Raw genomic sequence first — 56,605 nt, forward strand, 5'->3', positions numbered from 1 at the left:
GCCGCCGCGCTCCTGCGTCCGGACATCCAGGAACGGTTCAACCTCTACAAGGGCGCCCTGCCCGTCCGGACCGACGTCGATCTCGGCCGCCATGACCGCTGCGCGGCAGCGTCCAGGGCGGCGTTCCAGCACGCGGCGCGCACCGGCGTCCTGGTCCCGAGCATCAACATGTCGCAGCCGCCGCCCGTGGAAGACGCCATGCGGGCCATCATCAGCGATTTCTGGCGCGACGACCGCGTGACGCCGGCCACGACGATCGCCCGCCTGCAGGCGCTGGCGGCCAGCCGCTGATCACGCGGTCTGCCTCCAGGCCTGCTTTTAAGCGTGCTTTTGCGCCGCGATCCAGCGCTCGACGATGTCGCCCAGCACGTCCAGCGGCACGGAGCCGTTGCGCAGCACGACGTCGTGGAACGCGGGTAGCGAAAACTTCGCGCCCAGTTCCTGCTTCGCGTGCTCGCGCAGGTCGACGATGCGCAGCATGCCGATCATGTACGCGCACGCCTGGCCCGGCCACGCGACGTAGCGCTCCACTTCCTGCGCGCCGATGCCGTAGGCGATGGCCTGCTCGCGCGTCCAGCCCTTCGTGTGCAGGCCCGTGTCGACGACGAGCCGGCGCGCGCGGAACAGTTCCGAGCCGAGGGCGCCCAGCAGGCCCGCGACGTCGCCCTCGTACCAGCCCTGCTCCACCGCGAGCCGCTCCGCATACAGCGCCCAGCCTTCGCTGTGCGCGCTGCCGCCGCCGAAGATGCGCTGGGCGCGGAACTTGGGCAGGTCCGTGCGCTCCTGCTGGATCGCGAGCTGGAAGTGGTGGCCCGGGACGGCCTCGTGGTAGGACAGGCTGCGCATGCGGATCACGTCGAACGTGGGCCCGCGCATCGGCACCCAGAAGATGCCGGGGCGGCTGCCGTCCGGCGCGGGCAGCGAATAATGCGCCGCGGCCGACGGCTCCGTCAACGGCGGCTCGCGGCGCACGTCGACCGGCGCGCGCGGCTTCAGGTTGAACAGCGCGTCGCTGCGTTTCGATGCGTCCTGGACGATGCTTGCATAGCGCTGCAGCAGTTCGGGGCGCGGATCAGGGTTACCCGACCCCGCGGTCTTGGGCTGGAACGTCGCATCCAGCTGCTTCATGCGCTCTTCGATGCCGCCTTCCGCGTAGCCGAGGGCGCGCAGGTGCTTGTCCATCTCGGCCTCGATGCGCGCCACTTCGCGCAGGCCGATCGCGTGGATCTCTTGCGCCGTCAAATTCGTGCTCGTGTAGGTCTTCAGCGCCTGCTGGTAGGCGGCCGCGCCGTTCGCCAGGCGCGCGATGCCGGCCGTGTCGTTCGTCTGCGGATGCAGCTCGGCCATGTAGGCCTGCACGCGCAGGTACGCGGGGCGGATCTTCGTCTCGACGATGCGGGTGGCGGCGGCGATGGCGTTGGCGCGCGCATCCGGCTTGAGGTCCGCGAGCTTTTCGGTGCGCTGGGCGAACGTGGTCACGAGGACGTTCTGCTCGGCCGCCGGCTTCAGGAACAGGTCGACCTGGTATTGCGCGCGCTCGAGGATGAAGCGCGGCGGGACCAGGCCGCGCGCCGTGGCGGCGCGGGCGCGCGCGAGGGCTTCGTCCATGCGCGTGGCCACCTGGTCCAGGCGCGCCAGGTAACTGGCGACGTCGGACGCGCGGCGCAGCGGATGCGTCGTCGTCATGAAGTTGACGAGGCCGACCTGCGTGCCGCCGAACTGGTTGAAGACGAACTGGTAATCCTCGTATGGCGCGCTGGCGACCGTGTTGGCCAGGCTCCAGCGCATCACGGACGCCGACGTGCGCTGCTCTTCGCCCAGCGGTCCGGCGAGGAATTTGTCGAGGCGCGCCACGCCGGCCTGCGCCAGCGCGATCATCTTCTTGCGGTGCGCCTGCGTCAACGGCGTGAGCTGGCGGTCCAACGCGTCCTGTTCGGCGCCGTCGAAGTATTGCGTCGACGTGGCGAGCTGCGGATTGGCGCGGACCCAGTCGGCGGCGAAACGGTCGGACCAGGTGTCGAAGGCGGCGTCGGGTTTGACCGCCTGTGCGGTTTGCGCGGCCGCCGCGACGTTGGGCGCGGCGGTGCCGAGGACGAGGGGAACGAACAGGGTGGCGATGGCGGCGGCCGTTCGGGCGCGCGCGTGAAGACGGGGTTGTGGCATCTCTCTCTTCCAGTGGTAGTGGGTTCTTGTTCCCGCCGGGTAGGCTGGGCGAGGAAGAATCTACCATGGATGAGTACCAAATCGTCGCCCCTGCGAAGGCAGGGGCCTGATTTTGCTTGCGTATCGACTGCTCAAGGAAACTTGGGTTCCCGCCTTCGCGGGAACGACGGCTAATCGGCGTCCGCCACGATCTCCAGCGCCCGCGCGCCATCCCATCCCTTCGCCAATCGCCAGTCGCGCAACGCCCCTTCCACGACGACCTGCCAGTGCGTCCGCTCCAGGTCCGGCAGCGCGACGCTGAACGAGCCGTCCGGCGCGGGCTTCACGAACACGCGCAGGTCGCGCCGCGGCAGGGTCGGATGCGCGAGGTAGAGGGTGAACGGCGCCGCTTGTCCCGCCAGGCGGCCAGCCAGCGTGCCCGCGCGCGGATCGTATTCCGCCCGCAGCGACAGGCCCAGTGCCGTGGCCGCGCGGTCGCGGCGCAGGTCCTGGTTGATGGCCTTGCCCTGCTTGTAGTAATCGTCGACGACGAGGGCGTCCGGGTGGCCGGCGGCGAGCCAGGCCACGTAGCCGCCGCCCGCCAGCACGGTCGCGGGTCCGAGCATCAGGAGCCACGGCCAGCGGTGGGTGTACCAGGGAGTCGGAGTCGCGTGCATGTTCTATCCTTATCAGTTCAGCGCGGCACGATGAAGACGGCCTTCTCGGTCACGCGCAGTGCGGGATCGTCCTGCGCCGTCACGGTGAACGTCAGCGCATTCGATCCCGTGCGTGCGGCGCCGTGGTCGACGCGCACGCGCACGGGCACCGCGCGCGCGGAGGCGCCGTCCAGTTCGACGAGGTCTTCGTCCGCGATGGCGGCCGACGGGATACCGGCAACGCCGATGTGGAACCGGTGCGGACGTTCGCCCGTGTTCATCAGCTGCAGGCGGTACACGTTCTCGATCTTGCCGTCTTCGACTTCGCGGCCCATCGAGCCGCGGTCGCGGATCACGTCCAGCTTCAGCGGCGTGCGCAGCGCCAGCGCGCTGCCCAGGCCCGCCGCCATCAGGACGAACACGAGGCCGTAGCCGAGCGTGCGTGGACGCAGCAGGCGGGCGCGGATCTGCTTCGCGTTCCAGCCCCCGGCGAGTGCGTTCTCGGTCGAATACCGGATCAGGCCACGGGGCCGGCCCACCTTGTCCATCACGCCGGAGCAGGCGTCGATGCAGGCGGCGCAGCCGATGCATTCGTACTGCAGGCCGTCGCGGATGTCGATGCCGACGGGGCAGACCTGCACGCACAGGCTGCAGTCGATGCAATCTCCCTTCGCGGTATTGCGCGCCATGCCACGCGGTTCGCCGCGCGCCGCGTCGTAGCTGACGATCAGCGTGTCGCGGTCGAACATGGCGCTCTGGAAGCGGGCGTACGGGCACATGTACTTGCACACCTGCTCGCGCATCCAGCCCGCGTTGCCGTACGTGGCGAAGCCGTAGAACAGGATCCAGAACGCTTCCCAAGGGCCGAGACCCAGGTGCGCGACGGCGTCGCCCAGCGCGCGGATCGGCGTGAAATAGCCGACGAAGGTAAAGCCCGTCCACAGCGCGACCGTGCCCCAGGCGAGGTGCTTGGCGCCACGCTTGCCCAGCTTTTCGAGCGTCCACGGCTGGCGGTCGAGGCGGATGCGTGCGCTGCGGTCGCCTTCGATGCGGCGCTCGATCCACAGGAAGATCTCCGTGTAGACCGTCTGCGGGCACGCATAGCCGCACCACACGCGCCCCGCCACGGCGGTCACGAGGAACAGCCCGTAGGCGCAGATGATCAGCAGGCCGGCGAGATAGATGAAGTCCTGCGGCCACAGCACGAGGCCGAACAGGTGGAACTTGCGCGCGCCCAGGTCGAACAGCACGGCCTGGCGGCCGTGCATGGACAGCCACGGCAGGCCGTAGAACAGCGCCTGCGTGAGCCAGACGCAGGCCCAGCGCAGGGTGGCGAACGGCCCCTTCACCTCGCGCGGATGGATGTCCTCGCGCTTGGCGTACATCTTGATGACCGCCTCCTTGGGTGCGCGCGCGTTCATTTTGCCGCCACGTCGTGGGGCGTGCCCGGCGCGTTGGACAGCGACCAGACGTAGGCGGCCAGCACGTGCGCCTTGCCTTCGCCGAGGAATTCGCCCCACGCGGGCATCGTGTTGTTGCGGCCCTTGCGGATCGTCTCCATGATCGTCTCCGCGCTGCCGCCGTACAGCCATACCTTGTCCGTCAGGTTCGGCGCGCCCAGCATCGGATTACCGTGCGCCTCGGGGCCGTGGCACGCGGCGCAGGCGGCGAATTTCGGCTTGCCGAAGGCGACCTTGATCGGGTCGGCCGGCGCGCCGGAGAGACTCATCACGTAGTGCGCGACGTTCTCCACGTCCGTGTCGGAACCGAGCGCCGCGCCCATCGGCGGCATCTGGCCGTTGCGGCCCTTCATGATCGTTTCCTTGATCACGGACGGCTCGCCGCCGTACAGCCAATCGGTGTCCGTCAGGTTCGGATAGCCCTTGTTGCCGCGGGCATCCGAGCCGTGGCACTGCGCGCAATACGTGAGGAACAGGCGCTCGCCGATGGCGCGGGCCTGCGGGTCGCTCGCCACGTCCTTGAGGTCGCGCTTCAGGTATTGCGCGAACAGGGGGCCGTAGTCGGCATCGGCCTTCGCCAGTTCCCGCTTGTACGCGCCGGCCGATTGCCAGCCGAGGCGGCCCGCATAGCTGCCGAGGCCCGGATACAGGACCAGGTAGCCGATGCCGAACAGGATCGTCAGGTAGAACATGAACATCCACCAGCGCGGCATCGGCGTGTTCAGTTCCGTCAGGTCCTCGTCCCACACGTGGCCCGTCGTCTTCTCGGGCTGGCCGTGTTCGTCCAGGCGCACCTTGTGGCGCGACTGCGACCACAGCAAGATCGCGCAACCGGCGATGCCCAGCACCGTGATCAGGACGATGTACCAGTTCCAGAAACCGCTCGTGAAGTCAGACATAGTCGTCCTCCACCTCGTCATCATCGGCAAAGGGCAGCGCGGCCGTCGCGGCGAAGTCGCGCTCCCTGCGCAACAGGAAGGTCCACGCAAGAATGCCCAGGAAGGTGGTGAAACTCACGACCGTCATCACGCGGCTCGCGTCGTCGAAAATATGTTGGATGGCCATGTCGGTTCCTAGTTCCGATTCTTGATCTGGGTGCCGAGACCCTGCAGGTAGGCGACCAGCGCGTCCTGCTCCGTTTTATCCGCCAGCTGCGCCGGCGCGTCCTTGATGTCCTGTTCCGTGTACGGGACGTTCAGGCGCTGCATCGCGCGCATCTTCGGCACGATCGACTGCGGGTCCAGCTTGGCCGTGGCCAGCCACGGATAGCCGGGCATGTTCGATTCCGGCACGACGTCGCGCGGGTTGTCGAGGTGGGTGCGGTGCCACTCGTCCGAGTAGCGGCCGCCCACGCGCGCCAGGTCCGGGCCGGTGCGCTTGGAGCCCCACTGGAACGGGTGGTCGTAGACGAATTCGCCCGCGACCGAGTAATGGCCGTAGCGCTCTGTCTCGGCGCGGAACGGGCGGATCATCTGCGAGTGGCAGTTGTAGCAGCCTTCGCGGATGTAGACGTCGCGGCCCGCGAGGCGCAGCGGCGAATACGGCTTCAGGCCGGCGACGGGTTCGGTGGTCGAATGCTGGAAGAACAGCGGCACGATCTCGACGAGGCCGCCGAACGAGACCACGACCAGCACGAGGCCGATCAGCAGCCAGGGGTTTTTCTCGATCCACTCATGGGTGAATTTCATGGTTATGCTCCTGCGTGTTCTGTTAGGCGTGTTCCGGGACCGCATGCGTCCTGCCATGCGAAGGCAGTGCGGGGATGCGGGCGTCGACGGACTGCGTGCCGCGCATCGTCAGCCACGTGTTGTACGCCATCAGGCACATCCCCGTCAGGTACATCAGGCCGCCGCCGAAGCGGATCACGTAGTACGGATACGTCGCCTTGACGCCTTCGACGAAGGTGTAGGTCAGCGTGCCGTCCGGGTTCACGGCGCGCCACATCAGGCCCTGCATCACGCCGGCGATCCACATCGCGGCGATGTACAGCACGATGCCGATGGTGCCGAGCCAGAAGTGCGTCTCGACGAGCGCCATGCTGGCCATCTGCTTCTTGCCGGCGAGGCGCGGGATCAGGTAGTACAGGGAACCCATCGTGATGAAACCGACCCAGCCCAGCGCGCCGCCGTGCACGTGGGCGATGCCCCAGTCCGTGTAGTGCGACAGCGAGTTGATCGTTTTGATCGACATCATCGGGCCCTCGAACGTGGCCATGCCGTAGAACGACAGCGACACGATCATGAATTTCAGCAGCGGATCCGAGCGCAGCTTGTGCCACGCACCGGACAGGGTCATGATCCCGTTGATCATGCCGCCCCACGACGGTGCCAGCAGGATCAGCGAGAACACCATGCCGATCGACTGCGTCCAGTCGGGCAGCGCCGTGTAGTGCAGGTGGTGCGGACCGGCCCACATATAGGTGAAGATCAGGGCCCAGAAGTGCACGATCGACAAACGGTACGAGTACACCGGACGCTCGGCCTGTTTCGGAATGAAGTAGTAGACCATGCCCAGGTAGCCGGCCGTGAGGATGAAGCCGACGGCGTTATGGCCGTACCACCACTGGATCATCGCGTCCTGCACGCCGGCGTACATCGAGTACGACTTGAACAGGGTCACCGGCATCGACATGCCGTTGACGATGTGGAGGATGGCGACGGCGAGGATGTACCCGCCGAAGAACCAGTTGGCGACGTAGATGTGCTGTACGCGGCGCTTGACGATGGTGCCGAAGAAGACGACGGCGTATGCGACCCACACGATGGCGATCAGGATGGCGATGGGCCATTCCAGCTCGGCGTATTCCTTGCCGCGCGTGAAGCCCAGCGGCAAGGTGATCGCGGCCGAAACGAGCACGGCCTGCCAGCCCCAGAACGTGAAGGCGGCCAGCCGGTCGGAGAACAGGCGGACCTGGCACGTGCGCTGCACGACATAGTAGGAGGTGGCGAACAGGCCGCAGATGCCGAACGCGAAGATCACCGCGTTCGTGTGCAGCGGCCGCAGGCGGCCGTACGTGAGCCACGGGATATCGAAGTTCAATGCCGGCCAGGCGAGCTGCGCGGCAATCCACACGCCCGCGAGCATGCCGATCACGCCCCAGACGACAGTTGCGACGGCAAACTGGCGCACGATCTTGTAGTTATAGTTTAGACTGCTGTCCAAGGTGCACTCCCTGAAGAATAAGAAAGACGACACCGTCAGGGTAGGTTTCCTAGGGGCTCCAAATCCTTGATGTGAATCAAAAATTCCAGATTGGGTCCAGGGAAGGAGCCGGCTTCTTCCTCGATGTTGCTGAAAGCAGACTGGCGTTTTAAATGGACGATATGAGGTGCGTCAAACATGACGCTCGATGGTCCGCCACACTGACCCGAAGCTTTTGACAACGAAGAGGACGATGACCATGCCGCCAATTTCACCTGAACTCCACGAGCAACTCGGCCAGCGCCTGCACAAGGCGCGCGAGGACGCGCTGGCCACCGTGCGTGCCCGCACGGATGGCGATACGGACGACCGCCCGGCGATCTCGCCGAACGCCCACATGGGCCAGAACGACGACGCGCCGGCCGGCGAGATGCTCAGCCATAACGAGGAACACCTGGCCGAGCACGAAGCGAATCTGCTGCACGAGATCGACGCCGCGATCGGGCGCCTGGAAGCGGGCGCGATCGGCATCTGCGAATCGTGCGGGCGCGACATTCCGGAAGCGCGGTTGCTGGCGACGCCGACGGTGCGGACGTGTATCGCTTGCCAGGAGCGGATCGAGAAGGAACAGCGGACGGGCCGCGGCCCGAGCATGTAATACCTTCGCTTGCGCGGATCACCGTCATTCCCGCGCAGGCGCGCTGCTGTCCGGAATAATTTTCACCGTCGAAAATAGGCCCCGCCATAGGGAAAAACCGTCGTTCCCGGCATTGCCGGAAACGACTTCCCGCGAAAGCGGGAACCCATGCTGACTGCTCGAAGTCGACTCTTTGTAGGGGTTCCCGCTTGCGCGGGAATGACGATGCTATTTCTGACGGTTTTTGAAAACAATATTCCGGACACTAGTGCGCGCACGCGGTGATCCAAGTTGTACGCATTGTCGATACGCATGCAAAATTGGGTTCCCGCCTGCGCGGGAACGACGGAGTCCGTCAATCGTCGTCGCTGAGAATCCGCAACGCCGGTCCCTCCAGATCGTCGAACTGCCCGCTGTCCGCCGCCCCGAAGAAGATCCACACCGCGAACGCGACGAGCATCACACTGAGCGGCACCAGCAAATACAAGGCTTCCATCGTCATGCCCTCCTCAGGCGCGCCGCGTTGAGCACCACGAGCGCCGAACTCGCGGCCATCCCCACGCCCGACAGCCACGGATTCAGCAGGCCGCTCGCCGCCGCCGGAATCGCCGCCACGTTGTACAGCATCGCCCATCCGAGGTTCTGGCGGATCACGCGCAGCGTGGCCGCCGCCGTGTCCAGCGCGGCCTCCAGCGGGCGCAGGCCCTCGCCCAGCAGCACGCAGTCGGCATGCAGCTGCGCCAGCTGCGCGCCCTGCCCCATCGCGAAACTCACGTCGGCGCCCGACAGCACGGCCGCATCGTTGATGCCGTCGCCGACCATTGCCACGACGGCGCCCTCGCGCTGCAGGCCGCGCACGACGGTCAGTTTATCTTCGGGCAGCTGGTGGCCCAGCGCGTGCGCGATGCCGAGCTGCATGGCGACGTCCTGCGCGGCCTCGTCGTCGTCGCCGGACAGCAGCACGACCGTCTTGCCGGCCGCGCGCAGGCCGGCCACGACGTCGCGCGCCTCCGGCCGGATGTCGTCGACGAGGTCGAAGCGCGCGACCCAGCCGGACGTGGTGCCCAGCCACACGGCCGTCACGCCGCCCGGCTGGCCGCCCGGAATCTGGCCGCACGCGATGCCGGCCACGAACGCGGCGTTGCCGAGACGGTAACGGCGGCCGCCGATCTCGCCCTCGATGCCTTTGCCGACGACCTGGTTGACCATGTTCGCGACCAGCGCGGCCGGCCCGGCCGCGTCGCGGATCGCCTGCGCCAGCGGATGCGCGCTGCCCGTTTCCAGCGCGGCGGCCAGCTGCAGCGCCATGCGCCGGCTCGCGCCGCCGAACGTCACGGTCTGGCGCAGCACGGGGTGGCCGTAGGTCAGCGTGCCCGTCTTGTCGAACACGACGTGCGTCGCACGTCCCAGCGTTTCCAGTACGTGCGGTTTGACGGCCAGCGCGCCGCGCCGCAGCAGGCGGTCGGTGGCGGCGGCGAGCGCCGTCGGCGTGGCCAGCGACAGCGCGCACGGGCACGACACGACGAGCACCGCGATCGCCGCCGGCCACGCGCGCGCCGGATCGACGAGATACCAGCCCGCGCACACGACGACGGTCAGCACGAGCAGCGCCAGCACGAACCACGCGCCCACACGGTCGGCCCACAGCGCCAGCGCGGGCTTGTCCTGGCCCGCGCGTTCGACGAGGCGCACCAGCAACGCCAAGGTGCTGTCGCGCGCACTGCTCGTCACGCGCACGACGATCGCCTGCGCGACGTTGACCGCGCCGCCGGGCAGTTGCGCGCCCGGCCCCAGCGCGCGCGTGCGGCTCTCGCCCGTCAGCAGCGCGAGGTCGACTTCCGTGTCGCCTTCCACGATGACGCCGTCGGCCGGGACGGCCTGGCCGGGCGGCACGAGCACGACGTCGCCCGGCACGAGCGCGCCGGCAGGGACGGTGTCGGTCGCGCGCGCGCCGGGAAAGTCGACGAAGCGCTGCGCCGTCGCCGGCGCCGCGCGCTGCAGGCCCTCGAGGGCGCGCGCGGCGCGCCGGCGCGCGTCCAGCTCCAGGTAGCGGCTGCCCAGCAGCAGGAACACGAACATCGTGATCGAATCGAAGTACACGTCGCCGTGGCCGCGCACGACCGCGACGACGCTGGCGGCGGATGCGGCGAGGATGCCGAGCGCCACCGGCACGTCCATGCCGGCCACGCCGCGCCGCAAGTCCATCCACGCGCCACGGAGGAACGGCCACGACGAGTACGCGACGGCCGGCACGGTCAGCAGCAGCGCGGCCCAGTGCATCAGCGCGCGCATGTCGGCATCCATCGTGCCGTCCGTCGCCAGGTACACGGGGACGGCGTACATCATCACCTGCATCATCGACATGCCCGCGACGAACAGGCGGCGGAACAGGGTCTTGCGCTCCCGTTCGAGGTGGGCCGCCTGGCGCTCCGCATCCAGCGGATACGCCGTGTAGCCGATCGCGCGCAGTGCCGCGATGATGTCGCTGGCCTTCGCCACGGCCGGGTCGCGGCGTACGCGCAGGCGCTCCGTCGCCACGTTCAGCAGCGCATCCGTCACGCCGGGCAGCGCATCCATGCGGCGTTCGATCAGCCACACGCACGCCGCGCAGCGGATGCCTTCGATGGTGAAGACGACGTCGTCGGCATCGACCGCGTCGTCGTACGCGCGCAGGGCGGCCAGGTCGGCGTCGTCCCCGATGCGCGCGGCGAATTCGGTGCGGTTGTCGTAATAGTCGGCGAGGCCGGCGTCCGCGATGGCCTGCGCGGCGGCGGCGCAACCGGGACAGCACATGGTGCGGTTCGCGCCGTCGACGACGGCCGACCACGGACTCGCGGCCGGTGCCGGCTGGCCGCAGTGCCAGCACGCGGCGGTGTCGAGGACGGCCGCGCTCATGCGCCGGCTCCGGGTGCGACGCAGATGTCCTGCACCCAGCCATGCGGCAGGCCCCCCGCCGCGCGCGCGAGGCCCAGCAGGCCGAAGCCCAGCACGAGGACGCCGCACGCGAGCCGCACGCGCGGGCTCGCGAGCCAGCCGCGCAGGCGCGCGCCCATCAGGCCCAGGCCCAGCAGCATCGGCAGGGTGCCGAGGCCGAAGGCCAGCATCACGAGCGCGCCGTGGAGGGCGGAACCGCTCAGCATCGCGGTGACGAGGACGCTGTAGACCATCCCGCACGGCAGCCAGCCCCACAGGCCGCCCGCCACGAACATGCGCGCGGGCCGGTCCAGCGGGCCGACTTTCTTCAGGAGCGGCTGCACGCCGCGCCACACGAAGCGGCCGCCCTGCTCCAGCCGCGCCAGGCCGCGCCACGCATCCATCAGGTACAGCCCCAGCGCGGCCAGCATCAGGTTCGCGAGCCAGTACGCGCCCGCCTGCAGCGCGGGCAGTTTCGCGAACGCCTGCGCGCCCTGAGCGAGGCCGCCGGCCAGCCCGCCTGCGACCATATAGCTGCCGATGCGTCCCGCGTTATAGGCAAAGACGTTGGCGACGGGCGCCCGCCTGGTCGCTGCCCGCACGGGAATGACCCGCCCCACGGAAGGCGCCACCGACAGCGCACCCACGATCCCGCCGCACATGCCCGCGCAGTGGACGCTGCCCAGCAGGCCCACGACGAATACCGGAATCAGCGCGACGTTCATGGCGTTACACGGTCCTGGAATGCGTGGCCGGGCCGCGCGTGGCGAGGTAGCGGTCGAACACCATGCACACGTTGCGGATCAGGAGGCGCCCTTTCAACGTGACGCTGATCCAGTCCGGCGCGAGTTCGACGAGACCATCCCGTTCCAGCCCGGCCAGCTGCGCCATCTCGCGCGCGAAATAGGCGTGGAACGCGATCGGGAACGCGAGCTCGATGGCGCTGATGGACAGCTCGAACTGGCACATCAGCTTCTGGATGATCGTGCGGCGCAGCGCATCGTCCATCGACAGCCGGGCGCCGCGCGCCACCGGCAGCTCGTTGCGGTCGAGCGCATCGTAATAGGCGTCCAGCGTCTTGACGTTCTGGCTGTACGTGGCCCCGACCGCGCCGATGGCGGACACGCCGCATGCGACGAGGTCCGCGTCGGCATGCGTCGAATAGCCCTGGAAGTTGCGGTGCAAGCGGCCCTGCTGCTGCGCGATGGCGAGGTCGTCGTCCGGCCGGGCGAAATGGTCCATGCCGATATACACGTACCCCGCAGCCGTCAGGCGCTCGATGCACAGCTGGAGCATGCGCAGCTTCGTGTCGCTGTCGGGCATGTCCGCCTCGTCGATGCGGCGCTGCGGCTTGAACAGATGCGGCAGGTGTGCGTAGTGGTACATCGCGATGCGGTCCGGCGCCGCATCGATCACCTTGTCGAGCGTCGTGCGCATCGTGGCCGGCGTCTGCTTCGGCAGGCCGTAGATCAGGTCGATGCTGACGGAGCGGAAGTCCGCATCGCGCGCGGCCGCGATGATGGCGCGCGTTTCGGCCTCAGGCTGGATGCGGTTGACGGCGCGCTGCACGTCCGGATCGAAGTCCTGCACACCGAGGCTGATGCGGTTGAAACCCTGGCGCCGCAGGCCGTGCACGCGCTCGGCCGATACGGTGCGCGGGTCGATCTCGATCGAGTATTCGCCGGCGGCATCCGGCGCGAAGCGGAAGCAGCGGCGCAGGTGCGCCATCAGGTCTTCCATCTGCGCGTCCGACAGGTAAGTCGGCGTGCCGCCGCCGAAGTGCAGCTGCTCGACTTCGTTCATGCCGGCGAACAGGCGGCCCTGCATCTCGACTTCGCGTTTCAGGTAAGCGAGGTAGGTCGCCGCCTTCTCGCGGTTCTTCGTGACGATCTTATTGCAGGCGCAGTAATAGCAGACGGTGTCGCAGAACGGGATGTGCAGGTACAGCGACAACGGCTTGCCGCCGCCGCGCGTGCGCAGGTCCGCCACGGCGTGCAGGAAATCGCGGTAGCCGAACGATTCCGTGAAGCGGTCCGCCGTCGGATACGACGTGTAGCGGGGGCCGTTGCGGCTCAGCCGGGCGATCAGGTCCGCGTCGAATTCGACGACGGGCTGGAGCGCGGGATGCACCCGGGTGGCGCTGGTTGCGGGGACTGCGTCGAACATCTGGGAAACTCCTGGGCCTGCGGCGTGAATAGTCAAGATGAGTCTATTGAGGCGGGTCCGCAAAATCCTTGACTTGCATCAAAAATCGCCGAAGCCGGTGTGTTAGCGCCCAAGTTTAAAAACCGACAACACCTGCCCCAGATGGCCCACCTGGTCCGCCACGCTGGCGGAAGCCATGGCCGACTCTTCCACGAGGGCCGCGTTCTCACGCGTGATGCCATCGAGTTCGACCATCGCCGCATTCACTTCCGCGATGCCCTCGTTCTGCGCGCGCGACGCAGCCGTGATGTCGCCCATGATGGCGGCCGCGTCCTGCACGGCGCCCACGACCTGGCGCATCGTCTGGCCCGCCGCGTCGACGAGTTCGTTGCCCTGCCCGACCTGGTGCACGGAATCCTCGATCAGCGCCTTGATTTCCCTGGCCGCGCCCGCCGAGCGCTGGGCCAGGCTGCGGACTTCGCCCGCCACGACGGCGAACCCGCGCCCCTGCTCGCCCGCGCGCGCCGCTTCCACGGCGGCATTCAGCGCCAGGATGTTGGTCTGGAACGCGATGCCGTCGATCAGGCCGATGATGTCGACGATGCGCGTGGCCGAGCCGCTGATCTGGCCCATCGTCGTGCCGACTTCCAGCACGGCCGCGCCGCCGCGGCCCGCCACCTGGGAGGCCTCGCCGACCAGGGTGTCGGCGCGCTCGGCGCTGTCCGTGTTCTGGCCCGCCTTGGCCGCGATGTGGGCGAGGCTCGCGGCCGTCTGCTCCAGGCTCGCGGCCTGCGCTTCCGTGCGGCGGGCGAGGTCGTGGTTGCCCGTCGCGATATCGCGCGTGGCGGCATGGATCGCGCCGACGCCCGTGCGCACGTCGCCCACGATCGCCGTCAGGTTGATGTTCAACTGGCGCAGCGCGAGCAGCAGACGGCCCATTTCGTCGTCGCGTCCCCGTGCGGGCGGACGCGACAGATCGCCGCCGGCCAGCGCGTACACGCCCTCCAGCGCCCGGTGCATGGGCGCCACGATGGACCGGTGCAGCTCGGCCCAGGCCAGCAGGGTCAGCGCCGCGCCGGCCAGCGCCAGCAGGCGCCAGCCCCAGGCCTGGGTGACACAGGCCAGCACGCCCATCAGCAGCGCCTGCGTGCACATCATGACGCCGAGGCGCCGGCCCAGCGGCAAGGTACGCAAGTCCAGCAGGCGCGCCCACCACGCGGTGCGGACGACGGCGCCGCGCCGGAGCGCGAGCCCCTCCGCCCGGCCGTCGCGCAGGCGTTTATAGATCGCTTCGGCCCGTTCGACCTCGTCGCGCGCGGGCCGGGTGCGGACCGACATGTAGCCCACCGTCGTCCCCTCCTCCTTGATGGGCACGACGTTCGCCACGACCCAGTAGTAATCGCCATTTTTTCGACGATTTTTCACGAGTCCTGTCCACGGTTCACCCGCCTGCAGCGTTTGCCACAGGTCGGCGAACGCCGCCGGCGGCATGTCCGGGTGCCGGACGATGTTGTGGGCCTTGCCGATCAGCTCCTCTTCGGTAAAGCCGCTGACTTCGATGAAGGCGGGGTTGACGTACGTGAGGCGGCCTTTGGTGTCCGTCTTGGACACGATGGATTGGCCGTCCTGCAACGGGTATTCGATGCCCGTGACGGGGAGGTTGGTACGCAAGCGTGGCTCCTGGCTTTTGATAAGGAATATTGTTTTAGGGAAATTTTATGAAATCTGGACCTGCCAAATCCTTGATCCAGATCAAAAATGACGGAATGACGAGTGGTCTGGCGCGTAACGAAACAGTTGCGACGCCCGGCCGTTAAAATGGAGTACCCTGCGCAGATGTGGCTGCCAGGTTCGTATTTTGTGTCTTGATGAAATTCAACCAACCCCAACATAGCCGTCGATGAACGATATCTCCCCTCTGACACGGCACCCCGATGTCCTTTACGGCCCGCACCAGCCCGAGCTGTTGCGCGACGAGATCCTGGCCGACCTGCTGGAAGCGAGCGCGGCCCGCGCACCGGACCAGCTTGCCCTCATCGCCGGCGACCGCCGCCTCACGTATCGCGAGCTCGACGCCCTGTCCAGCCTGGCCGCGTCGCGCCTGATCGACGCGGGCATCCGGCCCGGCCATATCGTCGGACTATGGATGCCGCGCGGCATCGACCTGCTCGTCATGCAGGCGGCGATCGCCAAGGCCGGCGCCGCCTGGCTGCCGGTCGACGAGGACACGCCCGTCGAGCGCCTGCTCGTGTGCATGGACGACGCCGGCTCCCCTGCCCTCGTGAGCAGCGAGCGCATGCGCGACCGTCTCGGCGCGGTGGCGCAGCCCATCCACACGGCCGAAGCACTGCTGGCGCCCGCGCCCGACGGTTACGCACTGCGCCGCCGGGGCAAGGTCGACGGCGACGCCCCCGCCTACGTCATCTACACGTCGGGCTCGACGGGCAAGCCGAAAGGCATCCTCATCGACCAGCGCAGCATCTGCCACTTCCTGCGCAGCGAGAACGAAGTGCTGGGCGTCAAGGCCACCGATCGCGTCTACCAGGGCTTTTCGGTCGCCTTCGACATGTCGTTCGAGGAAATCTGGATTTCCTACCTCGTCGGCGCCACCTTGTGGCTCGGGCCGAAGGAGACGGCCGGCGATCCGGAAGCGCTGCCGCGCCTGCTGTCGGAAAATGGCGTCACCGTACTGCACGCGGTGCCGACCCTGCTCGCGCTGTTCGCGGACGACGTGCCCGGCCTGCGCATCATCAACCTGGGCGGAGAAATGTGCCCGGAAACGGTGGTCGAGCGCTTTTCCAGGCCGGGACGCCAGATGTTCAACACGTACGGCCCAACGGAAGCGACCGTGTCGGCCAGCCTCGCGCGCCTGGAGCCGGGCCGGTTGATCACGATCGGCACGCCGCTGCCGAACTACGGCTTGCTGGTCATTTCCACCGAGACCGATAAGGGCTTGCAACTGCTGCCGCGCGGCGACACGGGCGAGCTGTGCATCATCGGTCCGGGCCTGTCGGCCGGCTATCTCGGCCGTCCCGACCTGACTGCCGAGAAATTCCTCGCGAACCCGTGGAGCGTGGGCCCGGACGATCCGCGCCTGTACCGCACGGGCGACCTCGCGCGCATCGAGCCGGACGGGCAAGTCGTGTGCCTGGGCCGCACGGACGACCAGGTCAAGATCCGGGGTTTTCGCGTGGAACTGGGCGAGATCGAGGCCCAGCTCGCGCAGCAGGACGGCGTCGGCACGACGGCCGTGCTGCTGCGCAAGGACGACGGCATCGACCGCCTCGTCGCCTACCTGGTGCCGGCCGCCGGTGCGACGCCGGAACAGCTGGCGCCGGCCACGTTGCGCCGCGCGCTGTCGGAAAAGCTGCCGCCGTACATGGTGCCGAGCCGCTTCGAAACGCTGTCCGTGATGCCGCGCCTGACGTCCGGCAAGATCGACCGCAAGGCGCTGAAGGCGATGGCCCTGTCGGCCCCGCTGCCCAGCGATCCGGCCGAATCGGACGTGGCGGAAACGCCGGGCGAGGAAGCGCTGTTCGCCGCGCTGGAGAAATTGTTCCCGGGCCAGCCGATCCGCCGCGAACTGGATTTCTTCAGCGACCTGGGCGGCCACTCGTTCTTCGCCGCCCGCCTCGCCACGGCCCTGCGCGCCGACCCGCGCTTCGCCCACGTCACGGTGCGCGACATTTATTCGCACCGCCAGATCGGCGCCATCGCCTCGGGCCTGGACCAGGCCGCCGGCACGGCCGCCATCGAGCCCGACTGGACGCCGCCGTCCGAATCCCGCCGCTGGCTGTGCGGCGTCGCCCAGCTGGCGACCGTCCCCGTGCTGATCACGCTGCGCATGGCCCAGTGGCTGGCACCGTTCTTCACTTACCACTTCTTCACGGGCGACCCGGGCGACTCCGTGGCGCGCGCCATCGCCGCGTCGATCGTCGTGTTCCTGCTCGCCACCCTGCTGGAATTCGTCTTCGCCATCTGCGGCAAGTGGCTCGTCGCTGGCCGCCTGAAGCCCGGCGTGTATCCGCTGTGGGGCGCGACCTATTTCCGCTGGTGGCTCGCGGACCGCCTCGTCGAGGCGGCCCCGACCTACCTGCTGGCCGGCTCGTCGCTGTACGGCTGGTACCTGCGCCTGCTGGGCGCGAAGATCGGGCATGACGTCGTGATCGGCTCGCTGACGATCCGCGCGCCCGACCTGCTCGCCATCGGCGACAACGTCAGCATCGGCAATGCCGTCAACTTCGAGAACGCGCGCGTGGAACGGGGCCGGCTGATCCTGGGCCGCATCGCACTCGACGACGACGCCTGCGTGTCGTCGTACGCGATCCTGGAAGGCAATACGCAGGTGGGCCGGCGCGGCCACCTGGAGGGACAATCCGCGCTGCCGGATGGGGGGACCGTGCCCGACGGCCGCGTCTGGTGCGGCTCGCCCGCGCGCGACACCGGCGCATTCGACCCGTCGACCCTGCCGCCGCGCCCGCGCGTCAGCCGTGCCCGCCTCGCTGGCGAAGCCTTGTTCTTCGTGTTCGGCATGCTGCTCGTGGCCACGCTGTTCTTCATGCCCGTGTTCCCCAGCTTCGTGCTGATCGACTGGTTCGACGAACGCGGCACCCTGCCGATCCTCGCGCAGAACTCGATCCAGGGCCAGCTGCTGCGCTACTTCGTGCTGGCACTGCCCGCATCGGCCGTGCTGATCGCGCTGACGATGCTCGTGTCGGCCGCCATCCGCTGGGGCTTCCTGCCCCGCATGATGCCGGGCCGCTCGGCCGTGCACAGCAACGCGTACTGCAAAAAATGGCTCGTGAGCCATATCCAGGAATCGAGTCTGAACGTCCTGCACGGCATCTACGCGACCGTGTTCGCGCCGTTCTGGTACCGCCTGCTGGGCGCGAAGGTCGGCCGCGACGCCGAGATCTCGACGGCGCTGGGCGTCGTCCCCGACATGCTGACCTTGGGCGACGAGACGTTCATCGCCGACGCCGTCATGCTGGGCGACGAGCAGATCGACGGCGGCTGGATGACGATGGAAGCGACCGTCGTCTCGAATCGCAGCTTCGTCGGCAACGGCAGCTATATCCCGGACGGCACCGTGCTGCCGGAAGGCGTCCTCGTGGGCGTGCACACGCACGCGCCCGCGAACGAGCGCATGACGGGCGGCGACACGTGGCTCGGCTCGCCGCCGATCCACCTGCCCGCGCGCGAACAGGTCAGCGGCTATCCGGAACACCTGACCTACCGCCCGTCGCCGGCGCGCCGCCTGGGCCGTGCGCTCGTGGAAGCGTTCCGCATCGTCGCGCCGCACGCGGTCGTCATCGCCGTCGGCTACACGGTCGTGCTGGACCTGATGCCGATCGCCGGGGCCGGCCGCTGGGGCGAAGTGATCTGGGACCTGGCCCTCATCAGCCTCGCCTACGGCATCGGCAACTACCTGTTCGTGCTCGCGTTCAAATGGCTGCTGCTGGGCCGTTACAAGAAGCGGGCGGAGCCGATGTGGACGCCATTCGTCTGGCTGTCCGAAGGCGTCACGAACATGTACGAAGGCATCGCCGTGCCTAACTTCATGCGCTACCTGCGCGGCACGCCGTGGCTGCCGGTCGCGTTCAGCCTGCTCGGCTGCCGTATCGGCCGCGGCGTCTACATGGACACGACGGACATCACGGAATTCGACTGCGTGACGATCGGCGACCACAGCGAGCTGAACGCGCTGTCCTGCCCGCAGACCCATTTGTTCGAAGACCGGGTGATGAAGATCGATCACGTCGACATCGGCAGCAAGGTGTACCTGGGCCCGCGCAGCGCCGTGCTGTACAGCGCGAAGGTCGGGGACAATGCCCGCATCGGGCCGCTGACCCTTGTCATGAAGGGCGAGCACATTCCGGCCGCGACGGGCTGGAACGGGTTGCCGGCGGCGCCGCAGCGCGTGTGATGGAGCCCGCATTGCCCGTGCGCTGGTGGGACGGGGGCGGATTCGCGGACGCGCCTTTCGACGCGGCCATGCACGTCGTCGGCGTGCGCGGGCAACCCGACCGCGCGACGGCCCGGCGCACGATCCGTTCGGCGCTGCTGGCCGCGCTGGCGCAGGCGAGCGGGCTCTCGCCGTCGTCGATCCGGCTGTGTGGTGCGCCGGGCGAGGCGCCCTGGGCGCTGCTCGACGATGGCCGCCGCGTCGCGCTGTCGATCAGCCACGACGGCGACCTGTCCGTGGCGGCCCTGCGGCTGGATGGCGGCGCCGTCGGCATCGACGTCATGCAGGTCACCGACGTCCCGGACTGGCAAGCCGTCGCCCGCGACTATCTCGGCCCGGCGGCCGCGGCCACGCTGGCCGGCGCGCCCGCGTTCGCGCGCGCGTGGAGCGAGCGCGAGGCCAGGCTCAAATGCCGGGGGCTGGCGCTGGCGGAATGGGGCGCCTGCGACGAACCCCTGCTGGCGGCGTGCACCTGCCGGTCACTGGTGCTGCCGGACGGCTACGCGGGGAGCGTCGCGGTGCTGCCTGCCCCATGGTCCTAGGCCTTTGCGCGCGGTTTCAACCGGAAGCTGATGCCCATGCGATTGATCGCATTCATGGCCGCGATCACGATCGTCAGTTCGACCAGGGCCGTTTCTCCAAATGCGGCCAATGCCGCCGCGTAGGCCGCGTCCGACGCATGGGTCTCGCTCACGCGCGTCACTTCCTCCGTCCACGCCAGGGCCGCCCGTTCCTGGTCCGAAAACAGATAGGCGGCTTCTTCCCATACCGGCACCAGTACGATCTTGTCGACGGACATCCCGTGTTTGATGAGATCGCGGGTGTGGACATCGATGCAATGTGCGCAACCGTTCAATTGCGACGTCCTGAGGAACACGAGGTGTATGAGTCCCGGTTCCAGACCCGTGCCCGTCGTTGCGTAATGGTGGAGTGCTCCCAGCGCCTTGGCGCCTTCCTGCGACACTTGAAACCAGTTTGCGCGATTCATCGTGCGTTTTCCTTTCATGCGGTGATTGGTCATGCGGTTGGCAACCCCTGCCCGCCGCTATCCACAAGACGTGCGGCCGCGCGCCGCCGTGACACACCGGACGGATCCGTCACAATAGGCGGAGCCGGATCGTCTAGTAAGTATTGTTCAAGCCCCCGGGATAGCCATGAAGTCCGCCGACCTGCTTGTATTCGAAGCATTACGCCCACGTCTTTTCTTGATTGCCTATCGCATGCTCGGCATGCGCGCCGACGCGGAGGACGTCGTCCAGGACGCCTGGCTGCGGTACAGCGCGAGCGTGCGTGACGACGTCAGGTCGGCTGAAGCCTGGCTGGTGACCATCACGACGCGGCTGTCGATCGATCGCTTGCGCAGCCGGAAAACCGAGCGTGACGCCTACACCGGCTGGTGGCTTCCGGAACCCGTCGTCGAGATCGTCGAAGACACGCCCGAGGCCGCTGCCGAATTGGCCAGCGATGTCTCTGTCGCCATGCTCTGGGTGCTGGAACGGCTCACGCCGGAGGAGCGGGCCGCATTCCTGATGCGCAAAGTATTCGACCAGGATTATGGTGACGTCGCGGCCATGCTTGGCAAAAGCGAAGCTGCCTGCAGGCAATTGGTCCACCGGGCCCAGGAACGGATACGCCAGGAGAGTCCGCGTTTCACGGTCTCGAAGTCGATGCATCGCGTCGTCCTCGAACAATTCATGCAGGCGGCCGCCAACGCCGATCGCGCTGCGATGAAGACGCTCCTGTCGGCAGATGTCGAATTCCGGGCGGACGGCGGAGGAAAAGTGGAGTCCCTGCACAAGGTCCTCATCGGGACAGGACGCGTAGCAGGACTGTATTGGGCAGTTGACAATGCGTTCCGCGAACGGGTTGTCTACAAGATGGCACGTGTGAACGGCGAACCTGGACTGGTTCGTTACATCGATGGGAAAGTCGAATCGGTACAATCGTTTTGCATTCACGACGGCACCATTTCGCGTATATATGTAGTGCGGAATCCAGACAAATTGCAGGGCATCCCGTTACTGCAGTAATGTTCGGGTCCGCGGCAGGTTTTCCTGAGTGCATGTATACTCGTGGCATTCGCGCATCGTCGCATTTTCTGACGACGATGGCACAGCTTGCCTGAGTTCCAATGAAATTACGCCAACTTACCGTTTTCCTGGGTGGATACCTCGCGACCGTCGTCGTTCTCGCCCGCCTCTACAACAGCTTTTCCGGGATTGCCTCGACCGCCGTCATCGCCATCTGCCTCGCCATCGCCCTGCTGATCGGCTTCGCGGCGGGCACGTCGGAAACGGCTGCACGGCATGGCGCGGCGTTCGTGCTCGCCTCGTTCTGCGGCGCGCTCACGATCCTGCTGTCGTTCTACGCGCGGACGGCCGGCGTCGCCCTCGTCGCCTTGCCTTACGTTTTTTTCTGGACGAACGCCGCCTGGCTGGGATTGCAGGCGGCCCGGATCTGCCGGACCGCGTTGAACGCACCGTCCGCGCAGTAAACACGTCGATCCGCCAGCTTGCGGTTTGGGTAAGATTGCAGGATGGATAATCTCACCCACTCCGTCGTCGGCCTCGGCATCGGCGCGCTGATCGACCGCAGCGTGCCGCCCGAGGCGACTCCCGACGCGCAGCGCACGCGCACGCGCTTGCTTCTCACGCTCGGCTGCCTCGCCAGCAATTTCCCCGACCTGGACCTCGTGCTCACAAAGCTGCTCGAGGCACCGCTGGGCTATCTGCTGCACCACCGCGGCCATACGCACACCTTGCTGGCGGCGCTCGGCGAAGTGGCGCTATTGCTGGGGCTCGTCTGGCTGCTGTGGCCGGCCGCACGCGGACTGCTGCGCACCAGCCCGCGTGCCCGGTTCTCGGCGGTCCTGACGGCGTGCGTGGGCATGGTGCTGCACATTTCGATGGACGCACTCAACGTCTACGGCGTGCATCCGTTCTGGCCGTTCGATGCGCGCTGGTATTACGGCGACCTCATCTTCATCGTCGAACCCGTCTTCTGGATCGCGTTCGGCATCCCGCTCGCCCTCATGGCGAGGAGACCGATACGGCGCGGACTGCTGCTGGCCCTGCTGATCGGCGTGTCCGTCGCCGTCACGTTTGCCGGGTTCCTGCAATGGGGTTCGCTGGCCGGACTGCTGGCCCTCGCCGGCTTCCTGGCGTGGATCGCACGCTGGCGGGCGCGCCGCGCCGGTGGCGACCGTGGCCGCACCGCCCTGGCTGCCGGGCTGGCCGCGGCGCTCGCCTTCGTCCTCGTCCAGGCAGCGGCCATGCACACGGCCCGCGACACGGTCGCTGCCGCCATCGCCCGCCTCGACCCGGGCGAGCGCCTGCTCGACACGGCCCTGTCCGCCTATCCCGCCAATCCGCTGTGCTGGTCGTTCGTGACCGTGGCCACGGATGCGGCGCACGGCAGCTACCACCTGCGCCGCGGCCAGCTCAGCGTCGCGCCGGGCATCACGCCGGTCGCCTCCTGCCCGGCCGGGATCGCGGGCCGTGCCGCCGGCGACGATGCGCAACTGGCCTGGCAAGGCGACGCACGCGACAGCCTCGCGCGCCTGCACGACCTGCAACAGAACAATTGCCACTTCAACGCCTGGATGCGCTTCGCCCGCGCGCCGGCGATTGACGGCACGACGGCGACGGATGCGCGCTGGAGCCCGCTGGGCAGCGCCAATTTCTCGACGATGGACTATGCCTCCCTCGCAGACATGCCCTGCCCCCGTCCCGTGCCGGACTGGGGCTATCCGCGCGCGGATCTGTTGCGGCAGCCTTGAACACCGCAGGGGCACAGGAATGTGCCATAAGGTGACACATCGTCGCGCTTGCCGGCGGCCAATATGTGGCCCGGATATTGCTAAAGGATCAACCACCTTCACAACCAGGGAGATCCGATGCGAAAGTTCCTCATCTCGACCGTGTGCTGCGCCACGCTTCACGGCGCGGTGGCACATGCCCGACCGCCAGGCAATGGCGCACCCGACATCAAATCCGCCGAAAGCGAACTGAGCTATCGGTCCTACATCACCAGCAACAAGCGCATCAAATGCCTGTACGGCTATGCGGCGAACAAGACGGGGGACCACGCGGCCGCGATCCAGATCTTCGACGACTGCATCCGGCGCTGGAACGACGTGTTCTCCATGATCGGCCTGGCGCAGATGTATGAAACCGGCATCGGCATCCGGCAGGACGCCGCACAATCGACGGCCCTGATGCGCCGGGCGGCCCAACTGGACGACGGCTCGAGCTATCCGAGCCTGGCCCGCTATCACTTTGGCGTCGCGCTGGCGGAGGGCTATGGCATCGAGAAAAATATCGCCGAAGCGCGGAGATGGCTCCACAAGGCGGCCGACGAAGGGGTGAACGAAGCCGCCGCTTATCTGGATCATCTGGATCACCTCGACCACCAGGATCGCGCGGCGCCATGAGCGCCTGGCCCGCCATCCGCGGGCCGCGTCCTGCTGTGTGATCACGTGCCGGAAGAAGGCCACAAGTTCCGGCACGTGCGTATCGAAGTAGAACTGCACGCTGCATGCGCATGCGCGTGCGCGTGCGCGTGCGCGTGCGCAGTACGCCCACGCGGGTCCCGTCGCGCAGTTGCGCGGCCCTGGTCGTCGATGCCGTCATAGAACACCCCCACGCCGAGCCGGCGCGCCAGCGCCTGCATGCGACCGCCGCTGCCGACGCGTCACACGAGCCGTCGTCCACGCCCACGGCCTCCCACGCGTCCAGCGTCTGGGCCTGCAGGCTCGCGAGCGCGCGGGCGATGAAGTGCGCCTGGTCGAAGGTCGGCACCCGCACGCTCACGCGGGGTTGGAAAGATGTCGTCGTCATGCAACAAGCATAAGGAGGCGAGGCTGTGCGCGTTTGCGCCGGATCAGTCGTGCGCGTGCCCCGGAAACAACGACTTGTGAACCTTATTGCATCACTTTGTGGTTACTGGGCACTATTGCCCGTTCGCACTACCTGATAGACTCCTCCGTTTCACCCGCCTGCAATAAACTCTCACGAAAATCACGCAGGCAGGTGACGCCAGTGCAAAAGACACGGCGCACCAAGCAAACGATTATAAAAAAACTGGGATAGTTCATGAAGAATCAGCAGGGTCGGTTGACCCCCAACCTGCTCGCCATGTCGATCGCGGCGATCGCATGGAGCGCGCCGGCGTGCGCGCAGGTGGAGACACAGGGCGACGGCATCCAGGAGGTGATCGTCACGGCGCAGCGCACGGCCGCGCCGGAATCGAAGACGCCGGTGGCGATGAGCGTGCTCACGGCGCGCCAGCTCGACGCGATCGGCGCCGACACGCCGGGCGCCCTCGCCGCGCGCCTGCCGAATACGTACCTGGAAAATTCGTACGACGGCCTGCGCATCACGATCCGCGGCGTCTCGAACGCCGACGTCACGGAAAAGGGCGACCCGTCGGCCGCCTTCATGGTCGACGGCGTCTACGTCGCGCGGCCGCAGAGCCAGAACGTGGCGCTGTACGACGTCGAGCGCGTCGAAGTGCTGCGCGGTCCGCAAGGCACGCTGTACGGCCGCAACACGACCGCCGGCGTCGTCAACGTGATCACGAAGGCGCCCGTCGGCCGCTTCGAGGGCGACGTCAATGCGGCCTACGGCAGCCGGGGCGAACGCAAGGTCGGCGCCATGGTCAACGTGCCCGTGAACGACGTGCTGGCGCTGCGCGCCGCCGCCACCTGGAACGAGCACGACGCTTACCTGAAGAACGGGTCGACCACGCCGCGCGGCCTGGGCCTGGACCGCGACGACCGCGCCGCGCGCCTGTCGGCCAGGCTGGCACTCGGCAAGAACGCTGCGCTGCTGGTGCGCTACGAGGCGAGCCGCGACGATGGCAACAACGACAGTACGGTACCCGACTCGAATTTCTACAACGGCATCGCGACCGGCCAGCCGGCGTGGAACGGCGACTCGACCGACCGCCAGCTGACCTACCGCTTCAACCCGCCGAACACGCGCTTCGAACAGGGCTATTCGCACAAGAAGACGTCCAGCCTGACGACGGACCTGAGCTGGAACCTCGGCCCCGCGACCCTGTCGTGGCTGGGTGCGCACCGCAGCTTCGATCACGATTACCTGTACAACTTCTACTACCGCGTGGCGCCGACGATCGCGCTGGGCGTGCGCCAGCCGTTCACCGGAACGTACAGCCAGGATTCGCACGAACTGCGTCTCGCGACGAACGGCGCCGGCCCCGTGACTGCCCAGGGCGGCGTGTACTGGTTCCGCGAACGGGCGCGCGACACCTATTATTTCCGCGACCTGCAAGCGGTCGGCCTGCCGCCCTACTATGTATTCGGCAACGACCCGGTCGAAGCGCGCAGCAAGGCCGTGTTCGGGCAGGCGACGGTCCGCCTGGCCGACGGCCTGCGCGCCACGGCCGGCGCCCGCTACACGGAAGACGACAAGTCGCGTGTCGGCTATATCGGCTACCAGCGCACGGCGGCGTTCAACGCGGCCACCGACCTGCGCGAGCTGAACGCGGGCAGCATCTCCACCGACAAGACGACGTGGCGCCTGGGCCTCGACTACGACCTGGCCCCGGCCACGCTCGTCTACGGCTCGATCGCGACCGGCTACAAGGCCGGCGGCTTCAACGACGGCTGCGCCGCGGGCGACGCGCGCAACGGCGTCGGCTGCCCCGCCGCCACCGCGCTGCCGGCCGCCAGCCTCACGTACCGGCCGGAGACCGTGCGCGCCTACGAGGCGGGCGTCAAGACCCGCTTCCGGGACGGCCGCGCAACACTCAACGTGGCCGTGTTCCACTACGACTACCGCAACCTGCAGCTGTCGAACGAGGTCGTGATCAACGGCCGGCCGCGCTACGAGACGACGAACGCGGGCGCGGCCTCGATCCGCGGCCTGGAAGCGGATGGCCAGGTGCTGGCGACCAGCGCCGACCGCTTCACGTACGCCCTCACGCTGCTCGACGCGCACTACGCGAGCTACGTGCCGGACGGCGTGCATTCCTGGGCCGGGGTCAAGCTGGACCGCACGCCGGCGCGCACGCTGTCGCTCGGCTGGGAACACCGGACGCACATCAAAGGCGGCGTGCTGACGGCCGGTGCGGGCACGCGCGCGAGCGCCAGCTACCTGCTGGGCGTGCCGCAGGCGGGCCTGAAGTTCCGCGTGCCCGGCCACACGGAATCGGACCTGCGCCTCGGCTGGGAACCGGACGGTGCGCCGTGGAGCGTGCTCGCGCGCGTGCGCAACGTCGAGGACAAGGTGCGGCCGATGACGATCAGTTCGTCGGGCCTCGCCGTGCCGACCGAGCCGCGCACGGCCGACGTCCGTTTCGACTACCGCTTCTGATTTCAAGCGCGGCCGCCGCCCTTGCGGTGGCCGCATATTTCATCGTTACGTCGTGCCCCTGGAGCCTCATATGACCCCATTGCTGCGCCGTCGTCTGCCCGTCATCGCCGCCACGCTGCTGGCGGTCTTCCTCCTCGTCCTGGCCAAACGCATCGGCGGCAACACCACCGTCGCCCTCGTCGCCAGCTCGCTGCTGATGTTCGGCTGCTGCTGGGCCAGCGCGGCGCACCTGCTGGGCGGCGCCGCCGCGCTGCGCCTCGTCGCCATCGCCACGAGCGTCGGCTGGCTCGCCGAGCAGCTCGGGTCGTCGTACGGCTGGTTCTTCGGCAGCTACGCGTACACGCCCGTGCTCGGGCCCGCGCTGGGCGACGTCCCGATCGTGATCCCGCTGATGTGGTTCGCGCTGGCGTACGTCGGCTACGTGATCGCCAACCTGATCGTGTGGCAGGACCCCGTCGACCGCCCCGCATCGCCTGGCCACGACGCGATCATGGCGCTGCTGGGCGCGATGGTCGTCACGTGCTACGACCTGGGCGTCGACCCGTACATGGTCTACGTGCTGAAGGCGTGGATCATGACCGAGAAGGACGGCTGGTGGTTCGGCGAGACCGTACAGGGCTTTGCCGGCTGGATGACGGTATCGTTCGCGATCCTGTTCGCGTTCCGCCGCCTCGCGCGCGTGCGCACGGCGCCAGAAGACGCAGGCGCAGTGCTGCCGACGATGCGCCACATGTTCGTGCCGCTGGGCGTCTACGCCGGCCTGATGGTGTTCCAGGTGCTGCTCGGCTACCCCGTCGAGGCCCGCACGATCGCGCTGTTCGCGATGGGCTTCCCGCTGCTCGCGGCCACGATCGGCCTGCTGCGCTGGCAAGGCATCCTGGCTCGCCCCGCGGCGGATGAACAGGCCCCTGCCGTGCCGGCCGAAGCGCTGAAGGAGGCCGCATGAGACGCGACGCCCTCGAGCCCGGCCTCGTCGACAACCCGGCGCTGCATGCCGACCCGCTGGCCGACGCCACCATCGCCCGCATCCTCGGCCCCGGCCAGCCCGGCGGTCCGGACATGGCGACGATCGGCCTCCTGAACCGGGAAATCGCGCGCTGGCAGTTGAACGGAGACCTGGACGGCTGGCGCGCCAGCCCCGGCCTGCCGCCCGACATGGCCGCCGCGCTCGAAGCGTACGTGGTCGAGGCCCGCGTGCTGCCCGACTGGGCCGACGCAGCGAAGATTGCGCGCGCCGAAGTCCTGTTCATGGAAATGAGCATGGCATCGTGCACGCTGCTGTTCTGCGCCAGCCTGCCGCAGTGCTACATCATGCCGGACCTCGCGGCCGTGCTGCATGCGGCCGGCGAACTCGAACAGCACACGGACTACCGCGTGCGCGCCACCGCCGCCATGATCTTCCCCGTCATGATGCACGGCGGCCTGACGGCGCCGTCCGGCGGCGGCGTCGCGCAAGCCATCAAGGTGCGCCTGATCCACGCGATGATCCGCCACCTCGTGCTGCGCGGCGACGTGGCCGAGGCCCTCGTGGCGCCGCGCCGGCTGCCGCGCTTGCTGACGCAGGCGAAGACGATGCCGCAGGTGCTGTACGCGCACGGCTGGGACATCGACCGCCTCGGCCTGCCCTGCAACCAGGAAGAACTGGGCTACACGCTGCTGACGTTTAACTATGTGTTCCTGCAGGGCCTGCGCCGCCTCGGCCTGCGGCTCGACCAGGGTGACGAGGAAGCGTACATGCACGCGTGGAACGTGCTGGGCGCCGTGCTCGGCATCGAACGCGAGCAAATGACGGACACGATGGCGGACGCGGAACGCATGTTCACCGCCATCCAGGCGCAGGCGCGGGTCCTGCAGCGCAAGGACGACCCGCGCCCGGCGCTGGCCGGCGCGCTGATGGCGAACATCCAGCGCTACCTCCCGCTGCGCATCCTGAAACCCTTCCCGGTGCTCCTCACCCGCCACCTGATCGGCAAGGCGTCCTCGCGCGACCTGGGCCTCGACAAACGCGTGTCGCTGCTGTCGCGCGGCCTGTTCGTGCTGGTGTTCGGCTTCATCCGCGGCGTCGATGCCGTCGCGCGGCTCGTGTTCCCCGGGTTCTCGATCTCGCGCCTCGTCACGCGCATCCTCGGCTACAACCTCACGGTCAAGCTGCTGATGGACGAGACGCGTCCACTGAAACTGCCGGACACGCTGCTGGGCGAAGTCGGCGACGCCGTCCACGCCTGGCACAATGACGACAAGGCGCCGCGCTGGGTCAACGCCCTCGAACGCCGTTTCACCGGGCGCACCAGGCCCGCCGCCCATCAAGGATAAACGATGTCCGTATTCCGTTTCTTCGCGCCGCTGTTTGTCTTGTTCCTGCTGAACGTGGCCCATGCCGCCCCGGCGCCGCTCGTGCTGGACGACGCCGTGCCCCGCGTCGAAGCGTGGCCCGCCGTCACGCTCGTGCGCGATCCTGGCGGCCGCCTCGACGTCGCCGACCTCGTCGCCGCGCCCGGGCGCTTCGCGGTCCCGCAATCCGCGTACGCCACGCTGGGCATGGAAAAAGGCGTCGTCTGGGTGCGCATGCCCGTGCAGCCGGCGCCCGGCACCGACGGCGCGTGGACGTTGAAAGTCGACTTCGGGCTGCTGAACCGCGTCGACATGTACCTCGTGCGCGGCGGCCGCATCGAGCGCCATGCGCAGGCCGGCTCGGAGCGCACGGGCGAGCGGCCGTCGATCTTCCATGGCGGCCCGGTGCCGGCCTTCCTGCTGCAGCTGGAGCCGGGCCAGCGCTACGACGTGCTGCTGCGCGTGGAGACGAACGGTCCGAAGATCCTGCCGATCAGCTTCGCCAAGCCGGGCGTGTTCTACGAGGAGGCGCTGCGCGACCGCCTCGTGCAGGGCATCCTCACGGGCCTGTTCCTGTGCCTGCTGCTGTACAGCCTCGCGCAATGGGCCAACCTGCGCGAAAGCCTGTTCGCCAAGTACGCGCTGCTGATCGGCGGCCTGGCCCTGTACAACATCGCGTGGTGGGGCCTCGGGGCCGAATACCTGTGGGGCGCCAGCACGTGGGCCACCGAGAACGCCACCGGGATCATCTCGCTGATGACGTCGTGCGGCGCCTACCTGTTCGTCGGTTCCGCGCTGACGCGGCCCGGCGTCGACCGCATCTTCCCGCGCCTGATGCAGACCGGCGCCGTGCTGTGCGTGATCGCCGCCATCGCGTTCGGCGTGGGCCTGATCCACGACGAGGCGCTGGTCGCCGTCGTCGGCTCGCTGGGCATCATGCCGATGCTGCTGGGCCTGCCCGGCGCGTTCAACCGCGCGCGCCGCGGCGACACGGTCGGCATCTACTTCCTCGTCGGCTGGGCCGCGAGCTTCATGAGTTCCGTCGTCCAGGCGCAGGTGATCAAGGGCGGCATGGACGCCACCTACTGGACGCTGAATTCGACGCAGTTCGGCGGCACGTTCGACATGCTCGTGTTCATGCGCATCCTGGGCCTGCGCACCAAGAGCATCCAGGACGCGATGGTGCGCGCCGAGGCGGCGACCCGCATGAAATCGGAATTCCTGGCCAACATGAGCCACGAGATCCGCACGCCGATGAACGCGATCATCGGCATGAGCCGCCTCGCGCTGATGGCCGATCCGAATCCGAAGCAGCGCAACTACCTCGGCAAGATCCTCGGCGCGGGCGAGCACCTGCTGGGCATCATCAACGACATCCTCGACTTTTCCAAGATCGAAGCCGGCCGCATGTCGCTCGACAAGGTGCCGTTCGACCTCGACGACATGCTCGAACACCTGGCCAGCATCGCCGCCATCAAGACCGACGCGCGCCGCGTCGAACTCGTGTTCTGCGTGCCGCGCGGCGTGCCGGGCCGGCTCGTGGGCGATCCGCTGCGCCTGGGCCAGGTCCTGATCAACCTGACCAACAACGCCGTCAAGTTCACCGAGGACGGCGAGATCGTCGTCGCCGTCGACGTCGTCGAACGCGAGGCGGACCGCGTGGTGCTGCGCTTCTCCGTCAGCGACACCGGCATCGGCATGGACGCCGACCAGCTCGCGCGCCTGTTCCAGTCGTTCACCCAGGCCGACAACTCCATCACCCGCAAGTACGGCGGCACGGGCCTGGGCCTGTCGATCTCGAAGCAGCTCGTCGAACTGATGGGCGGCGCGATCGCCGTCACCAGCACGCCGGGCGTCGGCAGCCGCTTCACCTTCACGGTCCCGCTGGGCATCGCCGACGCCGACGCCGCGGCGGCAGCCACGCCGGGCGCGGAACTGCAGCGCATGCGCGTGATGGTCGTCGACGACAGCGCGGGCGCGCGCGACGCGCTCGTCGAAATGCTGGACGGCTTCGGCATCCAGGCCGACGCCGTCGCGTCGGGCGAGGAATCGCTGGCGCGTCTGGCGCACGCCGTGCAGGAAGGCAGTCCGTACCAGGTCGTGCTGATGGATTACATGATGCCGGGCTGGGACGGCGTGGAGACGATCCGCCGCATCCGCGCCGATGCGCGCTTCGCGGCGCCGCCCGCGATCCTGATGGTCAGCGCCTGCACGCGCGAAGGCGTGCTGCAGCAGGAAGGCGACCTGCCGCTGCACGGTTTCCTCACCAAGCCGGTCGGCCCGGCGCTGCTGTACGACAGCCTGCTGCAGGTGCTGCGTCCCGACCTCGCCGCGCCGGCGGACAAGTCGCCCGCGCCCGCCGACCACCGTCCGGACGCCGACCGCCTTGCCGGCGCGCGCATCCTGCTCGTCGACGACAACGCCAACAACCGCGAGGTCGCGCTCGACTTCCTGGCCGTGGCGCGCATGCGGATCGACGTCGCCACGGGCGGCCAGGAAGCCGTGCGCATGGCGAAGACCGGCGATTACGACCTCGTGCTGATGGACATCCAGATGCACGAGATGGACGGCTACACGGCCACCCGCGCGATCCGCGCCCTGCCCGGCTGTGCCGACGTGCCGGTCGTCGCGATGACGGCGCATGCCATGGCCGGCGACCGCGAAAAGAGCCTGGCCGCCGGCATGAACGACCACGTCGTCAAGCCGATCGACCCGGACCTGCTGCTGCGCACCCTCGTCAAGTGGATCGCGCCGGACCGCCTGCAGGGCCGCACCGCGCCGCAGGCGACGACGCCCGTCGCGGCGCCCGCCCCCGCGCCGACGGCGCTGCCGCTCGTACGCGGCATCGACTGGAACCGCGCGCTCGCCAACGCCGGCGGCCAGCAGCAGCGCCTGCGCCGCCGCATCGCCAGTTTCCTGCAGGAGTACGTGCAGGCGCCGCAGGCGATGCGCGACGCGCTGGCGCACGGCGACTACGCGCCGCTGCAGTCCCTGTCGCACAACCTGAAATCCGGCGCGGCGTACATCGGCGCCATGCCGCTGGCCACGCTCGCGGGCAGCCTGGAGCAGGAACTCCGCGCCGGCCGTATCGACCGGGTGCCGGTGCTGGCGCCGGACCTGATCGTCGCGCTGGACAGCGTGCTGTCCGGCCTCGCGCGCATCGACGCCGTCCAGGCGCCGGCCGTCACGGGCCTGGATGCGGGCGCCCTGCTGGCGCGCCTGCGCGGCTTCCTGGAAACGGACGACGCGCGCGCCGAGGACGCGCTCGCCGAAGTGCAGGCCGCGCTGGCCGATCCGCGCCACGCGGCGCCGCTGGCGGCCATCCGCGCGGCCGTCGACGAGATCGAATACGAACGCGCGCTGGTTCATCTCGACGTGCTGGAGCACGCCATCGACAGCCGCGTGGAGGCCGCATCGTGAACGTGGAACCGCAAAAAGTCCTGATCGCCGACGACGACGTGATCAACCGCCAGGTACTGGCCGAGCTGCTCAAGCCGGAATACACGGTGCTCCTGGCGAAGAACGGCGAACAGGCGCTGGAACGGGCCACGCGCCACGCGCCGGACCTGATCCTGCTCGACGTGATGATGCCGGACCTGGACGGCTACGAAGTGCTGCGCCGGCTGCGCGCCGATCCGCAGACGGAGCAGATCGCCGTGATCTTCATCTCCGGCCTCGATCGCCCGGAAGACGAGGCGAACGGCCTCAAGCTGGGTGCCGCCGACTACATCGCCAAGCCGTTCAACGCCACCGTCGTGATGGCGCGCGTGGCGCTGCACCTGCAGCTCGTGCGCCAGCGCCGCATGCTGGAACGCCTGGCGCACGTGGACGGCCTGACGGAACTGGCGAACCGGCGCCGCTTCGACGAGCTGTACGCGCAGGAATGGCAGCGCGCCCAGCGCAACGGCTGGCCGCTGTCGCTGGCCCTGCTCGACATCGACGCCTTCAAGCAGTACAACGATTGCTACGGGCACCCGGCCGGCGACCGCGCCCTGCGCGCCATCGCGCGCACGACCGCCGGCGGCCTGCGCCGCCCGGCCGACCTGGCGGCGCGCTACGGCGGCGAGGAACTGGTGCTGCTGCTGCCGGATACGGACATCGTCCAGGCGCGCCACGTGGTGGACGAGATCTGCGCGGCGATCGCCGCACTGGATATGCCGCACGCGGCGTCGCAGGTGGCGCCGGTGCTGACGGTCAGCGTGGGCGGCGCGACGCTCGGCGGCCATGGGCCGGAGAGCGCGGCCGAATTGTTCGAGGCGGCGGACGAACACCTGTACCGCGCCAAGCAGGAAGGCAGGAACCGGGTCGTGTGGCGCAACCCGGTCGGCGGCTAATCAGCGGCGCCCGGGTTCCAGCGTCGACACGACGAGCAGTCCGCCCACGATGCAAACGTGCTCCATGAACGGAATCAGCTCCGCATGGCGCGCCGCACCGGTCGCGTGCCAGAAGCCGTGATACAGCACGGTCGCCAATGCCGTGAACCCGGCCAGCGCCCAACACGCGGGTTTCAGCAGCCGCCCCGCGACGATCGCGGCGCCGCCGGCGACCTGCAGCAGGACTGTCAGCGCCAGCATGAGTGTCGGCGCCGGCAGTCCGCCCGCCACCACTTCCTGCAACGCGCCCTGCCAGCCCTGCACCTTGTCGATGCCGGCCCACAGGAACAGCACGCCGACGAGCACGCGGCCGGCCGTGCGCACCGTGCGGTCGAAGCCGTCCGCGGGCGCGGCGGCGCGGGTGTGGATGAGATCGAGGTCGGGGGTTGTCATGGGGTATTCCTTTACGGTTGAATCGGATCGCCCGAATCTACACCCCTCCTCACGAAACCGGCTCCGTCTTTGGATGGAGGCACCGGCGCACGGGCAGTGCTAGCCCTCCGTCGGCACGTCCGTAAACACCTTGTTGACGATCATCCAGCGCCCGTGCCAGCGTACGAGCGACAGGTAATTCACGTAGTCGAACCCGAGCGCCGGCACATGCACGCGCGCCGTCGCGATGTCGTGCGTGACGTCGATCGCCAGCACCTGCATGCGGTACGGCTCGCCCAGCGACGCGGGCGACGCCCGCTGCGCGACGCCGTCCAGGTACGCGTCCAGCCCCTTGTGGTACGGCTGGCCGTCGCGCGTCGCGAACAGCGCGGCGGCCGGGTGGAACACGGTGCGCAGCAGCGCCGTGTCCCCCGTGTACAGCCCTTTGAAATAATCGCCGAGGACCGCGGCGATGGCCCGATGGTCGTCCATGGCCGTCAGGCGAGGCGCTCGGCCGTCGCGCGCACGCGCTGGCCGAACAGGATCGCGGTGCGGATGTCGCCGGGGACCATCTCGTCGGGCGAGGCGTCCGACGGGGTCGCGGTGGCCAGGCCGGCGAACGAGGACAGGTAGTTCACGTCGTCGCGCTGCGCGGACTTGGCGTTGCTGGGCATGAGGCCGGTGCCGACCCACGCCATGCCGTGCTGCTGCGCCAGCGTGAACATCGTGTACAACGCGGTCTGCTTGTCGCCCGCGACCGACGCCGAATTCGTGAACGCGGCGGCCAGCTTGTCCTTCCAGCCCTGCGTGAACCACACCTTCGACGACTGGTCGGCGAATTTCTTGAACTGCCAGCTCACGTTGCCCATGTAGGTCGGCGAGCCGAACACGATGGCGTCGGCGGCGGCCAGCTTGTCCCAGGCGTCGTCGGGCAGGTTGCCGTCGGCGTCGATGGGCAGCAGGCGCCCCCTGCTGCCTTCCGCGACCGCCTCGGCGATCTTGCGGGTGTGGCCGTAGCCGCTGTGGAAGACGATGACGATGGATTTGCTCATTTTGCCGCTCCTTTTCTTGCCGCTTCGCGCTGGCGGCGCCTGGTCACCACTTCGCCGCCGTGGCCCCAGTTGTCGGTGTTGACTTCGTCGATGACGACGAACGTCGCTTCCGGATCCTTGTTCAGTACTTTCACCATCAGGTCGGTCGCGCCGGCGATCATGGCTTCCTTCTGGTCCTTCGTGACGCCTTCGTCGGTCACCTGGATGAGGATGTAGGGCATGATGGCCTCCTTACCAGGTGCCGGCGGAGGCGCCGCCGTCCACGCTCAGCACGACGCCGCTCGTGAAGCGCGCGTCCGTCAGGTACAGCACCGCGTCGACGACGTCGTCCGTCGTGCCGGTCGTGCCGCTCGGCGCCAGCGTGTTGTAGAAGTCCCGCGTGCCTTCGTAGTCCCCGTGCAGCGGGGTCTCGATGATCCCCGGCGCCACGGCCGACACGTTCACGCCGCTCGCCGCGAGTTCGATCGCCAGCGCGCGCGTCGCGCTGTTCAGGCCACCCTTCACGAGCACCGGCAGCACCGCCGGGACCTTCGCGTTCGGTTGCACCGCAATGCCCGCCGTGATGTTCACGATGTGGCCGCTGCCGTTCGCGGCCATGTGTGCGGCGGCCCGTTGCGACGGGTAGAAGAAGCCTTTCAGGTTCGTGTCGACGAGGCGGTCGACTTCGTCCGGCGTGTAGGTGTGGAACGGCTTCGCGTTGAAAATGCCGGCATTGTTGATCAGGACGTCGACCTTGCCGAAGCGGGCGATCGCCGTCTCGAACAGGGCCTGCGCCGTCGCCGGCTCGGCGATGTCGCCGGCGACGCCGACGAAGTTGGCCGGGTTGCCAAGCCGGGCCGCCGCTGCGTCGAGGCGGGCCGCGCTGCGGGCATTGCCGACGACGTTGTCGCCGCGATCGATGTAGGCCTTGGCCAGCGCGAGGCCGATGCCGCTGGAGGCGCCGGTGATGACGACGGTACGACGATTGTTCGTTGCTGCGTTCATGCTGTTCTCCCTGGTTGTCCGGGCGGCGCCGATGCGCCGTCCATGGAGACAACTATAGGAACTGCCTGAACGCGGAAAAAGATGGGTTACGGCAAGACAATCGTTACATCGCGTAATGAATCACTTGCGGCGCGGCGTCGCGCGCAGGGATTCGACGAGAAAATCGACGAAGGCGCGCACGCGCAGCGCCACGTGGCGGTGATGCGGGTAGATCAGGCAGAACGGCCGCGCGCTGCCGCCGTACGCCGGCAGCAGTTCGACGAGGCGGCCGGCCGCCAGGTCGGCGTCGACGATGAAGCGGTAGGTCTGGAACAGGCCGCCGCCCGCGCGCGCCAGCGTGACGGCGCCCAGGATGTCCTCGGCGCAGCAGTACAGGCCTTCGGTCGGCAGTTCGATATCGTCGCCGTCCACGCGCAACAGCCAGGGGATGTTGCGGCCCGTGCTGGGCAGCGCGAACTGGATGCAGTTGTGCCCGCGCAGGTCGTCCGGCGTCTTCGGCGTACCGGCGCGCTTCAGGTAGTCGGGCGCGGCGACGACCACCAGTTCGGCGTCTTCCAGCGGCCGCGAGATCATCGTCGAGTCGGCCGGCGCGCGCCCCCGGATCGCGAGGTCGAAGCCTTCGTCGCCGAAGTCGACGTTGCGGTTACTGAGGTGGAAGTCGACCTTCACGTCCGGATAGCGGCGCGTGAATTCGGGAAGGATCGGCAGCACGCGGTAATGGCCGTACGGCGTGGGCATGCTGATGCGCAGCAGGCCGGACGGCGCGCTCTGGCGGCCCGTCACGGCGCGCTCGGCCTCGACGAGCTGGGCCAGCGCCTGGCGGCACTGGTCGAAATATTCGCGGCCCGCTTCCGTCAGGTGCAGGGTACGCGTCGTGCGCACGAACAGGCGCACGCCGAGGCGCGCTTCCAGGCGCGACACGGCCCGGCTGACGGCGGCCGGCGTGACGGCGGCGGCCGTCGCGGCGGCCGTGAAGCTCCCCAGCTCGGCGGCGGAACAGAACAGCTCGATGCTGCCGAGCAGGATGTCGTCGAACTGGCGGCTCATCATGACTCCATTCATTACACGGTGTATCAATAATCGTGCATCTTACTTGGTTTATCGACACAGGCGACCGGCGCTAGGCTACACCGTCAACCTCATTCGGAGCCCATCATGCACACCTTCCTGCCCGACCGCCTCGGCATCGTCCACCCCATCATCCAGGCGCCCATGGCGGGCGTATCGACGGCCGCGCTGGCGGCCGCGGTCTCGAACGCCGGCGGCCTCGGTTCCATCGCCGTCGGCGCCGGCAACGCCACCCAGGCGCGCGCCGCGATCCGCGCCGTGCGCGCCCTGACGGACAAGCCGTTCAACGTCAACGTATTCGCGCATCGCCCCGCCCGCGCCGACGCGCGCCGCGAAGCCGCCTGGCTGGACTGGCTCGCCGCCCACTTCGACGCGCAGGAGACCACGGCGCGGCCGGCGCTGCGCGAGATCTACACGAGCTTCCTCGACGATCCGGCGATGCTCAACGTGCTCGTCGAGGAGCGGCCCGCCGTCGTCAGCTTTCACTTCGGCCTGCCCACGCCGTCGCAGGTGGCGAGCCTGCATGCGGCCGGCATCATGCTGATGGCCACCGCGACGTCGCCGCAGGAAGCACGCGCCATCGAAGCGGCCGGTATCGACGTCGTCATCGCCCAGGGTATCGAGGCCGGCGGCCACCGCGGCACGTTCGACCCGGCGCAACCGGATGCCGGGCTGGGCACGTTCGCACTCGTGCAACTCGTGCGCGCCAGCGTGACCATCCCGATCGTCGCCGCGGGCGGCATCATGGACGGCCGCGGCATCGCCGCGGCACTGCGCCTGGGCGCGGGCGCCGCGCAACTGGGCACCGCATTCATCCTGGCGCCGGAGTCGGCCGCCACGCCGCACCACCGCGCGCTGCTGCGCGACGGCTGCGCGCGGACGGCCATGACGGACGCCATCTCGGGCCGCGCCGCGCGCGGCATCGTGAACCGCTTCTTCGACGAGATCGGCGGGCCCGGCCATCCACCCGTGCCCGATTACCCGATCGCGTACGACGCCGCGAAGGCGCTGCACGCCGCGGCGTTCAAGCGCGGCAACCAGGACTACTCGGTGAACTGGGCCGGCCAGGCCTATCCGCTGGCGCGCGCCATGCCGGCGGCGGCGCTGGTAGCCATGCTGGCAACCGAGCTCGACGCCGCTCGCTGACCACGCCGCGGCCTCGCGCCTGCGCACGCCGGCCGCTCATCGAATGGCGCGCCGTTCGCGCGCCACGAGATGTACAATAGGACATCGACTTACGGTGCATGGCAGCGCAATGGCTCACGAGAAATTCCTGATTTGCCTACAGCCTTACGCTCTCGTCCGCGCGACGGCGGCCTGCCTGCGTCGACCCGACTACGCCTTGCCGCGCCACCTCGCCCGGCTTTATTAAGCTCGGCGGCGGCACAGCCGCTGGCCGGGCTCCACAGAACATATCCATCCGCCCGACCCGCGTCGGGCGGCCATGACCCATTCCTGTCCAGGACATAAAGAGACGACTCATGAAGATCAATCGACCCTCGCTATTCCGCCGCCCGCCCAGCATCCGCGCCATCAACGACCTGATCGCGCACCGCAAGCGCCTGCGCCATCGCATCGGCCTCGCCCTCGCCGTCTGCCTGCCGCTCGGCTGGCTGCTGCTCCATGTCGACTGAAGGAGGACCGCCATGCATCCCGCCATCACCATTTCGACGCTCGACCTCGACCGCATCGACCTGATGCTGGACCGGCTCCCGCTCGCCCAGGCGGCCGCGCGCGACGCGCTGTCCGACGAACTCGCGCGGGCCGACGTCCTCGCGCCCTGGGACATGCCGCCCCGCGTCGTGACCATGCGTTCCACCGTCCGCTTCCGCCTGGACGGCAAGCACGGCGAGTGGTGCAAGACGCTCGTCTATCCGAAGGAAATCGGCGAAGGCGACGACACGGTCTCCGTGCTGTCGCCCGTCGGCAGCGCCCTGCTGGGCCTGGCGGAAGGCGACTGCATCGAATGGACGCATCCCGACGGCCGGACGCTCGGCGTGGAAGTCGTCGAGGTCATCTACCAGCCGGAACGCGCCGGTCACTACCACCTCTAACCGCCGCGCATGCGCAGTCATGCGCCTGGCGGATGACGCTCATCACGAAACATCATTGGACGGTTCTTGTGCAATGCAGCACAATGCTTCCTGTCTCCTCTATCTTCCTCCAAGAAAATAGATTCAAGCCCGCCAACCAGCGGGCTTTTTTTTTGCCCCTCCGCTCCCGGTGGATCTCCGGCAATTTCTCAAATTCGGGGTCAGAGCACATTTTGGTGCACAGTTCTTGCGGCAACTTTACGCGCTGGCCGCGAATGGCCTATCTCCACAGCCATCGAAACGTCGAGGCGACTCGCCGCGCTGCCCGCAAGCGCCAACAATGCATGTAGAAATTGATCCGAAATGGGCTCTGACCCCGAATTGAATTCGAAATGTGCTCTGACCCCGAATTTTTCACTCGGCTGAATAGCGTTCCACGATATGAAATTTCAGCCTTTCAACAGGTGGGATGAATATTCCATTTCGCAAAACTATTTGCCGCATTGCGGAATGTCTGAGATAACTCATTGAATTCTATCGCTAAATTTTAGTTTTATGTCTTATATAAGACAGAAGATTTAGACACCTGGATCTCATATGATGAACCCATGCGCTTCACCACTTTCGATTCACTTTTCATGGAGTTCGACATGTCCGAGTACCAAAACGATATCCAGGCCATCGCCACCCTCAAGCAGCGCTACGGCAGCGCCTGGGACGCCATCAATCCGGAATCCGCCGCCCGCATGCGTGCGCAGAACCGCTTCAAGACCGGCCTCGACATCGCTCGCTACACGGCCGCGATCATGCGCCGCGACATGGCGAACTACGATGCCGATCCGTCCAAGTACACGCAGTCGCTGGGCTGCTGGCACGGTTTCATCGGCCAGCAGAAGCTGATCTCGATCAAGAAGCATTTCAACAGCACCGACCGCCGCTACCTCTACCTGTCGGGCTGGATGATCGCCGCGCTGCGCTCGGAATTCGGCCCGCTGCCGGACCAGTCGATGCACGAAAAGACCGCCGTCCCCGCGCTGATCAAGGAGCTGTACACGTTCCTGCGCCAGGCCGACGCCCGTGAACTGGGCGGCCTGTTCCGCCAGCTGGATGCGGCCGAAGGCGCCGCCAAGGCAGCGCTCCAGGACAAGATCGACAACTTCGTCACGCACGTCGTGCCCATCATCGCCGACATCGACGCCGGCTTCGGCAACGCGGAAGCGACGTACCTGCTGGCCAAGCAGATGATCGAGGCGGGCGCCTGCTGCATCCAGCTGGAAAACCAGGTGTCGGACGAAAAGCAGTGCGGCCACCAGGACGGCAAGGTCACGGTCCCGCACGAAGACTTCCTCGCGAAGATCCGCGCCGTGCGCTACGCGTTCCTCGAGCTGGGCGTGGACGACGGCGTCATCGTCGCCCGTACCGACTCGCTGGGCGCCGGCCTGACCAAGCAGATCGCCGTCACCCACGAGCCGGGCGACCTGGGCGACCAGTACAATGCCTTCCTCGACGCGGAAGAAATCGCGGCCGCCGAACTGAAGAACGGCGACGTCGTGATCCAGCGTAACGGCAAGCTGCTGCGTCCGAAGCGCCTGGCGAGCAACCTGTTCCAGTTCCGCGAAGGCACGGGCGAAGCGCGCTGCGTCCTCGACTGCATCACGTCGCTGCAGAACGGCGCCGACCTGCTGTGGATCGAGACCGAGAAACCGCACATCGGCCAGATCGGCGGCATGGTCAAGGAAATCCGCAAGGTCATCCCGAACGCGAAGCTGGTGTACAACAACAGCCCATCGTTCAACTGGACGCTGAACTTCCGCCAGCAGGTGTACGACGGCATGAAGTCGCGCGGCGAGGACGTGTCGGCCTACGACCGCGCCCACCTGATGAGCGCCGAGTACGACGACTCGATCCTGGCGAAGGTCGCCGACGAGCGCATCCGCACGTTCCAGGCCGACGCGGCGCGCGAAGCGGGCATCTTCCACCACCTGATCACGCTGCCGACCTACCACACGGCCGCCCTGTCCACGGACAACCTGGCCAAGGACTACTTCGGCAACCAGGGCATGCTGGGCTACGTGGCCGGCGTGCAGCGCAAGGAAATCCGCCAGGGCATCGCCTGCGTCAAGCACCAGAACATGTCCGGTTCGGACATCGGCGACGACCACAAGGAATACTTCAGCGGCGAAGCGGCGCTGAAGGCCGGCGGCAAGCACAACACGATGAACCAGTTCTGATTCCGGTCACGACTGACGCCAGCCCGGGCGGTGCCGCAAGGCCCGCCCGGGCTTTTTGTTGCGGCCTCAGGCCGGCGCAGCCTCGGCCAGTGCCGGCGCGGACTCGGGCGCCGGAACGATCCGGAACCAGATGGCGTACATCGCGGGCAGGAACACGAGCGTCATGACCGTGCCCGCGAACGTGCCGCCGATCAGCGTGTAGGCGAGCGTGCCCCAGAACACGGAGTGCGTCAGCGGAATGAATGCCAGCATCGCCGCCAGCGCCGTCAGGATGACCGGGCGCGCGCGCTGCACCGTCGCCTCGACGACGGCGTCGAACGGATTCAACCCTTCCGCGCGGTTGTGGTCGATCTGCCCGATCAGGATCAGCGTGTTGCGCATCAGGATGCCGGACAGCGCGACCAGGCCCACGAGCGCATTGATGCCGAATGGCTGGCGGAACAGGAGCAACGTCGGCACCACGCCGATCAGGCCCAGCGGGCTGGTCAGGAACACCATCACCATCGACGCGATCGAGCGCACCTGGAATACGATGATCAGGAGGGTGAACGCGAGCATGATGGGGAACAGCGGCAGCAACGCGGCATTCGCCTTGCCGGCCTCCTCGATCGACCCGGCCACGACCAGCCTGTACCCGGACGGCAGCGCCGCCGCGACGGGTTGCAGCGCCTGCTGCATGGCCAGCGACACGTCCGGCGGCTGCAGGCCCTCCGCGATGTCGCCGCGGACGGTGATGGTCGGCACGCGGTCGCGCCGGCGCAGCACCGGTTCTTCCGGCCGGACGCCGACCGTGCCGACCTGCGACAACGGGATGCGCTGTCCGGCCGCGCCGACGAGCGTGAAGGCGTTGATCCGCGCCGGGTCGAGGCGCACGCCGCCGGCCGCGCGGGCGACGACCTGCACCGAGCGGATGTCCTCGCGCACCGCCGTGACGGGCACGCCGCTCAACAGGAACTGCAGCTGCTGCGCCACGGCCGCCGACGTCAGGCCGACGGCCTGCAGGCGATCCTGGTCCAGGGTGAAATGCAGGGTCGGCACGCGCGTACCCCAGTCCGTGTTCACGGTGCGCATCTGCGGGCTGGCGCGCAGGATGGCTTCCACCTTCGCGGCAATGGCGCGCAGCGTGTCCGGGTCCGGACCGGACAGGCGGAACGCGACCGGGTACGGCGAGTACGGGCCGAACACGAGCTGCGTGACGCGCACGCGGGCCTCCGGCGCCAGGCCGTCGGCGACGGCGGCGCGCAGGCGCAGCTTGAGCGCCTCGCGTTCCTGTTCATTGTCGGTGCGGATCACGATCTTGGCGAACGACGGATCGGGCAGCTCCGGCGCCATCGCCAGGTAGAAGCGCGGTGCGCCCTGCCCGATGTACGCGGTGACGGTGCGCGCTTCCTTCTGCCTGGCGAGCCACGCCTCGACCTTCGCCGCGGCGGCGGACGTCTGCACGATCGCCGTCCCGTAGGGCAGCTGCACTTCCACAAGCACTTCCGGCCGGTCGGACGTCGGGAAGAACTGCTTCTTGACGACGGCCATGCCGGCGCCGGCCAGCCCGAACGTGCTGATCACGATCAACGCGACGAGCCATTTGCGCCGGATCACGGTACCCAGCAGCCGCCGGAACCGGTTGTAGTTCGGCGTGTCATAGATGGCGTGATGACCGCCTTCGACCTTCGGAATCGCCGGCAGGAGTTTTACGCCCAGGTAGGGTGTGAACACGACGGCGACGATCCACGACGTGACGAGGGCGATGCCCACGATCCAGAACATGTTGCTCGTGTATTCGCCGGCCGTCGATTTCGCGAAGCCATTCGGCATGAAGCCGATGGCCGTGATGAGCGTGCCGGACAACATGGGGGCCGCCGTATGGCTCCAGGCGTACGCGGACGCCTGCACGCGGTCGTAGCCCTCTTCCATCTTCACGACCATCATTTCGATGGCGATGATGGCGTCGTCGACGAGCAGGCCGAGCGCGAGGATCAGGGAGCCGAGGGTGATGCGGTCGAAGTTCTTGCCCGTCGCGGCCATCACGATGAAGACGGCGGCCAGGGTCAGCGGCACGGCCGTGGCGACGACGAGTCCCACGCGCCAGCCCATGCTGAGGAAACAGACAACCATGACGACGAGGAGCGCGACGAAGAACTTGACCATGAATTCATCGACGGCGCCGCCGATGTTCACGGCCTGGTCGGTCACCTTGGCGAGACTCATGCCCAGCGGGACGTCCTTGTTGATGGACGCGACCTCGGCATCGAGCGCCTTGCCCAGGTCGAGGCCGTTCCAGCCATCGCGCATCACGACGCCCAGCAGCAGCGCCGGTTCGCCGTTGTTACGGATCAGGAAGGTGGCTGGATCCTCGTAGCCGCGTTCGACCGTCGCGATGTCGGACAGCTTCAGGGTGCGGCCCTGGCTGACGACCGGCGTGTCGCGGATTTTCTGCAGCTCGTCGTAGGCGCCGTCCAGGCGGACGAAGACTTGCGCGCCCTTCGTGTCGATCGAACCGGCGGGCGTCAGCACGTTGCGCGCATTGAGCGCGGCGAAGATGTCCTGCGGGGCGATGCCCAGCGTGGCGAGGCGGTCGTGCGAGAACGACACGAAGATGCGCTCGGCCTGTTCGCCGATGATGTTCACCTTCTTGACGCCGGCGACGTGCAGCAGGCGCTGGCGCAGGGTTTCGGCATCGCGCACCAGCAGGCGTGACGGCTTGCCCCGCGCCTTCAGGGCGTACAGGGCGAACGTGACGTCGGCGAATTCGTCGTTGACCATCGGGCCGATGACGCCGCCCGGGAGCGAAGCCTGCGCGTCCTGCAGCTTCTTGCGCGCCTGGTAGAACTGGTCGGGCACGTCGGCGGGCGGCGTGCTGTCCAGCAGCGTGACCGTCGTGAACGCAAGGCCCGGACGGGTATAGGTGTCCGTGCGGTCGTAGTAGCGGAGTTCCTGCATGCGCTTTTCGAGCGGTTCCGCCACCTGGTCCTGCATTTCCTGGGCGGTGGCGCCGGGCCAGGCCGTGATCACCGTGAGCTGCTTCACCGTGAACGGCGGGTCTTCCGCGCGGCCCAGCTTCAGGAAGGCCAGCACGCCGGCCAGCGAGACGAGCAGGATGAGGAACAGCGTGACCGACCGCTCGCGGACGGCCAGCGCGGACAGGTTGAAGCGGCTCATCGTGCGGCTCCCGGCGCGACGTGTGCCGCGGCTTGTGGCGCGGTTTGTGGCGCGGCTTGTGGCGCGGCTTGTGGCGCGGTTTGCAACACGGTTGCGGCGGCAAGCCGGCCCGGCACGCGATCGACGCGCACGGTGTCGCCTTCGTGCAGCAGATGGGCACCCAGCGCGACCACGCGCTCGCCCGCTTTCAGCTGGCCCGTCACGCGCGCCGTGTCGTCGCCGATCGCGAGCACGTCGATGCGGCGCCAGGTGACCCTGGCCGGCTCGCCCGCCACGGTCCAGACGCCGCTGCCCTTGCCCGTGTCGAGGACCGCCGCGGCCGGGACCTGCAGCGGGCCGGCCTTGCTGTTGCCGTCACTGTCGCCACCACGTTCGCCGTCCAGGCGCAATGTGACGGTGGCCCCGAGCGGCGCCTCGGCCAGCGGGCCGTCGAGGACGTATTTCGCCTCGTACGTGCGCGTGAGGCGGTCGGCGGCGTCCGCGAGCTGCCGCAGGCGGGCCACGCCGGCAGCCTGTCCGCCATACAGCGTGGCCTGCGCCTGCGATCCGAGCCGGGGCCGCATCGTCTCGGGCAACTGCACGACCGCCTCGCGCGGGCCCGCGTGCGCGAGGCGCACGACGGGCTGGCCGGCGCCGACCACCTGGCCCGGCTCCGCCAGCGTGTCGACGACGACGCCGTCCGCGTCCGCCACGAGCAGCGCATAGCCGGCCGCGTTGCGCGCGACGTCGTACTGCGCCTCGGCCGCGCTCAGCTGCGCTGTCGCCGCGTCCGCGGCTGCCTTCAGCTGCTCGTACGCGGAGGCCGACACGGCGCCTGCCGCGACGAGGTCGCGGTAGCGGGCCTCGTCGTCGGCCGCCTGGCGCGCGCGGGCGCGGGCGGCCGTGACGGCCTCGGCCTGCGCACGCGCCTGCAGGCCGAGGTCGACGGGATCGATGCGCATCAGGGGCTGCCCCCGGCGGACGGCCTGGCCGACGTCGACGAGGCGCTGCACCACCTTGCCCGGCACGCGAAAGCCCAGGTCGCTCTGGACCCGGGCGCCGACGACGCCGGTGAATGAACGGGCGGTGGCCGGCGCGCCCTGGACGAGAATCGTCTCGACCAGGGGCGCCGCCGTACGGGCGTCGGCGGCGGGCTTGTCGCCGCATGCCGCGAGGACAATCGGCAGCAGGCACAGGGCGCGTGCGCCGCGTGAGCGAATGGACATGGGAGCTCCCTTTGGTAAGAAAGCCCCCATTCTTCTACCAGTGACCAAATAAGTCAATGGTCACTAGCCGGATTTTTATGGCGCCAGGCTGCGCAGCACGAGGTTCGACAGATGCAGCGTCGCGTCCTGCGCGCCTTCCAGGTTGTATTGGAGCAGCAGCGGATTGATGTACGGTTTCATGACGAGGCAGATCGCGTTGGCCGTCTCGTCCAGCGGCGTCTTGCGTTCGAACTCGCCCGCCTCGCGTCCCTCGCGGACGATCCGTGCGATGAGTTCCTCGACGTAGCGCTCGTAAGCCTGCACCGACGGCCACGCGTCCCGGGAAGCGGTCGCGGCGATGTCGTACAGCTTGCGGTCTTCGAAGAACAGCGCCGTGCCCGCGTCGATGAACGCCCGGAACATGCGGCGGAACCGGTCGGATGCGCTGGCGCCGCCCGCGACCGCGGCGTCGACGGCCTGCATGACTTCGGCGAGACGGTTCGCGCAGATGACTTCGCCGATCGCCTGCTTCGAATCGAAGAACTTGTAGATATAGGCCTTGGAAAAACCGATCGCCTTGGCCAGGTCGGACACGGTCGTCTTTTCATAGCCGTAGCGGGTGAAGTAATCCGTCGCGGCGTCGACGATCTGCGTGCGGACGTCATGGTCGAGCGGTCCCCGGGTCGGGGATGGAGAAGTGAGGGTCGTGTTCATGGCGATAGCTTAACGCGTCGAACAAACGTTTGACAAAGTGTGACCAATAAGTATTATAGTCACTAGTCACAACATTCAAGGATAGACCATGACCACGATTCGCCTGCTCGCGGCCGCCGTCGTCGCCGTCGCGGCAACGGGCTGCGCCGTCGGCCCCGACTACCGGCGTCCGGACGCGCCCGTCCCGGACCGTTACCTCGGCCAACCCACCGCCGCGCAAGGCCCGGCCGCCGGGCTGGACGCATGGTGGGACGGCTTCGGCGACCCGCAACTGGCGCGCTACGTCGCGCAGGCGCTGGCGGGCAATCTCGACCTCGCGCAGGCCGCAGCGCGCGTGGCCCAGGCGCGCGCCGGCCTGCATACGGCCGACGCGGCGCTGCTGCCGGCCGGCGCGGTCAATGCGTCCGCGGCGCGTGCGTACCAGTCGGTGGAGACGCCGCTGGGCCGCGTCGCCGGCGCCACGCCCGGCTACGAACGGTGGGGCAACGCCTACGACGTGAACGCGGCCGCCAGCTGGGAGATCGACGTGTTCGGCAGCCTGCGCCGCGGCCGCGAGGCGGCAAGCGCCGACTACCAGGCGTCGACGGCGGACTTCGTCGCGGCCCGGCTCGCCGTCGCCGCCCAGACGGCGGACATCTACATCGGCATCCGCGGCCTGCAGGCCCGCCTCGGCATCGCCCAGCGCCAGGTCGCCACGCGCCGCGACCTGCTCGCCAAGGTGACGCTGCTGCACGACAAGGGCGTGGCGCCCGCCTACCAGGTGCACCAGACGGAGGGCGAACTGGCGCAGGCCGAAGCCGCCGTGCCGGCGCTGCAGGCCGCGCTCGACGCGGCGTCGAACGCGCTGGACGTCATGCTGGGCACGCCGCCCGGCACGCACCGTGACGAGTTGGGCGCGTCCGTCTCCATCCCGGCCGTGCCGGCCATCGGCGCGATGGGCTCGCCGGCCGACCTGCTGCAGCGCCGGCCCGACCTGATCGCGGCGGAGCGGCGCGTGGCCGCGGGCAATGCACGCATCGGCATGGCGATGGCGGAATACTATCCGCACGTGTCGCTGGGCGCCCTGCTCGGCAGCGCGACGACCTTGTCCGCCGGCCATTTATTCGGCGCAAACGCCAGCGAGGGCGCCGCCCTGCTCGGCGTGCGCTGGCGCTTGTTCGACTTCGGCCGCATCGACGCGCAGATCGCCCAGGCCAAAGGACGCGAAGCGGAGTCGCTCGCGGCCTACCGCCTCGCCGTGCTGCACGCGACGGAGGACGTCGAGAACGCCTTTTCGGCGCTGGCCCACCGCACGCAGCAGACGGCCGTCCTCGTGCGCGGCGAGGATGCGCTGGATCGCGCGCGCGCAGCGTCGTTCGCGGCCTACCAGCGGGGCGCCGCCAGCCTGATCGACGTCCTGCGCGCGGACGACACGCTGCTGCGCACGGCCGACGCGCGTGCGCAGGCGCAGGCCGACGTGGCGCGCGCGGCCGTCGCGGCCTACAAGGCGCTCGGGGGCGGCTGGACACAAGGCTGACGGTCAGCGCCGCAACTCCGCCATGATTTTCTCGGCGAGGAAGTCGCACGGCGGCCGCTTCGACTTGGTGCTGCGCGCGAGGATGACTTCGAGCGGGTCGATTTCCGGCAGGCCTTGCGCCTGGCCGAGCAGGCTCAGGTGCGCGGGCACGGCGCAGCGCGCGAGCGGCGCCACGGCCAGGCCCGCCTCGACCATGCTGAGCAGGCCCATCAGGCTGGGGCTCTCGTACGACGTCCGGTAGGGAATCTTCGCCTTTTCCAGGCTGCGGATCGCGTTTTCGCGCGCCACGCTGCCGGGCAGGAACACGGCGATGGGCAGCGGCCGCTCGCGCCACAGGTCGCGGGCACTGGGGGTCGCGGCCCACACCATCGGCTCGAACCGGACGAACTCGCCGGACAGCCCTTTCACGCGCGTCGCGCACACGAGGTCGACCGAGCCATCCTTCACCATCGGCGCCAGCGCCACGCTCGGCAGGCCCACGACCTGGATCTGCACCTTCGGATACGTCGCGGAGAATTTCTTCAGAATCGGCGGAAACAGCGACGACGCGTAATCGTCGGGCACGCCGATGACGACGCGGCCCGTGATGTCCGGCCGCACGACCGCGGCCCACGCCTCGTCGCGCAAGGCCAGCATGCGCCGGGCGTAGGTCAGCAGCACCTCGCCGTCCTGCGTCGGCGTGACGCTGCGCGGGCCGCGCACGAACAGCGGCTTGCCGAGCGCGCCTTCCAGCGTCTTGATCTGCATGCTCACGGCCGACTGCGAGCGGTGCACGACTTCCGCCGCGCGGCTGATGTTGCCGGTGTCCGCCACGGCGACGATCATGGCCAGGACGTCGAGGTCGAGTGATTTCATAGGTATCAGAAAATCTGATTGATTGATTCAGTATTATGCGATTTTCTTGGGACTTTGTGTGCGGCATAGTAGCGCAAAAGGAGTCAACGATGAACGCACGCACCGACCTGCACGCCCTGTCCGTACCCGAGATCTACTTCGCCACCCTGCCGTCCGGCGTGCGCATGCCGTACGTGATGCGCGGTGCCGGCGAGCCGCTGCTGTTCGTCCACGGCTCGCTGTGCGACTACCGCTACTGGAACGGCCAGACGACCGCGCTGTCGAAACGCTTCCAGTGCGTCTCCGTGAGCCTCAGCCACTACTGGCCGGCCGACGACCTCGCGCTGCAGGGCGCGTTCAACTGGTGGACGCACGTCGCGGAACTCGCCGAATTCATCACCGCCATGGGCCTCGGTCCGGTGCACCTGGTCGGCCACTCGCGCGGCGGCTGCGTCGCATTCCACCTGGCGCGCGACTATCCGCACCTCGTGAAATCGCTGACCCTGGCCGATCCCGGCGGTCCGCTGCACGCCGACGCGCCGCTGCCGCCCGCGACGGCAGCCCTGCGCGCACGGGCAGCCCGGCTGATCGAAGATGGCGACGTCGACGCGGGCCTGGAACTGTTCGTCGATTCCGTCAGCCTGCCGGGCATCTGGCGCAAGAGCCCCGCGCCGTTCCGCACGATGGCGACCGACAACGCGGCCACCCTGCCGATGCAGTTCCGCGACCCGCTGCCGGCCTACACCCGCGCCGCGGCGGAAGCGATCGCATGCCGGACGCTGCTGATCGCGGGCGAACGGAGCCCGCGCATGTATCGCGACAACGTGGCCCAGCTGGCCGAGTGGATCGGCGGCGCCCAGGTACGCACCGTGGCCGGCGCATCGCACGGGATGAACGTGACGCATGCGGCGGAGTTCAACCGGCAGCTGGAAGCGTTCGTCGGCACCGTGCCGGCTTGACCGAAGCGCTTGACAGCGCGCTTCCACGACGACACGCGGCACCAAGCGGACAAATCCCGGTCGAACGACTGCACCGCGCCATTCCGGCAGCGCGGCGCATCTTCGAAAGGATTTGCGATGTACAAGACCATCGTCGTTCACGTCGACGGCAGTCCGCAGCAGGACAGCCGCATGGCCGCCGCCGCCCGCCTCGCCCGCGAGCACGGCGCGCACCTGGTGGGCAGCGCGGCGACGGGCATCTCGTGGACCGACTACCTGTTACTCACCGGATCCATGGCCGCGCCGGTCCCGCCGGCCGACTTCGACGGCCTGCGCGAGACCGCGGCCCTGCATCTGCGCGCGTTCACCGACCGGGCCGCCAAACTCGGCGTCGTCTCGGTGGAAACACGCTTGATCGAAGACACGGCCGATGGCGCGCTGCTGCTGCAGGCGCGCTATGCCGACCTGGTCGTGCTCAGCCGCGACGTCGATCCGGAACCCGGCATCCCGCCCCGCGTGCGCAGGCTGCCGGAACACGTGGCGCTGCGAGGCCCGCGGCCGGTGCTGGTCGTCCCGCCCGCCTACGCGGACGCACCGATCGCCGCCACCGTGGTCGCGGGCTGGGACGGCAGCACGCAGGCACTGCGCGCCCTGGCCGCCGCCCTGCCGCTGCTGGCGCGCGCGGACGGCGTGCGGCTCGTCCTCGTCAATCCGGACCGGCTGTCCGACGCGCACGGCGAACAGCCGGGCGCCGACATGGCGCTCTACCTGGCCCGCCACGGCGTGAAGGTCGACGTCGTGCTCGAGCGCACGCACGCGACGGCCGGCGACGCCCTGATGGCGCTCGCGCGCACCGCGGGCGCCGGCTTGATCGTCGCCGGCGCGTACGGCCACAGCCGCTACCGCGAATGGGTGCTGGGGGGCGTGACGCGCGAACTGCTGGAGCGCGCGCCCGTACCGTTGCTGCTGGCCCATTAACGGGAAAATAACGGTCGCGAAAAGCGGGCCGAGTCATCCAGCTATCACGTTCCAGATGTAGAATAGCAAGATGACAACGAAGAACATCGTCGAATGCACGTGTACCGGATGCGGCCACACACTCCAGGTGGCCTGTCCGCACTGCGCGACAACCTCGCAGCCGGCGCCATCCGGTTCGCGCCAGCGGACCGACCTGGTCACCGCCCTCCTCGTCGACGCCGTGATCAGCGCGAGCGCCGCCGAAGGCACGGCGTATGCGGCGCGCACCCTGTGCGAGAACGGCGTGCCGTTCGACGTGGCGCTGCGCGTCCTGACGCGGCCGTGGCACCGGCGCTACCATCCCGTTTCGGAGATGCAGATGCAGATGCAGATGCATACACAGCCGGCGGACAGGCAGGATGCAGCCGCCAAGGCCGTCTTCCCCCATTGACGGCCTGGCGGGCACGCCGGTCACACGTCGATATCCTCCAGCCGCGTCCCCTTCGTCTCGACGAACCAGCGCGCCACGACGAACAGCTGCACGAGCATCGCCAGCGCGAACAGCACGAACGGCAGGCCGGTCGAGCGCGCCGCCATCGCCGGGAACACGCCGGCGACGATGGCATCCATGAGCCAGTGCGTGGACGCGCCGAGACTCTGTCCGCGCGCCCGCACCTCGGTCGGGAAGATCTCGGAGATGTACACCCAGATCACCGCGCCCTGCGAGAACGCGAACGCCGCGATGAACAGCACCAGCGCCCACAGCAGCAGGTCGCGGTGCATGCCGCTCCACTGGATCCAGGCCGTCGCCGTCAGTGCGACGACCATGCCGACCGAGCCCACGATCAGCAGCGTCTTGCGGCCCAGGCGGTCGATGACGGTCAGCGCCAGCAGCGTGAACAGCAGGTTCGTCGCGCCGATCATCACCGACTGCAGGTCCGCCGACACCTTGCCGAAACCGGCTGCCGCGAAGATGTCGTTCGCATAGTAGAGGATGGCGTTGATGCCCGACAGCTGGTTGAACGCCGCGATCGCGAACGCCAGCAGCATCGGCTTGCGGTAGCGGCTCCAGGACAGCTTCGAACCCGCGGCGACGTGGCCGCGCGCGTAGCGGGCCAGCTCGCCCGCGACGTCGGCGGCGCCGATCTCGCGCAGCACCTGTTCCGCCTCCTTGGTCCTGCCCTTCACGGCCAGCCAGCGCGGGCTGTTGGGAATCACGAACAGGAGGCCGCACAACAGCAGCGCCGGGAGCGCCGCCACGCCGAATTTCCAGCGCCACTCGTCGGCCCCCAGGTCCGCCAGGCCGACGAGGTAATTGCTCAGGTACGCGACGAGGATGCCCAGCACGATGTTGAACTGGAAGGCGCCGACCAGCATGCCGCGCCGGTGCGCCGGGGCGATCTCCGCCAGGTAGATCGGCGCCAGCACGGACGAGGCGCCGATGGCGATCCCGCCCAGCACGCGCGCCGCGACCAGCACCGCCAGGCTGGGCGCGAACAGGCAGCCCAGCGCCGAGACGACGTACAGGCCCGCGATGGCGCGCAGGCAGTTGCGTGCTCCGAAGCGGTCGCCCGGACGGCCCGCGAACAGCGCGCCCAGCAAGGTACCCCACAACGCGCTCGACACGGTCATGCCGAGGCCCGACGGGTCGAGCTGGAAGGCCTGCGCGAGGCCTTGCGTGGTGCCGGCGATGACCGCCGTGTCGAAACCGAACAACAGCCCCGCCAGGCCGCCGACCAGGGTTCCCTTCAACAGCGTATTCATCGTGCTTCCTTCCAGATCGAATTCAGGGACCAGATGTCCAGGTCGCGTACGTGGGCGTCGCCGTCCACGCCGAACAGGCTCACGCCCGCGGCCCCTGCCGGCGGGAACACCTGGTCGGTCAACACCGCCTCGCCGTCGCCGGCGAACACCGTCACCGATCCCCGGTCCACGAGGATCCGCAGCGGCAGCCCGCCGTCGCGCAGCGCGACCGGTGCCGTATGGCGCGCGGCGAACTGCGGATGGAAGGCCGTCTCGCCCGACTTCGTGCGGTCCACGTACACGGCGCCCTGCTTCGCGTCGTAACCGATCTCGGTATAGGTACCCTGTCCGAGGCGGATGCCGGCGCGCGTCGCGGTGCCCGGTTGCAGGACCATCTTCAATTCCAGCGGCGCGCTCGCCGTGCCGGTCAGCGGCACCGCCTGCGTACCGCGCGTGATGGTCTGTCCGGCCGCGCTGTACAGCGACGGGCCGCGCAAACCCTGCGCCTGGGCGATCGGCTGCTGCACGAGCTTCACCTGCCCGTTCACCGTGCGCAGCCCCAGTTCGCGCGGCAGCGACTGGGCGCTGCGCCACGGCGCCGTCGGGACCTTCTCGCCGTACAGCCAGTTGTTCATCCAGCCGACCAGCAGGCGGCGGCCGCCCGGCACATCGTTGTACGTCACGCCCGCGTAGAAATCGGCGCCGTAGTCGAGCCAGCGCGGCGCGTCGCCCGCGGCATCGCGGTCGCGCTTGAAGGTCTTGCCGTCGAAGTCGCCGACGAAGTACTGCATGCCCGACCCGCCCGCCGGACCGCCGGGATTGAGGCTGATGACGAGGACCCATTTACGTTTCGCCGGGTCGCCGTCGACCGGCAACTCGATCAGGTCGGGGCACTCCCACACGCCGCCGGTCGCGCCGGCCGGGCCGAACTCGCCCGTCCACTCCCAGTGCACCAGGTCGCGCGAACTGTAGAACAATGCCTTGTGCTGCTTCGCGACGACCGTCGCCAGCACCCACTTGTGTTCGGGCTCGTACCAGAACATTTTCGGGTCGCGGAAGTCGCGGTACTCGGCCGCGTATGGCGTCGGCGGCTCCGGCAGCACCGGGTTGCCGGCGTACTGCGTCCACGTGCGGCCGCGATCGAGGCTGTACGCGATCGACTGCGCCTGCGTGCCGGCGCGCACAGGCTTGCCGTTCACCGTGCGCGCCTGCGGATACATGGACGTGACCATGGCCACCATGGCCGGCTTGCCCGGCTGGCCGAATCCGCTGGTGTTGGCGTGATCGACCACGGCGCTGCCCGAGAAGAACATCTGCGTGATCTCGCCGCTCGCGTTCTTTTCGACGGGCAGCGCCAGCGGCAGCTCGGTCCAGTGCAGCAGGTCGGAGCTGACCGCGTGGCCCCAGGACATGTCGCCCCAGGTGTTCCGGTTCGGGTTGTACTGGTAAAACAGGTGATACTCGCCGTCGTGGTACACGAGGCCGTTCGGATCGTTCATCCAGTTGCGTTGCGGGGAGAACGACAGTTGCGGGCGGAATGGCTCGCCGCGGGCGGGCAAGTCAACCGGCGCGGGGTCGGGCGACTGGCTCGCGCAGCCGGCGGCCAGCAGGGCCGCGCCGATGGCGAGCAGAGAAAGTCGGGATGTCAAAGCCACAGGGATTTCCTTGTTGGTGTCGGAGACGGGCAGCCGGCCGGCCGCCCGTGATGCAATCGTCGGCGCTCAGAAGCGGTACGTGAGGCTGGCGCGGATCGTGCGGCCGAACAGTGGCCGCGCGATACCCCGGTTGCGGGTGCCGTCCGGCGACAGCAGGTCGTTGAACAGCGGATCGCCTTCCGTGAACGACAACTGGTTCGTGAGGTTGGCCACGTGCAGCTGCGCCATCCAGCGCGACGAGACCTGGTATTGCGCGCCCATGTTGATGATGTGGTACGACGGCAGCAGGGTCACGTTGGTATCGGTCGCCTCGGAGAACCGGTCGCCGACGTACTGGTATTGTCCGTACACGGTCACCGGGATGCCGGTCGCGGCCAGCAGGTCGTACGACGGCTGGAAGTTGGCCATGATCTTGGCCAGGCGGCGCGGACGGCGGCCGTCCTCGCTGATCTGCACGTAGTGGTAGCCCGTGATCACGCCTTGCGGGTCCTTGTCCTCCTGCGTGATCTGGTAGCGCGCCCCTTCGACCTTCGGGTTCTGCGCCACGACGTTACCCTTCAGTTCCAGCCCTTCGATCATGCGCGGACGCCAGGTCAGTTCGATCTCCGTGCCGACGTTGCGCACGCCGCGCTGGTACAACTGGGCCACGTCCGGGCACGAGTTGATCTGCGTGACCCCGCCGAGCGTGGAGCATGCCGGCGACTGGAAGTCCTTGTAGATGTTCACGGCGCTGCGCGGCGAGAACTTGTTGTAGAACAGCGCGACGGAGGCGCCGAACTCGCGCGTCAGGTAGCGCAGGCCGCCTTCGTACTGGCGGATATGCTCGACGGCGCTGAGCTCGACGGGGCGGCCGTTCACCACCACTGCGCCCGCAGTGCTCAGGTTGTTGAGGTCCTCGAGGCTAGGCAGGCGGAACGAGTACGATGCCAGCGCATACACGGCGAGCGGCCGGCTGAAGCTGTAGTTGCCGCCGAGCGACCAGCCCATGCCGTGGTAGGTCTTGTTCAGCAGGTTGGGCTGGCCGGGGAACTGGATCTCGTTGTCCGCCGCGGTATCCTGCGCGGAGCCGACGACGACGTTCGCCGGCGTCAGGTCGACCGCCGTGTTGCGGTCGCGGCGGTCGACGTTGGCCCGCACGTCCTGCCAGCGCACGCCCGCGTCGATCTTCAGCTTGCCCTGCAGCGTTTCCCAGTGGTCGAGCAGGTAGGCCGCATGGCCGTCCGCCTTTATGTGGCTGACCCAGCCGAACCAGCCGGGCAGGATCGCGCCGCCCGACGTCAGCGACGGGCCCACCTGGTTGCCGGCGGCGTCGACCACCGTCAGGTCGATGAGGCGCGCGTTGGGGGCGCTTTCCGACACGAGCAGCCCGGCCTGGAAGTTCGGATCGTAGGTGTAATGGCTGCGGTACACGCCGAACGTGAGATCGTGCGTGCCGGCCGCCTTGAACGTCTGCTGGCCCTTCAGGTCGAGGACCGTGCTGGCCGCGTCGGTGTCGGCGATGAACGGCACCAGGAAGTTCATCAGGGCCGTCGGCGCCACGCGCGTGCCGTCGTTCCGGTAGGTGCCGACGACGCCGGCGCCCTTCCCGTACTTCGCGATGAAGTCCTCGCGGCTGATGTTGGCGAAGTCCGCGCACGTGCCGCTCTTGAAGTAGCCGACCAGTTTCGCATTGCTCAGGTTGCAGCCCAGCGCCGCCCCATGCGCCGGCGAGATCACGTCGTTCTGGAAGCGCGCGTTCAGGAACGTGGCCGCGGTCGCCGTGTCGTTGCCCGTGAAGACCGAATTGAACCCGCTGCTGCCGCCCGTGCGGCGCAGGCCGGCCGTGACCTTCAGGCCCGAATCGAAGTCATGCCCCAGCTTCAGCGTGAACATCTTGAAGTCGGGATGGATGCCGTCGGCCTGGTCGATCGTGCGCGTGCCGTATTCGCCGATCATGTTGAAGCGGCGGTTGTAGGGCGACGCCGTCGTGCCGTGCGCGAAATCGATGCCCAGCGGCTGGATCGTGTCCTGGCTGAGGACCGTCGGATGGGCCGGCGTGCCGGACTGGGTGAAGCGCGGTACCGAGATCGGCAGGTTCTGGTAGAACGCCGTGCGGTCGTTGATGACGAGGGCGTCGAAGCGGGCCGTCGTCCGGCGGTCGTCGCTCGTGTAGATGACGTTGCCGCGGATCTGGCCGCCGCGGTCCGCCGTGTAGCCCGTATCGCGGATACCGTTACTTCTGCGGTAGTAGCCGCCGACGGCGCCGGTCAGGTTCCTGCCCAGCGGGCCGGACACGAACGCGTCCTGGCGGATGAAGCCGTAGTCCGCGTATTCGAGCTTGTAGCCGCCTTCCAGGTGGTCGCCGCCCGTGCGCGTGATGTGGTTGATGGTCGCGCCCAGGCCGTTCGAATACAGGATGCCGCCGGGGCCGCCCTTCACCGCCTCCACGCTTTCCGTCATCAGGTCGTCGCGCACGAACACGTCGTTGTTCAGGAACGGGGCTTCCGATTCCTCGTACGCCGGCAGGCCGTCGATCAGCTGCGGCGCGAAACGGAAGCCGCCGACCACGGGCAGGCCGCGCACCGTGATGTTGTTGCTGGCCTCGCCGGCGGTGCTGCCCTCGGCATAGATGCCCGGCAGGTTGCCCAGCAGGTCGGCGGTACTCATCGGCGCCAGGCGCTGGATGTCTTCCGCGCTCAGCGTGTTGATCGAGAACGTGGCGTTCTTCTTCGTCGTCGTCCGGGTCACGCCCGTCACGATCACGACGTTATTGGGCTCGTCGGCCTTGGCCGCGGACTGCTCCACGGGCGCGCCGGCCTGCTGCTGTGCGAATGCGAGGGCGGGTGCCAGCGCGATGACGAGGGCGGCCGAGCGGCCGATATAGGGGGTGAGCGAGTAACGCATCGTTATTTATCTCCTGTGTGATATTGACTTCTTTACCTTCGTATTTCCAGCTGCCGGTCTCGTGAACCGGATGTCCAACGTTGTCATTTCTTTTGAAAAAATTTTTAAGAAAATTCGAAACCTTCCACATCGGCCAGTTCGCTCGTGTACGGCAGGTCCGCGCCGCGGCGCGAGCAGGTGACGGC

The 56,605-nt window shown here is 68.3% G+C and carries 48 protein-coding genes and 1 pseudogene (2 of these 49 cut by a window edge); 21 read left to right on the forward strand and 28 right to left on the reverse strand.

All coding sequences use genetic code 11. The annotated features are described in order from the left end of the window. A protein-coding gene (locus tag ASD28_RS26260) for an ABC transporter substrate-binding protein (protein ID WP_056135675.1) crosses the window boundary here: on the forward strand, positions 1-291 show its 3' end. Its footprint begins 957 nt before the window's first position; 291 of the gene's 1,248 nt are visible here — the last part of the coding sequence; the start codon falls outside the window, past its left edge; its stop codon occupies positions 289-291. Between the two features lie 27 nt (positions 292-318). Here ASD28_RS26260 and ASD28_RS26265 read toward each other — a convergent pair whose 3' ends face one another. The 7 genes from ASD28_RS26265 to ccoN form a co-directional block, all read right to left on the reverse strand. After that, a complete protein-coding gene (locus tag ASD28_RS26265) occupies positions 319-2,163 on the reverse strand; it encodes a DUF885 family protein (RefSeq protein ID WP_056135678.1) in 1,845 nt (614 codons plus the stop codon). 170 nt (positions 2,164-2,333) lie between these two features. Next, entirely contained in the window at positions 2,334-2,819 is a 486-nt protein-coding gene (locus ASD28_RS26270; protein ID WP_056135681.1) for a FixH family protein, read from the reverse strand. Positions 2,820-2,836: 17 nt separating this feature from the next. Further along, positions 2,837-4,219 (reverse strand): cytochrome c oxidase accessory protein CcoG, encoded by a 1,383-nt coding sequence (ccoG, locus tag ASD28_RS26275; protein WP_056135683.1) that lies wholly within the window; start codon positions 4,217-4,219, stop codon positions 2,837-2,839. Further along, the gene (gene ccoP / locus ASD28_RS26280; RefSeq protein WP_056135686.1) at positions 4,216-5,157 is read right to left on the reverse strand and encodes a cytochrome-c oxidase, cbb3-type subunit III; all 942 of its coding nucleotides are present in this window, start codon (positions 5,155-5,157) and stop codon (positions 4,216-4,218) included. The genes ccoG and ccoP overlap by 4 nt, the downstream gene beginning before the upstream one ends. Next, a complete protein-coding gene (locus tag ASD28_RS31430) occupies positions 5,150-5,323 on the reverse strand; it encodes a CcoQ/FixQ family Cbb3-type cytochrome c oxidase assembly chaperone (protein ID WP_082577408.1) in 174 nt (57 codons plus the stop codon). The genes ccoP and ASD28_RS31430 overlap by 8 nt, the downstream gene beginning before the upstream one ends. An 8-nt stretch (positions 5,324-5,331) precedes the next feature. Further along, the gene (gene ccoO / locus ASD28_RS26285) at positions 5,332-5,946 is read right to left on the reverse strand and encodes a cytochrome-c oxidase, cbb3-type subunit II (protein WP_056135689.1); all 615 of its coding nucleotides are present in this window, start codon (positions 5,944-5,946) and stop codon (positions 5,332-5,334) included. A 22-nt stretch (positions 5,947-5,968) separates the two neighbouring features. Next, the gene (ccoN, locus tag ASD28_RS26290; RefSeq protein WP_056135692.1) at positions 5,969-7,420 is read right to left on the reverse strand and encodes a cytochrome-c oxidase, cbb3-type subunit I; all 1,452 of its coding nucleotides are present in this window, start codon (positions 7,418-7,420) and stop codon (positions 5,969-5,971) included. A gap of 238 nt (positions 7,421-7,658) precedes the next feature. On the opposite strand from ccoN, the gene ASD28_RS26295 reads away from it, so the two are divergent. Continuing rightward, on the forward strand, positions 7,659-8,057 hold the full coding sequence (locus tag ASD28_RS26295; RefSeq protein ID WP_056136008.1) for a TraR/DksA family transcriptional regulator: 399 nt from the start codon (positions 7,659-7,661) through the stop codon (positions 8,055-8,057). Between the two features lie 334 nt (positions 8,058-8,391). Here the strand turns inward: ASD28_RS26295 and ccoS are convergent, their stop codons facing one another. The 5 genes from ccoS to ASD28_RS26320 form a co-directional block, all read right to left on the reverse strand. Next, positions 8,392-8,532, reverse strand: a complete 141-nt coding sequence (gene ccoS / locus ASD28_RS26300) for a cbb3-type cytochrome oxidase assembly protein CcoS (RefSeq protein ID WP_036240176.1) — start codon at positions 8,530-8,532, stop codon at positions 8,392-8,394. 2 nt (positions 8,533-8,534) lie between these two features. Then, complete coding sequence (locus ASD28_RS26305) at positions 8,535-10,931, reverse strand: heavy metal translocating P-type ATPase (RefSeq protein WP_056135695.1); 2,397 nt, start codon at positions 10,929-10,931, stop codon at positions 8,535-8,537. Next, positions 10,928-11,674 carry a sulfite exporter TauE/SafE family protein gene (locus ASD28_RS26310; RefSeq protein ID WP_056135698.1) on the reverse strand — a complete coding sequence of 249 codons (747 nt, stop codon included), beginning with the start codon at positions 11,672-11,674 and terminating at the stop codon, positions 10,928-10,930. Before ASD28_RS26310 ends, ASD28_RS26305 begins: the two co-directional genes overlap by 4 nt. A gap of 4 nt (positions 11,675-11,678) precedes the next feature. Further along, complete coding sequence (gene hemN / locus ASD28_RS26315; RefSeq protein ID WP_056135701.1) at positions 11,679-13,115, reverse strand: oxygen-independent coproporphyrinogen III oxidase; 1,437 nt, start codon at positions 13,113-13,115, stop codon at positions 11,679-11,681. Between the two features lie 102 nt (positions 13,116-13,217). Beyond that, entirely contained in the window at positions 13,218-14,765 is a 1,548-nt protein-coding gene (locus ASD28_RS26320; RefSeq protein ID WP_056135705.1) for a PAS domain-containing methyl-accepting chemotaxis protein, read from the reverse strand. Between the two features lie 229 nt (positions 14,766-14,994). On the opposite strand from ASD28_RS26320, the gene ASD28_RS26325 reads away from it, so the two are divergent. After that, positions 14,995-19,020, forward strand: a complete 4,026-nt coding sequence (locus ASD28_RS26325) for a Pls/PosA family non-ribosomal peptide synthetase (protein WP_056135708.1) — start codon at positions 14,995-14,997, stop codon at positions 19,018-19,020. Continuing rightward, positions 19,020-19,601, forward strand: a complete 582-nt coding sequence (locus ASD28_RS26330; protein WP_056135711.1) for a hypothetical protein — start codon at positions 19,020-19,022, stop codon at positions 19,599-19,601. The genes ASD28_RS26325 and ASD28_RS26330 overlap by 1 nt, the downstream gene beginning before the upstream one ends. Here ASD28_RS26330 and ASD28_RS26335 read toward each other — a convergent pair. Beyond that, positions 19,598-20,047, reverse strand: coding sequence for a carboxymuconolactone decarboxylase family protein (locus ASD28_RS26335; RefSeq protein ID WP_056135713.1), 450 nt, complete (start codon positions 20,045-20,047; stop codon positions 19,598-19,600). The two genes, ASD28_RS26330 and ASD28_RS26335, sit on opposite strands and share 4 nt — an antisense overlap. A gap of 166 nt (positions 20,048-20,213) precedes the next feature. On the opposite strand from ASD28_RS26335, the gene sigJ reads away from it, so the two are divergent. From sigJ to ASD28_RS26355, 4 genes are all read left to right on the forward strand, one after another. Beyond that, positions 20,214-21,089, forward strand: coding sequence for an RNA polymerase sigma factor SigJ (gene sigJ / locus ASD28_RS26340; RefSeq protein ID WP_056135716.1), 876 nt, complete (start codon positions 20,214-20,216; stop codon positions 21,087-21,089). A 101-nt stretch (positions 21,090-21,190) separates the two neighbouring features. Next, entirely contained in the window at positions 21,191-21,553 is a 363-nt protein-coding gene (locus ASD28_RS26345; protein WP_056135719.1) for a hypothetical protein, read from the forward strand. Positions 21,554-21,595: 42 nt separating this feature from the next. Continuing rightward, the gene (locus ASD28_RS26350) at positions 21,596-22,837 is read left to right on the forward strand and encodes a metal-dependent hydrolase (RefSeq protein WP_056135722.1); all 1,242 of its coding nucleotides are present in this window, start codon (positions 21,596-21,598) and stop codon (positions 22,835-22,837) included. A 117-nt stretch (positions 22,838-22,954) separates the two neighbouring features. Continuing rightward, positions 22,955-23,491 carry a tetratricopeptide repeat protein gene (locus tag ASD28_RS26355; RefSeq protein WP_082577409.1) on the forward strand — a complete coding sequence of 179 codons (537 nt, stop codon included), beginning with the start codon at positions 22,955-22,957 and terminating at the stop codon, positions 23,489-23,491. A gap of 253 nt (positions 23,492-23,744) precedes the next feature. Here ASD28_RS26355 and ASD28_RS32980 read toward each other — a convergent pair. Continuing rightward, a pseudogene (locus ASD28_RS32980) lies at positions 23,745-23,897 on the reverse strand (glycosyltransferase); the annotation flags it as partial. Positions 23,898-24,152: 255 nt separating this feature from the next. Here ASD28_RS32980 and ASD28_RS26365 point away from each other — a divergent pair. The 5 genes from ASD28_RS26365 (at position 24,153) to ASD28_RS26385 (ending at position 33,061) form a co-directional block, all read left to right on the forward strand. Continuing rightward, complete coding sequence (locus tag ASD28_RS26365; protein WP_229412172.1) at positions 24,153-26,396, forward strand: TonB-dependent receptor; 2,244 nt, start codon at positions 24,153-24,155, stop codon at positions 26,394-26,396. Between the two features lie 70 nt (positions 26,397-26,466). Next, a complete protein-coding gene (locus ASD28_RS26370) occupies positions 26,467-27,342 on the forward strand; it encodes a carotenoid biosynthesis protein (RefSeq protein ID WP_056135731.1) in 876 nt (291 codons plus the stop codon). Next, the gene (locus ASD28_RS26375) at positions 27,339-28,709 is read left to right on the forward strand and encodes an oxygenase MpaB family protein (RefSeq protein WP_056135734.1); all 1,371 of its coding nucleotides are present in this window, start codon (positions 27,339-27,341) and stop codon (positions 28,707-28,709) included. Before ASD28_RS26370 ends, ASD28_RS26375 begins: the two co-directional genes overlap by 4 nt. A gap of 3 nt (positions 28,710-28,712) precedes the next feature. Then, positions 28,713-32,147, forward strand: a complete 3,435-nt coding sequence (locus ASD28_RS26380; RefSeq protein ID WP_056135737.1) for a hybrid sensor histidine kinase/response regulator — start codon at positions 28,713-28,715, stop codon at positions 32,145-32,147. After that, entirely contained in the window at positions 32,144-33,061 is a 918-nt protein-coding gene (locus tag ASD28_RS26385; protein ID WP_056135738.1) for a diguanylate cyclase, read from the forward strand. Before ASD28_RS26380 ends, ASD28_RS26385 begins: the two co-directional genes overlap by 4 nt. On the opposite strand, the gene ASD28_RS26390 is transcribed toward ASD28_RS26385, so the two are convergent. The 6 genes from ASD28_RS26390 to ASD28_RS26415 all read right to left on the reverse strand — a co-directional run bounded on the left by ASD28_RS26390 (position 33,062) and on the right by ASD28_RS26415 (position 36,555). Then, entirely contained in the window at positions 33,062-33,493 is a 432-nt protein-coding gene (locus tag ASD28_RS26390) for a DoxX family protein (protein WP_056135741.1), read from the reverse strand. 99 nt (positions 33,494-33,592) lie between these two features. Next, positions 33,593-33,964, reverse strand: coding sequence for a nuclear transport factor 2 family protein (locus ASD28_RS26395; protein WP_056135744.1), 372 nt, complete (start codon positions 33,962-33,964; stop codon positions 33,593-33,595). 5 nt (positions 33,965-33,969) lie between these two features. Then, the gene (locus ASD28_RS26400; RefSeq protein ID WP_056135747.1) at positions 33,970-34,524 is read right to left on the reverse strand and encodes a flavodoxin family protein; all 555 of its coding nucleotides are present in this window, start codon (positions 34,522-34,524) and stop codon (positions 33,970-33,972) included. Then, on the reverse strand, positions 34,521-34,745 hold the full coding sequence (locus ASD28_RS26405) for a 4-oxalocrotonate tautomerase family protein (RefSeq protein ID WP_056135750.1): 225 nt from the start codon (positions 34,743-34,745) through the stop codon (positions 34,521-34,523). Before ASD28_RS26405 ends, ASD28_RS26400 begins: the two co-directional genes overlap by 4 nt. 10 nt (positions 34,746-34,755) lie before the next feature. Beyond that, complete coding sequence (locus ASD28_RS26410; RefSeq protein WP_056135752.1) at positions 34,756-35,508, reverse strand: SDR family NAD(P)-dependent oxidoreductase; 753 nt, start codon at positions 35,506-35,508, stop codon at positions 34,756-34,758. A 120-nt stretch (positions 35,509-35,628) separates the two neighbouring features. Continuing rightward, entirely contained in the window at positions 35,629-36,555 is a 927-nt protein-coding gene (locus tag ASD28_RS26415) for a LysR family transcriptional regulator (protein ID WP_056136014.1), read from the reverse strand. A gap of 108 nt (positions 36,556-36,663) precedes the next feature. Between ASD28_RS26415 and ASD28_RS26420 the strand changes: the two genes are divergently transcribed. From ASD28_RS26420 to ASD28_RS26430, 4 genes are all read left to right on the forward strand, one after another. Beyond that, a complete protein-coding gene (locus ASD28_RS26420; protein ID WP_056135754.1) occupies positions 36,664-37,722 on the forward strand; it encodes a nitronate monooxygenase family protein in 1,059 nt (352 codons plus the stop codon). A 335-nt stretch (positions 37,723-38,057) separates the two neighbouring features. After that, entirely contained in the window at positions 38,058-38,210 is a 153-nt protein-coding gene (locus tag ASD28_RS32120) for a hypothetical protein (RefSeq protein ID WP_156403851.1), read from the forward strand. 12 nt (positions 38,211-38,222) lie between these two features. After that, complete coding sequence (gene rnk, locus ASD28_RS26425; protein WP_056135757.1) at positions 38,223-38,630, forward strand: nucleoside diphosphate kinase regulator; 408 nt, start codon at positions 38,223-38,225, stop codon at positions 38,628-38,630. 629 nt (positions 38,631-39,259) lie between these two features. After that, on the forward strand, positions 39,260-40,840 hold the full coding sequence (locus ASD28_RS26430) for an isocitrate lyase (protein ID WP_056136017.1): 1,581 nt from the start codon (positions 39,260-39,262) through the stop codon (positions 40,838-40,840). 66 nt (positions 40,841-40,906) lie between these two features. Here ASD28_RS26430 and ASD28_RS26435 read toward each other — a convergent pair whose 3' ends face one another. The 3 genes from ASD28_RS26435 to ASD28_RS26445 form a co-directional block, all read right to left on the reverse strand. Next, entirely contained in the window at positions 40,907-43,996 is a 3,090-nt protein-coding gene (locus tag ASD28_RS26435) for an efflux RND transporter permease subunit (RefSeq protein ID WP_056135761.1), read from the reverse strand. Next, complete coding sequence (locus tag ASD28_RS26440; protein WP_082577410.1) at positions 43,993-45,201, reverse strand: efflux RND transporter periplasmic adaptor subunit; 1,209 nt, start codon at positions 45,199-45,201, stop codon at positions 43,993-43,995. The genes ASD28_RS26435 and ASD28_RS26440 overlap by 4 nt, the downstream gene beginning before the upstream one ends. Positions 45,202-45,276: 75 nt before the next feature. Beyond that, complete coding sequence (locus ASD28_RS26445; protein ID WP_056135763.1) at positions 45,277-45,894, reverse strand: TetR/AcrR family transcriptional regulator; 618 nt, start codon at positions 45,892-45,894, stop codon at positions 45,277-45,279. Positions 45,895-45,982: 88 nt separating this feature from the next. Between ASD28_RS26445 and ASD28_RS26450 the strand changes: the two genes are divergently transcribed. Further along, positions 45,983-47,410 carry an efflux transporter outer membrane subunit gene (locus ASD28_RS26450; protein WP_056135766.1) on the forward strand — a complete coding sequence of 476 codons (1,428 nt, stop codon included), beginning with the start codon at positions 45,983-45,985 and terminating at the stop codon, positions 47,408-47,410. 3 nt (positions 47,411-47,413) lie between these two features. Here the strand turns inward: ASD28_RS26450 and ASD28_RS26455 are convergent, their stop codons facing one another. After that, complete coding sequence (locus ASD28_RS26455; RefSeq protein ID WP_200948911.1) at positions 47,414-48,265, reverse strand: LysR substrate-binding domain-containing protein; 852 nt, start codon at positions 48,263-48,265, stop codon at positions 47,414-47,416. Positions 48,266-48,354: 89 nt separating this feature from the next. Here ASD28_RS26455 and ASD28_RS26460 point away from each other — a divergent pair, with 89 nt between their 5' ends. The 3 genes from ASD28_RS26460 to ASD28_RS32550 all read left to right on the forward strand — a co-directional run bounded on the left by ASD28_RS26460 (position 48,355) and on the right by ASD28_RS32550 (position 50,590). Further along, positions 48,355-49,203 carry an alpha/beta fold hydrolase gene (locus tag ASD28_RS26460; protein ID WP_056135768.1) on the forward strand — a complete coding sequence of 283 codons (849 nt, stop codon included), beginning with the start codon at positions 48,355-48,357 and terminating at the stop codon, positions 49,201-49,203. A gap of 117 nt (positions 49,204-49,320) precedes the next feature. Next, positions 49,321-50,160, forward strand: a complete 840-nt coding sequence (locus tag ASD28_RS26465; protein WP_056135771.1) for a universal stress protein — start codon at positions 49,321-49,323, stop codon at positions 50,158-50,160. Between the two features lie 70 nt (positions 50,161-50,230). Further along, complete coding sequence (locus tag ASD28_RS32550) at positions 50,231-50,590, forward strand: hypothetical protein (protein ID WP_200948913.1); 360 nt, start codon at positions 50,231-50,233, stop codon at positions 50,588-50,590. 20 nt (positions 50,591-50,610) lie between these two features. Here ASD28_RS32550 and ASD28_RS26475 read toward each other — a convergent pair whose 3' ends face one another. The 4 genes from ASD28_RS26475 to ASD28_RS26490 form a co-directional block, all read right to left on the reverse strand. Continuing rightward, positions 50,611-51,903 carry a sugar porter family MFS transporter gene (locus ASD28_RS26475; protein ID WP_056135774.1) on the reverse strand — a complete coding sequence of 431 codons (1,293 nt, stop codon included), beginning with the start codon at positions 51,901-51,903 and terminating at the stop codon, positions 50,611-50,613. Continuing rightward, positions 51,900-53,537 (reverse strand): glycoside hydrolase family 32 protein, encoded by a 1,638-nt coding sequence (locus ASD28_RS26480; protein ID WP_156403852.1) that lies wholly within the window; start codon positions 53,535-53,537, stop codon positions 51,900-51,902. The genes ASD28_RS26475 and ASD28_RS26480 overlap by 4 nt, the downstream gene beginning before the upstream one ends. 66 nt (positions 53,538-53,603) lie before the next feature. Continuing rightward, complete coding sequence (locus ASD28_RS26485) at positions 53,604-56,420, reverse strand: TonB-dependent receptor (RefSeq protein WP_056135779.1); 2,817 nt, start codon at positions 56,418-56,420, stop codon at positions 53,604-53,606. A 104-nt stretch (positions 56,421-56,524) separates the two neighbouring features. Continuing rightward, positions 56,525-56,605: the end of a carbohydrate kinase gene (locus ASD28_RS26490; RefSeq protein ID WP_056135782.1), read on the reverse strand. It continues 885 nt past the right edge of the window; only the last 81 of its 966 coding nucleotides appear in the window; its start codon lies off the right edge, out of view; it ends in the stop codon at positions 56,525-56,527.

The organism is Massilia sp. Root133 (assembly GCF_001426525.1).
GTDB lineage: Bacteria > Pseudomonadota > Gammaproteobacteria > Burkholderiales > Burkholderiaceae_D > Telluria > Telluria orientalis.

What these genes read in the sequence shown, in the direction of transcription:
- ASD28_RS26265 (WP_056135678.1), bottom strand. Translation starts at nt 2,163, where the DNA reads ATGCCACAACCCCGTCTTCACGCGCGCGCCCGAACGGCCGCCGCCATC.
- ASD28_RS26270 (WP_056135681.1), bottom strand. Translation starts at nt 2,819, where the DNA reads ATGCACGCGACTCCGACTCCCTGGTACACCCACCGCTGGCCGTGGCTC.
- ccoG (WP_056135683.1), bottom strand. Translation starts at nt 4,219, where the DNA reads ATGAACGCGCGCGCACCCAAGGAGGCGGTCATCAAGATGTACGCCAAG.
- ccoP (WP_056135686.1), bottom strand. Translation starts at nt 5,157, where the DNA reads ATGTCTGACTTCACGAGCGGTTTCTGGAACTGGTACATCGTCCTGATC.
- ASD28_RS31430 (WP_082577408.1), bottom strand. Translation starts at nt 5,323, where the DNA reads ATGGCCATCCAACATATTTTCGACGACGCGAGCCGCGTGATGACGGTC.
- ccoO (WP_056135689.1), bottom strand. Translation starts at nt 5,946, where the DNA reads ATGAAATTCACCCATGAGTGGATCGAGAAAAACCCCTGGCTGCTGATC.
- ASD28_RS26295 (WP_056136008.1), top strand. Translation starts at nt 7,659, where the DNA reads ATGCCGCCAATTTCACCTGAACTCCACGAGCAACTCGGCCAGCGCCTG.
- ccoS (WP_036240176.1), bottom strand. Translation starts at nt 8,532, where the DNA reads ATGGAAGCCTTGTATTTGCTGGTGCCGCTCAGTGTGATGCTCGTCGCG.
- ASD28_RS26305 (WP_056135695.1), bottom strand. Translation starts at nt 10,931, where the DNA reads ATGAGCGCGGCCGTCCTCGACACCGCCGCGTGCTGGCACTGCGGCCAG.
- ASD28_RS26310 (WP_056135698.1), bottom strand. Translation starts at nt 11,674, where the DNA reads ATGAACGTCGCGCTGATTCCGGTATTCGTCGTGGGCCTGCTGGGCAGC.
- hemN (WP_056135701.1), bottom strand. Translation starts at nt 13,115, where the DNA reads ATGTTCGACGCAGTCCCCGCAACCAGCGCCACCCGGGTGCATCCCGCG.
- ASD28_RS26325 (WP_056135708.1), top strand. Translation starts at nt 14,995, where the DNA reads ATGAACGATATCTCCCCTCTGACACGGCACCCCGATGTCCTTTACGGC.
- ASD28_RS26330 (WP_056135711.1), top strand. Translation starts at nt 19,020, where the DNA reads ATGGAGCCCGCATTGCCCGTGCGCTGGTGGGACGGGGGCGGATTCGCG.
- ASD28_RS26335 (WP_056135713.1), bottom strand. Translation starts at nt 20,047, where the DNA reads ATGAATCGCGCAAACTGGTTTCAAGTGTCGCAGGAAGGCGCCAAGGCG.
- sigJ (WP_056135716.1), top strand. Translation starts at nt 20,214, where the DNA reads ATGAAGTCCGCCGACCTGCTTGTATTCGAAGCATTACGCCCACGTCTT.
- ASD28_RS26345 (WP_056135719.1), top strand. Translation starts at nt 21,191, where the DNA reads ATGAAATTACGCCAACTTACCGTTTTCCTGGGTGGATACCTCGCGACC.
- ASD28_RS26350 (WP_056135722.1), top strand. Translation starts at nt 21,596, where the DNA reads ATGGATAATCTCACCCACTCCGTCGTCGGCCTCGGCATCGGCGCGCTG.
- ASD28_RS26355 (WP_082577409.1), top strand. Translation starts at nt 22,955, where the DNA reads ATGCGAAAGTTCCTCATCTCGACCGTGTGCTGCGCCACGCTTCACGGC.
- ASD28_RS26365 (WP_229412172.1), top strand. Translation starts at nt 24,153, where the DNA reads ATGAAGAATCAGCAGGGTCGGTTGACCCCCAACCTGCTCGCCATGTCG.
- ASD28_RS26370 (WP_056135731.1), top strand. Translation starts at nt 26,467, where the DNA reads ATGACCCCATTGCTGCGCCGTCGTCTGCCCGTCATCGCCGCCACGCTG.
- ASD28_RS26375 (WP_056135734.1), top strand. Translation starts at nt 27,339, where the DNA reads ATGAGACGCGACGCCCTCGAGCCCGGCCTCGTCGACAACCCGGCGCTG.
- ASD28_RS26380 (WP_056135737.1), top strand. Translation starts at nt 28,713, where the DNA reads ATGTCCGTATTCCGTTTCTTCGCGCCGCTGTTTGTCTTGTTCCTGCTG.
- ASD28_RS26390 (WP_056135741.1), bottom strand. Translation starts at nt 33,493, where the DNA reads ATGACAACCCCCGACCTCGATCTCATCCACACCCGCGCCGCCGCGCCC.
- ASD28_RS26395 (WP_056135744.1), bottom strand. Translation starts at nt 33,964, where the DNA reads ATGGACGACCATCGGGCCATCGCCGCGGTCCTCGGCGATTATTTCAAA.
- ASD28_RS26400 (WP_056135747.1), bottom strand. Translation starts at nt 34,524, where the DNA reads ATGAGCAAATCCATCGTCATCGTCTTCCACAGCGGCTACGGCCACACC.
- ASD28_RS26405 (WP_056135750.1), bottom strand. Translation starts at nt 34,745, where the DNA reads ATGCCCTACATCCTCATCCAGGTGACCGACGAAGGCGTCACGAAGGAC.
- ASD28_RS26410 (WP_056135752.1), bottom strand. Translation starts at nt 35,508, where the DNA reads ATGAACGCAGCAACGAACAATCGTCGTACCGTCGTCATCACCGGCGCC.
- ASD28_RS26415 (WP_056136014.1), bottom strand. Translation starts at nt 36,555, where the DNA reads ATGAGCCGCCAGTTCGACGACATCCTGCTCGGCAGCATCGAGCTGTTC.
- ASD28_RS26420 (WP_056135754.1), top strand. Translation starts at nt 36,664, where the DNA reads ATGCACACCTTCCTGCCCGACCGCCTCGGCATCGTCCACCCCATCATC.
- ASD28_RS32120 (WP_156403851.1), top strand. Translation starts at nt 38,058, where the DNA reads ATGAAGATCAATCGACCCTCGCTATTCCGCCGCCCGCCCAGCATCCGC.
- rnk (WP_056135757.1), top strand. Translation starts at nt 38,223, where the DNA reads ATGCATCCCGCCATCACCATTTCGACGCTCGACCTCGACCGCATCGAC.
- ASD28_RS26430 (WP_056136017.1), top strand. Translation starts at nt 39,260, where the DNA reads ATGTCCGAGTACCAAAACGATATCCAGGCCATCGCCACCCTCAAGCAG.
- ASD28_RS26435 (WP_056135761.1), bottom strand. Translation starts at nt 43,996, where the DNA reads ATGAGCCGCTTCAACCTGTCCGCGCTGGCCGTCCGCGAGCGGTCGGTC.
- ASD28_RS26440 (WP_082577410.1), bottom strand. Translation starts at nt 45,201, where the DNA reads ATGTCCATTCGCTCACGCGGCGCACGCGCCCTGTGCCTGCTGCCGATT.
- ASD28_RS26445 (WP_056135763.1), bottom strand. Translation starts at nt 45,894, where the DNA reads ATGAACACGACCCTCACTTCTCCATCCCCGACCCGGGGACCGCTCGAC.
- ASD28_RS26450 (WP_056135766.1), top strand. Translation starts at nt 45,983, where the DNA reads ATGACCACGATTCGCCTGCTCGCGGCCGCCGTCGTCGCCGTCGCGGCA.
- ASD28_RS26455 (WP_200948911.1), bottom strand. Translation starts at nt 48,265, where the DNA reads ATGAAATCACTCGACCTCGACGTCCTGGCCATGATCGTCGCCGTGGCG.
- ASD28_RS26460 (WP_056135768.1), top strand. Translation starts at nt 48,355, where the DNA reads ATGAACGCACGCACCGACCTGCACGCCCTGTCCGTACCCGAGATCTAC.
- ASD28_RS26465 (WP_056135771.1), top strand. Translation starts at nt 49,321, where the DNA reads ATGTACAAGACCATCGTCGTTCACGTCGACGGCAGTCCGCAGCAGGAC.
- ASD28_RS32550 (WP_200948913.1), top strand. Translation starts at nt 50,231, where the DNA reads ATGACAACGAAGAACATCGTCGAATGCACGTGTACCGGATGCGGCCAC.
- ASD28_RS26475 (WP_056135774.1), bottom strand. Translation starts at nt 51,903, where the DNA reads ATGAATACGCTGTTGAAGGGAACCCTGGTCGGCGGCCTGGCGGGGCTG.
- ASD28_RS26485 (WP_056135779.1), bottom strand. Translation starts at nt 56,420, where the DNA reads ATGCGTTACTCGCTCACCCCCTATATCGGCCGCTCGGCCGCCCTCGTC.